The 56,011-nt window shown below is 65.7% G+C and carries 49 protein-coding genes, 3 tRNA genes and 1 pseudogene (2 of these 53 only partly in view); 17 read left to right on the top strand and 36 right to left on the bottom strand.

From position 1 onward, the window contains the following. Window positions 1-940 carry the 5' portion of a bifunctional phosphopantothenoylcysteine decarboxylase/phosphopantothenate--cysteine ligase CoaBC gene (coaBC, locus tag LNV28_RS20305; protein WP_263569037.1) on the bottom strand. It extends 281 nt beyond the left edge of the window, so 940 of the gene's 1,221 nt are visible here — the first part of the coding sequence; its start codon is at window positions 938-940; the stop codon falls past the left edge of the window. A gap of 61 nt (window positions 941-1,001) precedes the next feature. On the opposite strand from coaBC, the gene LNV28_RS20300 reads away from it, so the two are divergent. Beyond that, on the top strand, window positions 1,002-1,778 hold the full coding sequence (locus LNV28_RS20300; protein ID WP_263520407.1) for a YoaK family protein: 777 nt from the start codon (window positions 1,002-1,004) through the stop codon (window positions 1,776-1,778). On the opposite strand, the gene trmB is transcribed toward LNV28_RS20300, so the two are convergent. From trmB to LNV28_RS20255, 9 genes are read right to left on the bottom strand one after another with little or no spacing between them, the layout of a single operon-like run. Further along, window positions 1,723-2,463, bottom strand: coding sequence for a tRNA (guanosine(46)-N7)-methyltransferase TrmB (gene trmB, locus LNV28_RS20295; RefSeq protein WP_411970002.1), 741 nt, complete (start codon window positions 2,461-2,463; stop codon window positions 1,723-1,725). The two genes, LNV28_RS20300 and trmB, sit on opposite strands and share 56 nt — an antisense overlap. A 55-nt stretch (window positions 2,464-2,518) precedes the next feature. Continuing rightward, window positions 2,519-3,835, bottom strand: a complete 1,317-nt coding sequence (gene deoA / locus LNV28_RS20290) for a thymidine phosphorylase (protein WP_263520406.1) — start codon at window positions 3,833-3,835, stop codon at window positions 2,519-2,521. Window positions 3,836-3,846: 11 nt separating this feature from the next. Further along, entirely contained in the window at window positions 3,847-4,617 is a 771-nt protein-coding gene (deoC, locus tag LNV28_RS20285) for a deoxyribose-phosphate aldolase (protein ID WP_263520405.1), read from the bottom strand. Between the two features lie 10 nt (window positions 4,618-4,627). Then, the gene (locus LNV28_RS20280) at window positions 4,628-5,473 is read right to left on the bottom strand and encodes a purine-nucleoside phosphorylase (protein ID WP_263520404.1); all 846 of its coding nucleotides are present in this window, start codon (window positions 5,471-5,473) and stop codon (window positions 4,628-4,630) included. A gap of 33 nt (window positions 5,474-5,506) precedes the next feature. Next, the gene (gene cdd / locus LNV28_RS20275) at window positions 5,507-5,935 is read right to left on the bottom strand and encodes a cytidine deaminase (RefSeq protein ID WP_263520403.1); all 429 of its coding nucleotides are present in this window, start codon (window positions 5,933-5,935) and stop codon (window positions 5,507-5,509) included. Window positions 5,936-5,943: 8 nt separating this feature from the next. Beyond that, entirely contained in the window at window positions 5,944-6,924 is a 981-nt protein-coding gene (locus LNV28_RS20270; protein WP_263520402.1) for an ABC transporter permease, read from the bottom strand. Further along, window positions 6,917-8,065 (bottom strand): ABC transporter permease, encoded by a 1,149-nt coding sequence (locus LNV28_RS20265; protein WP_263520401.1) that lies wholly within the window; start codon window positions 8,063-8,065, stop codon window positions 6,917-6,919. The genes LNV28_RS20270 and LNV28_RS20265 overlap by 8 nt, the downstream gene beginning before the upstream one ends. After that, window positions 8,062-9,675 carry an ABC transporter ATP-binding protein gene (locus tag LNV28_RS20260; RefSeq protein WP_263520400.1) on the bottom strand — a complete coding sequence of 538 codons (1,614 nt, stop codon included), beginning with the start codon at window positions 9,673-9,675 and terminating at the stop codon, window positions 8,062-8,064. The genes LNV28_RS20265 and LNV28_RS20260 overlap by 4 nt, the downstream gene beginning before the upstream one ends. A 56-nt stretch (window positions 9,676-9,731) precedes the next feature. Next, window positions 9,732-10,724, bottom strand: coding sequence for a BMP family lipoprotein (locus LNV28_RS20255; RefSeq protein ID WP_263520399.1), 993 nt, complete (start codon window positions 10,722-10,724; stop codon window positions 9,732-9,734). 478 nt (window positions 10,725-11,202) lie between these two features. Here LNV28_RS20255 and LNV28_RS20250 point away from each other — a divergent pair, with 478 nt between their 5' ends. From LNV28_RS20250 to LNV28_RS20225, 6 genes are all read left to right on the top strand, one after another. Then, a complete protein-coding gene (locus LNV28_RS20250) occupies window positions 11,203-11,559 on the top strand; it encodes a FeoA family protein (protein ID WP_263520398.1) in 357 nt (118 codons plus the stop codon). Beyond that, entirely contained in the window at window positions 11,552-13,420 is a 1,869-nt protein-coding gene (gene feoB / locus LNV28_RS20245; protein ID WP_263520397.1) for a ferrous iron transporter B, read from the top strand. Before LNV28_RS20250 ends, feoB begins: the two co-directional genes overlap by 8 nt. Before the next feature lie 160 nt (window positions 13,421-13,580). Then, window positions 13,581-14,006, top strand: a complete 426-nt coding sequence (locus LNV28_RS20240; protein WP_263520396.1) for a hypothetical protein — start codon at window positions 13,581-13,583, stop codon at window positions 14,004-14,006. A 130-nt stretch (window positions 14,007-14,136) separates the two neighbouring features. After that, window positions 14,137-16,032 carry a cyclic nucleotide-binding and patatin-like phospholipase domain-containing protein gene (locus LNV28_RS20235; protein ID WP_263520395.1) on the top strand — a complete coding sequence of 632 codons (1,896 nt, stop codon included), beginning with the start codon at window positions 14,137-14,139 and terminating at the stop codon, window positions 16,030-16,032. 44 nt (window positions 16,033-16,076) lie between these two features. Continuing rightward, the gene (locus tag LNV28_RS20230; RefSeq protein WP_263520394.1) at window positions 16,077-20,090 is read left to right on the top strand and encodes a non-ribosomal peptide synthetase; all 4,014 of its coding nucleotides are present in this window, start codon (window positions 16,077-16,079) and stop codon (window positions 20,088-20,090) included. Then, window positions 20,087-20,794 carry a TVP38/TMEM64 family protein gene (locus LNV28_RS20225; RefSeq protein WP_263520393.1) on the top strand — a complete coding sequence of 236 codons (708 nt, stop codon included), beginning with the start codon at window positions 20,087-20,089 and terminating at the stop codon, window positions 20,792-20,794. Before LNV28_RS20230 ends, LNV28_RS20225 begins: the two co-directional genes overlap by 4 nt. A gap of 20 nt (window positions 20,795-20,814) precedes the next feature. On the opposite strand, the gene LNV28_RS20220 is transcribed toward LNV28_RS20225, so the two are convergent. The 8 genes and pseudogenes from LNV28_RS20220 to uvrC all read right to left on the bottom strand — a co-directional run bounded on the left by LNV28_RS20220 (window position 20,815) and on the right by uvrC (window position 27,599). Next, the gene (locus tag LNV28_RS20220) at window positions 20,815-21,225 is read right to left on the bottom strand and encodes a low affinity iron permease family protein (protein ID WP_263520392.1); all 411 of its coding nucleotides are present in this window, start codon (window positions 21,223-21,225) and stop codon (window positions 20,815-20,817) included. A gap of 175 nt (window positions 21,226-21,400) precedes the next feature. Further along, window positions 21,401-21,476 (bottom strand) — tRNA-His (locus tag LNV28_RS20215). Window positions 21,477-21,611: 135 nt separating this feature from the next. Further along, complete coding sequence (locus LNV28_RS20210; protein ID WP_263520391.1) at window positions 21,612-23,528, bottom strand: peptidylprolyl isomerase; 1,917 nt, start codon at window positions 23,526-23,528, stop codon at window positions 21,612-21,614. Between the two features lie 114 nt (window positions 23,529-23,642). After that, window positions 23,643-23,718: transfer RNA gene (locus LNV28_RS20205), tRNA-Val, on the bottom strand. A gap of 44 nt (window positions 23,719-23,762) precedes the next feature. Then, window positions 23,763-24,041 (bottom strand): annotated as a pseudogene (locus LNV28_RS20200) (HU family DNA-binding protein); the annotation flags it as partial. A 234-nt stretch (window positions 24,042-24,275) separates the two neighbouring features. After that, complete coding sequence (gene pgsA / locus LNV28_RS20195; RefSeq protein WP_263520390.1) at window positions 24,276-24,842, bottom strand: CDP-diacylglycerol--glycerol-3-phosphate 3-phosphatidyltransferase; 567 nt, start codon at window positions 24,840-24,842, stop codon at window positions 24,276-24,278. A 122-nt stretch (window positions 24,843-24,964) separates the two neighbouring features. Then, window positions 24,965-25,357 (bottom strand): hypothetical protein, encoded by a 393-nt coding sequence (locus tag LNV28_RS20190; protein ID WP_263520389.1) that lies wholly within the window; start codon window positions 25,355-25,357, stop codon window positions 24,965-24,967. A gap of 181 nt (window positions 25,358-25,538) precedes the next feature. Then, entirely contained in the window at window positions 25,539-27,599 is a 2,061-nt protein-coding gene (uvrC, locus tag LNV28_RS20185) for an excinuclease ABC subunit UvrC (RefSeq protein ID WP_263520388.1), read from the bottom strand. 33 nt (window positions 27,600-27,632) lie between these two features. Here uvrC and earP point away from each other — a divergent pair, with 33 nt between their 5' ends. Together earP and efp are read left to right on the top strand one after the other, a co-directional pair. Continuing rightward, window positions 27,633-28,700 (top strand): elongation factor P maturation arginine rhamnosyltransferase EarP, encoded by a 1,068-nt coding sequence (earP, locus tag LNV28_RS20180; RefSeq protein ID WP_263520387.1) that lies wholly within the window; start codon window positions 27,633-27,635, stop codon window positions 28,698-28,700. A gap of 223 nt (window positions 28,701-28,923) precedes the next feature. Then, window positions 28,924-29,478, top strand: coding sequence for an elongation factor P (efp, locus tag LNV28_RS20175; protein ID WP_263520386.1), 555 nt, complete (start codon window positions 28,924-28,926; stop codon window positions 29,476-29,478). 81 nt (window positions 29,479-29,559) lie between these two features. On the opposite strand, the gene LNV28_RS20170 is transcribed toward efp, so the two are convergent. Further along, on the bottom strand, window positions 29,560-31,251 hold the full coding sequence (locus tag LNV28_RS20170) for a GGDEF domain-containing protein (protein ID WP_263520385.1): 1,692 nt from the start codon (window positions 31,249-31,251) through the stop codon (window positions 29,560-29,562). A 167-nt stretch (window positions 31,252-31,418) separates the two neighbouring features. Beyond that, window positions 31,419-33,233: a biosynthetic-type acetolactate synthase large subunit gene (gene ilvB / locus LNV28_RS20165; RefSeq protein ID WP_263520384.1), complete on the bottom strand. Its 1,815-nt coding sequence runs from the start codon at window positions 33,231-33,233 to the stop codon at window positions 31,419-31,421. A gap of 100 nt (window positions 33,234-33,333) precedes the next feature. On the opposite strand from ilvB, the gene LNV28_RS20160 reads away from it, so the two are divergent. Further along, window positions 33,334-33,795, top strand: a complete 462-nt coding sequence (locus LNV28_RS20160) for an Lrp/AsnC family transcriptional regulator (RefSeq protein WP_263520383.1) — start codon at window positions 33,334-33,336, stop codon at window positions 33,793-33,795. Window positions 33,796-33,873: 78 nt separating this feature from the next. Here LNV28_RS20160 and LNV28_RS20155 read toward each other — a convergent pair whose 3' ends face one another. The 8 genes from LNV28_RS20155 to LNV28_RS20120 form a co-directional block, all read right to left on the bottom strand. Further along, window positions 33,874-34,251 carry a hypothetical protein gene (locus LNV28_RS20155; RefSeq protein ID WP_263520382.1) on the bottom strand — a complete coding sequence of 126 codons (378 nt, stop codon included), beginning with the start codon at window positions 34,249-34,251 and terminating at the stop codon, window positions 33,874-33,876. Window positions 34,252-34,289: 38 nt separating this feature from the next. Continuing rightward, window positions 34,290-35,168: a 2OG-Fe(II) oxygenase gene (locus LNV28_RS20150; protein ID WP_263520381.1), complete on the bottom strand. Its 879-nt coding sequence runs from the start codon at window positions 35,166-35,168 to the stop codon at window positions 34,290-34,292. Between the two features lie 37 nt (window positions 35,169-35,205). After that, window positions 35,206-35,991 carry a peroxide stress protein YaaA gene (gene yaaA, locus LNV28_RS20145; protein WP_263520380.1) on the bottom strand — a complete coding sequence of 262 codons (786 nt, stop codon included), beginning with the start codon at window positions 35,989-35,991 and terminating at the stop codon, window positions 35,206-35,208. 106 nt (window positions 35,992-36,097) lie between these two features. Continuing rightward, entirely contained in the window at window positions 36,098-37,456 is a 1,359-nt protein-coding gene (locus LNV28_RS20140) for a TolC family outer membrane protein (protein WP_263520379.1), read from the bottom strand. A 78-nt stretch (window positions 37,457-37,534) separates the two neighbouring features. After that, window positions 37,535-37,888 (bottom strand): rhodanese-like domain-containing protein, encoded by a 354-nt coding sequence (locus LNV28_RS20135; RefSeq protein WP_263520378.1) that lies wholly within the window; start codon window positions 37,886-37,888, stop codon window positions 37,535-37,537. A 1-nt stretch (window position 37,889) separates the two neighbouring features. After that, window positions 37,890-38,543, bottom strand: a complete 654-nt coding sequence (locus LNV28_RS20130) for a protein-L-isoaspartate O-methyltransferase family protein (RefSeq protein WP_263520377.1) — start codon at window positions 38,541-38,543, stop codon at window positions 37,890-37,892. Between the two features lie 27 nt (window positions 38,544-38,570). Then, entirely contained in the window at window positions 38,571-41,759 is a 3,189-nt protein-coding gene (locus LNV28_RS20125) for an efflux RND transporter permease subunit (RefSeq protein ID WP_263520376.1), read from the bottom strand. Between the two features lie 13 nt (window positions 41,760-41,772). Further along, window positions 41,773-42,933, bottom strand: a complete 1,161-nt coding sequence (locus LNV28_RS20120) for an efflux RND transporter periplasmic adaptor subunit (RefSeq protein ID WP_263520375.1) — start codon at window positions 42,931-42,933, stop codon at window positions 41,773-41,775. Between the two features lie 275 nt (window positions 42,934-43,208). Between LNV28_RS20120 and LNV28_RS20115 the strand changes: the two genes are divergently transcribed. Beyond that, window positions 43,209-44,033, top strand: coding sequence for an undecaprenyl-diphosphate phosphatase (locus tag LNV28_RS20115; protein ID WP_263520374.1), 825 nt, complete (start codon window positions 43,209-43,211; stop codon window positions 44,031-44,033). On the opposite strand, the gene LNV28_RS20110 is transcribed toward LNV28_RS20115, so the two are convergent. Continuing rightward, on the bottom strand, window positions 44,003-45,217 hold the full coding sequence (locus tag LNV28_RS20110) for an acetyltransferase domain-containing protein (RefSeq protein ID WP_263520373.1): 1,215 nt from the start codon (window positions 45,215-45,217) through the stop codon (window positions 44,003-44,005). The genes LNV28_RS20115 and LNV28_RS20110 overlap by 31 nt on opposite strands. An 82-nt stretch (window positions 45,218-45,299) precedes the next feature. On the opposite strand from LNV28_RS20110, the gene map reads away from it, so the two are divergent. The 5 genes from map to LNV28_RS20085 all read left to right on the top strand — a co-directional run bounded on the left by map (window position 45,300) and on the right by LNV28_RS20085 (window position 50,495). After that, window positions 45,300-46,112: a type I methionyl aminopeptidase gene (map, locus tag LNV28_RS20105; RefSeq protein ID WP_263520372.1), complete on the top strand. Its 813-nt coding sequence runs from the start codon at window positions 45,300-45,302 to the stop codon at window positions 46,110-46,112. Window positions 46,113-46,123: 11 nt separating this feature from the next. Next, a complete protein-coding gene (locus LNV28_RS20100; RefSeq protein ID WP_263520370.1) occupies window positions 46,124-48,718 on the top strand; it encodes a [protein-PII] uridylyltransferase in 2,595 nt (864 codons plus the stop codon). Between the two features lie 112 nt (window positions 48,719-48,830). Next, window positions 48,831-49,613 carry a DUF2189 domain-containing protein gene (locus LNV28_RS20095; RefSeq protein WP_263520369.1) on the top strand — a complete coding sequence of 261 codons (783 nt, stop codon included), beginning with the start codon at window positions 48,831-48,833 and terminating at the stop codon, window positions 49,611-49,613. Between the two features lie 43 nt (window positions 49,614-49,656). Continuing rightward, entirely contained in the window at window positions 49,657-49,872 is a 216-nt protein-coding gene (locus tag LNV28_RS20090) for a DUF2788 domain-containing protein (protein WP_263520368.1), read from the top strand. After that, entirely contained in the window at window positions 49,872-50,495 is a 624-nt protein-coding gene (locus LNV28_RS20085) for a YitT family protein (protein WP_263569036.1), read from the top strand. The genes LNV28_RS20090 and LNV28_RS20085 overlap by 1 nt, the downstream gene beginning before the upstream one ends. Here the strand turns inward: LNV28_RS20085 and LNV28_RS20080 are convergent. The 7 genes from LNV28_RS20080 to lgt form a co-directional block, all read right to left on the bottom strand. Then, window positions 50,477-51,079 (bottom strand): DUF3501 family protein, encoded by a 603-nt coding sequence (locus LNV28_RS20080; RefSeq protein WP_263520366.1) that lies wholly within the window; start codon window positions 51,077-51,079, stop codon window positions 50,477-50,479. The two genes, LNV28_RS20085 and LNV28_RS20080, sit on opposite strands and share 19 nt — an antisense overlap. Window positions 51,080-51,180: 101 nt before the next feature. Further along, window positions 51,181-52,050 (bottom strand): alpha/beta hydrolase, encoded by an 870-nt coding sequence (locus LNV28_RS20075; RefSeq protein WP_263520365.1) that lies wholly within the window; start codon window positions 52,048-52,050, stop codon window positions 51,181-51,183. A gap of 270 nt (window positions 52,051-52,320) precedes the next feature. Then, the gene (soxZ, locus tag LNV28_RS20070) at window positions 52,321-52,632 is read right to left on the bottom strand and encodes a thiosulfate oxidation carrier complex protein SoxZ (protein WP_263520364.1); all 312 of its coding nucleotides are present in this window, start codon (window positions 52,630-52,632) and stop codon (window positions 52,321-52,323) included. Window positions 52,633-52,651: 19 nt separating this feature from the next. Then, window positions 52,652-53,047 carry a thiosulfate oxidation carrier protein SoxY gene (locus LNV28_RS20065; RefSeq protein WP_263520362.1) on the bottom strand — a complete coding sequence of 132 codons (396 nt, stop codon included), beginning with the start codon at window positions 53,045-53,047 and terminating at the stop codon, window positions 52,652-52,654. Between the two features lie 303 nt (window positions 53,048-53,350). After that, window positions 53,351-53,425: transfer RNA gene (locus LNV28_RS20060), tRNA-Val, on the bottom strand. A gap of 140 nt (window positions 53,426-53,565) precedes the next feature. After that, window positions 53,566-54,273: a DNA polymerase III subunit epsilon gene (dnaQ, locus tag LNV28_RS20055; protein WP_263520843.1), complete on the bottom strand. Its 708-nt coding sequence runs from the start codon at window positions 54,271-54,273 to the stop codon at window positions 53,566-53,568. A gap of 48 nt (window positions 54,274-54,321) precedes the next feature. After that, window positions 54,322-55,122 carry a prolipoprotein diacylglyceryl transferase gene (gene lgt, locus LNV28_RS20050; RefSeq protein ID WP_263520841.1) on the bottom strand — a complete coding sequence of 267 codons (801 nt, stop codon included), beginning with the start codon at window positions 55,120-55,122 and terminating at the stop codon, window positions 54,322-54,324. Between the two features lie 158 nt (window positions 55,123-55,280). Here lgt and LNV28_RS20045 point away from each other — a divergent pair, with 158 nt between their 5' ends. Further along, window positions 55,281-56,011, top strand: partial view of a hypothetical protein gene (locus tag LNV28_RS20045; protein ID WP_263520839.1) — the start only. It continues 931 nt past the right edge of the window; only the first 731 of its 1,662 coding nucleotides appear in the window; it begins with the start codon at window positions 55,281-55,283; its stop codon lies off the right edge, out of view.

Genomic DNA, 56,011 nt, shown 5'->3' with positions numbered 1-56,011 from the left:
TTTCGGTCATCTCGAAAGCCGGCGGGCGATTTCCCTGGCTCGGGTCTTTCTTGATCTTGTGCGCGCTGGCCGCCAGCGGCCGCCAATCGGCCACGGCCGCGGTGGCGACGAAGAGCTCATGCTCCGCCGCCAAGGGCAGCACGGCGTCGAACATCTGCTGCGCGCTTTGCACATCGATGCGGCGCACATGGCGCGGCGTGGGCAGGTGCACCGGGCCGGCCACCAGGGTCACCTCGGCGCCAGCCTCGGCGGCAGCACGTGCGATCGCAAAACCCATCTTGCCGCTGGAGAGATTGGTGATGCCGCGCACCGGGTCCAGGGCTTCGAAGGTGGGGCCGGCGGTGATCAAGAGCTTGCGGCCCGCCAAAAGCTTGGGCTGGAAGAACGCGATCAGCTCGTCCAGCAACTCGGCCGCTTCCAGCATGCGGCCATCGCCGGTTTCGCCGCAGGCCTGCTCGCCATTGCCGGGGCCGAGCACGATGCCGCCGTCGGCGCGCAGCTGGGCGACATTGCGCTGCGTGGCCGGATGGGCCCACATCTCGCGGTTCATGGCCGGCGCCACCAGCAGCGGGCAGCGATCGCTGGGCCGCGCCAGGGCCGTGAGGCTCAGCAAATCATCGGCCCGGCCTTGCACCAGTTTGGCGATGCAGTCGGCGCTGGCCGGGGCGACGAGCATCAGATCGGCCTCACGGCTCAGATTGATGTGGGCCATATTGTTGGGCTCGCGCGCGTCCCATTGGCTGGTGGCCACCGTGCGGCCCGACAGGGCCTGCATGGTGACGGCGGTGATGAAGTGCTCGGCCGCCTCGCTCATCAGCACCTGCACCGTGGCACCGGCTTTGCTCAGGAGCCGGGTCAGCTCGGCGCTCTTGTAGCAGGCGATGCCGCCGGACAGGGCCAGCAAGATGTGGCGGCCGGCCAGAGATGTGGATTCAGACATGGGCGGCACTCTAGCAGCTGTGCCGCAGGCTGCGGCCTGCCAGCCCTTATGCTCAGGGCCTATGCCCGTGGACTATCTCGCTCAGCTGACCGCGCCGGAACGCAGCGCGCGCAGCAATCTGCACCTGGGCGCCGGCCTGGCCTTTGTGGCCGGTGCGCTCAATGCCGGCGGTTTTCTGGCCGTGGGCCAGTACACCTCGCACATGACCGGCCTGGTCTCGGCCAGCACCGACCACATCGCCCTGGGCCAGTTCGGCCTGGCCTTCAGCGCCCTGCTGGCGGTGGCGGCTTTTGTGATGGGCGCGGCCTGCACGGCGCTGCTGGTCAACTACGGCCTGCGCCACCGGCCGCGCTGGGCCTACGTGCCCACGCTCTTGCTGGAGGCGGCATTGCTGCTGATCTTCGGCCTGATCGGCAGCCAATTGCTGCCGCACCAGATCCTGCGCGTCTCACTGACCGCCGTGCTGCTGTGCTTTGTGATGGGCTTGCAGAACGCCCTGATCACCAAGATCTCGCATGCCGAGATCCGCACCACCCATGTCACCGGCCTGCTGACCGATCTAGGGCTCGAGCTGGGCCGATTGCTCTACTGGAACCGTTTGCCAGCGAGTGCGCAACAACCCCTCGTGATGGCCAACCGACAGCGCCTGCGCATCCACCTGAGCTTGGTGCTGGCCTTTTTTGTCGGTGGCTTGATCGGCGCCTTGGGCTTCAAGCACGCCGGCTTCATTGCCACCCTGCCCTTGGCCCTGGGCCTGGTGCTGCTGGCCGGGGCCAGCCTGCTCAGGCCAGCGGGCGGCGGCGGAACACCAGATCCCAAACTCCGTGGCCCAGCTTGAGGCCGCGGTTTTCGAACTTGGTCAGCGGGCGATAACTGGGGGTTTCAGCGTAGCCGGCGGCGGTGTTTTCCAGCAAGGGCTCAGCGCCCAGGACTTCCAGCATCTGCTGGGCATAGGGCTCCCAGTCGGTGGCGCAGTGCAGATAGCCGCCGGGGCGGATGTGCTTGACGAGCCTGGCCACGAACTCGGGCTGGATCAGTCGGCGCTTGTTGTGGCGTTTCTTGTGCCAGGGGTCGGGGAAGTAGATGTGCACGCCGGCCAGCGAGGCCGGGGCGATCATCTGCTCCAGCACCTCAACGGCGTCGTGCTGGAAGATGCGGATATTGCCGAGCTGCTTTTCCTCGATGTGCTTGAGCAGCGCGCCGACGCCGGGCTCATGGACTTCGCAGCCGATGAAGTCATGGTCGGCCAAGGTCTGGGCGATCTTGGCCGTGGCGTCGCCCATGCCGAAACCGATCTCGAACACCACCGGTGCTTCTCGGCCGAACACGGCCGCGGTGTCCAGGCGCTGGCCCGCCTGGAAGGGCAGCACGAACTTGGGGCCCAGCTCGGCCAGGGCCTTGACCTGGCCCGAGCCCATGCGGCCAGCGCGCACCACAAAGCTCTTGATGCCGCGGCGGGGCGAGCCGCCATCCGGGCTGTCGGGCGTGGCGGGAGCGGGCGTGGCGTCGTCGATATCAGGCATGGCAGGGGTACAGCAGTGGTCAGGTGGATGCAGGTGGATCCACGGGGCGTGAAGTCTAGCCGACACGGGCCTGGATCAGGTCTGCGGGGCCCCATGGCGCCTCAGGCGAGCTGAAGCGGCAGGCCGCCAGCACGGCGGCCGCGGCGTGCTCGGCTGAAGGAGCGTCGGCCGCATGGACCGTCGCGAAAGGTTGGCCGGCCTCGAGCACGGTGCCCAGTGGCAAGACCGCCGAGAGACCGACACGCACATCGATGCGGTCGCCCGCTTGGCGCCGACCGCCTCCCAGTTCGACCACGGCCAGACCGATCTCGCGCGTCTGCATTGCGCTCAAGCGGCCCGCGCTTGGCGCACAGACCGGGCGCTGCACCGGCGCGGCGGCCAGGTATTGCTCGGGCCGCTCCAGCAGATCGGCTGGACCACCCTGGGCCGCCACCATTTGTGCAAACTTTTCGGCCGCGGAGCCGCTGTCCAGGGCCGCTTGCAGCTTGGCTTCCGCATCCGCAGCGTTGGCCGCCAAGCCACCCAGCCGCAGCATCTCGCCGGCCAGGGCCAGGGTCAGGGCATGCAGGCGCGGTTCACGCAGCTCGCCACGCAGATAGCGCAGCGCTTCCAGCAACTCAAGGCTGTTGCCCACGGTCTGGCCCAGCACCTCGTTCATGTCGGTGATCAGGGCCCGGGTCGGCAGACCGGCACCGGCGGCCACGCCGACGATGCTGTGGGCCAACTCCTGGGCCATCCAGGGCGAGTCGGCAAAGGCGCCGTTGCCGCACTTCACATCCATGACCAGGCCTTGCAGGCCGGCGGCCAGCTTCTTGGACAGGATGCTGGCGGTGATCAGGGGCACGCTCTCCACCGTGGCGCTGATGTCGCGCACGGCATAGAAGCGACCATCGGCCGGGGCCAGGTCGGCCGTCTGGCCGATGATGGCGCAGCCGACCTCGCGCACGATGCGCTCAAAGCGCGCGGCCTCGGGCGTGGCGCAAAAGCCGGGGATGGCCTCCAGCTTGTCCAGCGTGCCCCCCGTGTGGCCGAGGCCGCGGCCCGAGATCATGGGCACGAAGCCGCCACAGGCCGCCACCAAAGGCGCCAGCATCAGGCTGATCTTGTCGCCCACGCCGCCACTGGAATGCTTGTCCAGCACCGGGCCGGGCAGATCCCGCCAGTGCATCTGGCGGCCCGAGTCCCGCATGGCCCGGGTCAGGGCCACGCACTCGGCCCGGCTCATGCCGCGCCAGAGGATGGCCATGGCCAGGGCCGCGATCTGGCCCTCGCTCCAGCCACCATCGACCAGGCCGCGCACCAGGCTCTGGATCTGCGCGTCGGACAGCGCCGCGCCATCGCGCTTGGCGCGAATGATCTCCTGAGCCCGCACGGCCGCCGCGCTCAGTAGCTGGCGGTGCTGGCGGGCGCGGCCGTGCTGGACAGCACGGCTTCGATATCGCCCAGCAGGCCGCTGGCGCCAAAGCGCAGGCGGCGCGGGTTCAACGCTGCGGCGCCGAGCTTGTCGGCCGCCAACTCCAGATAAACCTGGGCGTCAGGCACCGTGCGGATACCGCCCGAGGCCTTGAAGCCGGCCGAGACCAGGCCGCTGCCGGCGATCTCGCTGAGGATGTGGCGGGCGGCCAGCGGGGTTGCCGAGACCGCGGTCTTGCCGGTGCTGGTCTTGACGAAATCGGCGCCGGCCATCAAGGCCAGGCGGGCCGCATCCGCGATCAGCTCGGGGGTCTTCAGCTCACCGCTCTCGATGATGACCTTGAGCGTCAGCGGCCGGCTGGCATGGCGCACCTCGGCCAGGAACTCGGCGCACTCGCTGCGCTGACCGGCCATCAGGGCGCGATACGGCAGGACCACATCGACTTCATCACCGCCGGCCGTGGCAATCGCCTGCACATCGGCCAGGGCTCGGGCCAGATCGAGGGCGCCGTCCGGGAAGTTGGCCACGGCCGCGACCTTGATCTCGGCCGGCAAGGCCGCGCGCGCTTGCGCCACGAAACGCGGCCATACGCAGACGGCCGCTACCGGGCCGAAGGGCGTCTGGGCACGCCGGCACAGGGCGGCGATGTCCTCGGCCGTGTCGGCGTCGTTGAGGCTGGTCAGGTCCAGGCATTGCAGCGCCAGGCGCGCTGCGTTTTCTTTCAGTTCCAAAGAAGCCATGGAAGAACGCTCAGTCTTTCAGCGAGGCCAGATCGGCCATGCCGGCCACCACGGCACCCAGGTACTGGGCGGCACGCTCGCCGGACTGCTGGGCCTGCTGCAGGGTCAGTGCATGAGTCAGGGCTTCATCGGACAAGCCGGATGCCATATTGGTCATCAGGGCCAGGCCCATGACGCGCAGGCCGGCGTGGCGGGCCAGGATGGTTTCCGGCACGGTGCTCATGCCCACGGCGTCGGCGCCCCAAGCCGCAAACATGCGGATCTCTGCCGGGGTTTCGAACTGAGGGCCCAGGGCCCAGCAATAGACGCCCTCGCCCAGTGCCAGGTTCTGGGCCGCGGCCACGCCCTTGGCATGCTGACGCAGCTCCAGGTCGTAGGCGGTGCTCATGTCGACAAAGCGCTCGCTGCCGGGCTCGCCGACCAGGGGCGAGCGCTGCGGTGCGTTGATGTGATCGCTGATCAGCATCAGGCTGCCGGCCGGCATATGGCTGCGGATGGAACCCGAGGCATTGGTCTGCAGCAGCACCTTGACGCCCCAGGCCTTGAGGCTGCGCAGGGCGCCGGCCATGCCGGTGCAATCGCCACTCTCGTAGGTGTGGGCGCGGCCACGCAGCATCACCACGGCCTGCGCGCCGATGGTGCCGACCACGATCTCATTGACATGGCCTTCCACCTTGGGCTGCGGGAAAGCCGGCAGCTCGGTGTAGGCCAGGTGCTTGGCGTTCTGCACCAGGCTGACCGCGCCGGCCCAGCCCGAGCCCAGCACCACGGCCACGGCCGGCGCCGCGCCGAACAGGGTCTTGAGCTTCTCGGCGGTCTGGGCGATGGCGGGATTGAGGGTCTTGTGGTCGATCATGTTGAGGTTCCTCCTGGAAATTGTTGCGAAGGCTCAGAGCTTCAGATGCTCGGGGCCGAAACTGAAAGGCAGCAGCTGTTCCAGCGTCCACTGCTGGCGGATGCCGCCCGGGTCGGCGGCGATGATGATCAGCTCCGGGTCGGCGAACTCGCGCAGCTTCTGACGGCAGCCGCCGCAGGGCGTGATGATGTCCGGGCCGGGGCCGCTGACCAGCACCGCGCTGACGCGGCGACCGCCGGCCATGATCATGGCCGTCAGGGCCGAGGCCTCGGCGCACCAGCCCTGCGGGTAGGCGGCGTTTTCGATATTGCAGCCGGCATGGATGCGGCCCTGCTCGTCGAGCACGGCGGCGCCCACGGCATAGCCGGAGTACGGCGAATGCGAATGCTGGCGCGCGCCCAGCGAGGCGGCCAGCAGGCGCTGCACGAGATCCGGTGTGAGGGCGTTCTTCAGAGCGTTCACGCGTGTGCTCAACGTTCTTTGAGGTAAGGCCGGCCCAGCGCCTTGGGTGCCAGGGCCTGACCGATGAAGCCAGCCAGCAGGATGACGGTCAGCAAATAGGGCAAGGCCTGGATCAGCTGCACCGGCACTTCGCCGACACCGGGGATCACCGCGCCCTGCATGCGGATGGCCAGGGCGTCGAGGAAGCCGAAGAGCAGGCAGGCGGCGAGCGTGGGCAGGGGCTTCCACTTGCCGAAGATCATGGCGGCCAGAGCGATATAGCCACGGCCGGCCGTCATGTTCGGCGAGAAGGAGGCGTTCTGCGCCAGGGTCAGGTAGGCGCCGGCCAGGCCGCAGAGCAGGCCGTTGAGCATCAGCGCGGCATAACGCAGCCGCGGCACGGACACGCCGGCCGCGTCCACCATGGCCGGGTTCTCGCCGACCGCGCGCAGGCGCAGGCCCGGCTTGGTGCGCTCGAGGAAGAACCAGACTCCGGCCACCAGGAAGAAGGCCAGGTAGACCAGCAGGTTGTGGCTGAGCAGGCCGTGGCCGACGATGGCGCCCAGCCAGGGGCCCAAGGCTGCCACGGCCGCCTCGGGTTCGCTCCAGCCGGCGATCAGGCCGGTCAGGCGCACATCGGCCGTGATTGGCGGGGTCTGGCCGCCTTGGGCGAACCAGGCGATGCCCAGCACCACGGTCAGGCCGGCCGCCACCATATTGAGCGCCACACCCGACACCACCTGGTCACCGCGGTGGGTGACGCAGGCAAAGCCGTGGATCAGCGACATGGCGCAGGCCACGGCGATGGCCGCAGCCAGGCCCATGCCTGTCGAGTGGCTGGCACTGGCAGCCGCCGCAGCGGCAAACGCGGCAAACAACATCTTGCCTTCCAGGCCGATATCGATCACGCCCGAGCGCTCGCTGATCAAGCCCGCCAGGGCACAGAGCAGCAGCGGCGTGGTGACCCGCAGGGTCGAGGCCAGCATCGAGCCGATCAGGATCTCATCCATGAGCCAGCTCCTTCGCATGGGCCTTGTTTTTTCCAGACAGCCAGCCGTGCAGCTTGACGAACAGCGGCAGGCTCACGGTCGCCATGGCGCCGGCGAACAGCACGATCAGGCCCTGGGCCGTGACCACCATCTCGCGGCTGAAGCCGGGAAGCTCGAAAGACACTTCCACGCCGCCCTGATACAGCACACCAAACAGCAGCGAAGCCAGGACGATGCCGACCGGATGGTTGCGGCCCATCAGCGACACGGCGATGCCGGTGAAGCCGGCACCGGCGACGAAGTCCAGGGTCAGCTTGCCCTGCACGCCGGAGATCTCATTGACCGCCACCAGACCGGCCAGCGCGCCGGCCAGGCCCATGGCCACCAGCACCTGGTACTTGGGGCGGATGCCGGCGTAGTGCGCGGCGCGCGGCGCGCTGCCGACGGCGCGCAAGGCATAGCCGGCCGCGCTCTTCCACAGAAACCACCAGACGAAGACGCAGGCCAGCAAGGCCAGCAGCAGGCTCAGGTTCAGCGGAGAAGAAGGCATCTCGACACCGAACAGCGCAGCCAGCTGATGCAGGGCCGGCATGCGTGCCGACTCGGCAAAGTCTGCGCTCTCCACCGCCATGCTGCCGGCCGGACGCAGCCAGTTGACCAGCAAATACACGTTCAGGCTGGCGGCCAGGAAGTTGAACATGATGGTGGTGATGACGATGTGGCTGCCGCGCCAGGCCTGCAACCAGCCCGGGATCAAGGCCCAGACCATGCCGAACAGGGCCGCCGCGATCACCAGCAGCGGCAGCAGCACCGCGGCCGGCAGATGCGCGCCCAGGGCCAGGGCCAGCAGGCCCACACCCAGGCCGCCAAACGTGGCCTGCCCTTCCCCGCCGATATTGAACAGGCCGCCGTGGATGGCCACGGCCACAGCCAGGCCGGTGAAGATGAAGGTGGTCGTGTAGTACAGGGTGTAGCCCAGGCCGCGCAAGCTGCCGAGCGAGCCCTGCAGCAGCACGCTCAGCGCATGCATGGGGCTCTGGCCAATGGCCAGCACCACCAGGCCGGCCACGCCCAGGGCCACGGCCAGGTTCCACAAGGGCAAGAGGCCCAGGTCGATCCAGCGCGGCAAGGCGCTGCTCGATGAAGATGAAGATGCACTCATGCTTGTTGCAACGCCGCAGCGTTCATTTCTTCTTTCGCGGTGGCGGCCATCAGCAGGCCCAGGCGGGTTTCGGTGCACTCGGCGATGTCCAGCTCGCCGGTGATGCGGCCGCCGTTCATGACGATGACGCGGTCGGACAGGGCCAGGATCTCGTCCAGCTCGCTGCTGACGACCAGCACCGCACAGCCGGCATCGCGCAGCGCGCGCAGCTGCTGGTGGATGAATTCGATGGCGCCGATGTCGACGCCGCGCGTCGGCTGGCCGACCAACAGCACCGTGGGCGCCTGGCCGATTTCGCGCGCCAGCACCAGCTTTTGCTGGTTGCCGCCCGAAAACTTGCTGGAGCCGATGTTCATGTCACGCGGGCGCACATCAAAGCGCTCGGCCATGGCCGCGGCCTCGGACTTCATGCGCTCGTGGTTCATGGCGGCATTCAGCGGGCCGCTGCGGTAAAGGGGCAGGTCTTGATAGCCCAGCACCGCGGTTTCCCAGGCCGGGAAGCTCATCACCATGCCGCAGGCATGGCGGTCTTCCGGCACATGGGCCAGGCGGCACTCGCGCGCGCTGCGCGGCTCCAGCCACTGGCCAGCCGCGGCGTCGAAGCGGCGCCCACCGAGTTCCATCTGGCCGGTCTCCGGCGCACGCATGCCGCTGAGCACTTCCAGCAACTCGGTCTGGCCATTGCCCGACACGCCGGCCACGCCGACGATTTCGCCGGCGCGCAGCTGCAGGCCGATGTCTTGCAGCAAGGGTACCGCCTGGCCGGCGGTCAGGCTCAGGCCCTGCACCCGCAGGCGCAGCGGCGCAGCGGCATCGTGGGCGGCGGCCTGCTCGGGCCGACCCAGATGCACCTTGCGGCCCACCATGGCCTGAGCCAGGTCTTCCGGGCTGGTATCTGAAATGGCCTTGGTCTGCACGACCTGACCCGCACGCATCACGGTGACGGCATCGCACAGCGCCATCACTTCCTTGAGCTTGTGAGTGATCAGGAGGATGGTGGTGCCACGCTCGCGCAGGCGGCGCAGGGTCTCAAACAGCTGCAGAGTTTCCTGCGGGGTCAGCACCGCGGTGGGCTCATCCAGGATCAGGATCTTGGCGCCGCGATACAGGGCTTTGAGGATCTCCAGGCGCTGCAGTTCGCCCACCGGCAGTTCGCCGACCAGAGCGTCCAGATGCACATGCAGGCCGGTTTCGCTCATCAAGGCCTGAAGCTGGCTGCGCACTTTGCGCTTGGCGGCATTGAGGAAGAAAGCCGGCTCGGCGCCCAGCATCACATTGTCCAGGCAGCTCAGGGTGTCGACCAGCATGAAGTGCTGGTGGACCATGCCGATGCCCAGAGCTATGGCCTGCTGTGAATCCTTGATCTGCACCGGGCGGCCGGCGATGGCGATGCTGCCGCTGTCGGCCTGGTAATAGCCATAGAGAATGGCCATCAGCGTGCTCTTGCCGGCGCCGTTCTCGCCGACCAGGCCGTGCACGGTGCCGGCGCGCACGCTCAGGCTGACTTCACGGTTGGCCTGCACGGCGCCGAAGCGCTTGGAGATGTCACGCAGCTCGACGGCCGGCGGGGCACCGTCCGCGGGCACGGTGCCCTTGCTCTGGGTCGTCATGGATGGATGTCGCTGAATTTCGCGGAAAGTCGCGCAAGATCGCGCCGGGCAGGCGCTCAGTACTTGCAGGCGTTGTCGGCCATGTAATCGGCCACCTTGATCTTGCCGGACACGATGTCGACCTTGATAGCCTCCACCTTGGTCTTGAGCGCCGGACTGATCAGCTTGCTGTTGTGCTCATCGAGTGCGTACTCGACGCCGCCTTCTTTCAGGCCCAGCACCGAGACGCCGGCCTTCCAACCCTTGAGCACGTTGTACACGGCCACGTCCACGTTCTTGACCATGGAGGTCAGCATGGTGCCGGGCTGCAGATGGTTTTGGTTGCTGTCCACACCGATGGCCAGCTTGCCGGCGTCCTTGGCCGCCTGGTAGACGCCCGAGCCCGTGCCGCCCGCGGCAGCAAACACGATGTCCGAGCCCTTGGCGAACTGCGACTTGGCCAGCTCACCGCCGCGCGTCGGGTCGTTCCAGGCGCTGGAGGTGGTGCCGGTCATGTTGGAGAAGACCTCGGCCTTGGGGTTGGTCGCTTTCACGCCTTGCTCGAAGCCGCACTGGAACTTGCGGATCAAGGGAATGTCCATGCCGCCGACAAAGCTGACCTTGCCGGTCTTGCTGGTGAGCGCGGCCATGGCGCCGACCAGGTAGCTGCCCTCGTGTTCCTTGAACACCACCGACTGCACATTGGGCGCGTTGACCACCGAGTCGATGATGGCGAACTGGGTCTTGGGGAAGTCCTTGGCCACTTGCTGCAGGGCCGAGGCCTGGGCAAAGCCGATGCTGATGATGGGGCTGGCGCCACGTTCGGCCATGCGGCGGATGGCCTGCACGCGCTGGGTGTCGTTGCTGATCTCGAATTCGAGATAAGCCTTGCCGGTTTCCTTCTTCCAGCGCTCGACACCGCGGTAGGCCGATTCATTGAAGCTCTTGTCGAACTTGCCACCCATGTCAAAGATGACGGCGGCTTGCCCGGCCTGGGCCAGCGCCGACAGGGACAGGGCAGACAGCGCAAGAGTCACGGCGGCACGAACAAACGAAGGTGTGGCGATCATGGCAGCAGGGATGGGCAGGCAAATCGGTGAAAGAACGCCACCGGGGCCATCAAGGCCGGCCGGCAGCGCGGTTGGGCTTCGGGCAGATTGCCCCCGTCTTTTTACGAACGCCAGACGGTAGTCGACATCGGACGCTGATTGTAAGAAAACTCAGTGTATCGGCTGATAAAGGAAAACGCTAAACGTTTGCGCGCCCCATTTTATGCATTTGCGCAACTGCGGCGCTAGGCAGGGACACCCACTCAGGTGCACTGTTTTCCAGCATCGAAGGCAGCCCCTCAAGCGGCCCGCCGCCCAATCCGCCGCGGCGAAAACGCACAAAGCATGAGACGCATCAAAAAGCAGCGGCACCCAACCCGCGGCGCTAAGTCTAAAATGAGAATAATTCTCGATTGCACTCGCTGACTTTTTCCAAGCCCTGAAGCCCAAGCCGCACGCGGCCTTCCCATCCCCTCTTCACCGAAGCAAGACGCCTCGCATGACCGACTTCAGCGCCTCCAGCGCTCTGCCCGCCGCGGCTGGCGCTCCCCTGACCCCTTGCGCTCACGTCGCCGCAGCCAGCCCCTGGATCCCCAACACCTTGGCGGAACTCGGGCTGGGTCAAGCCATGCAGGTGCACTCGGTGCAAGCGCCGGTCCATGCGCCCGAGTGGGCCGACTGGCTGGCCGAAATCGGTTTCGTACCGGGCGAGGCGGTCAAGATCCTCAGCCGCGGCCTGCCCGGCAGCGACCCGCTGGTGGTGCGCATCGGCCAGTCCACCTTTGCCCTGCGCCGCGCCGAGGCGGCCTGCATCCGGGTGCAGGCCCTGCAAGGCCCGGAGGCGACGCATGGCTGAGGCAGTCATCCATGTGCACCGGGGCGGGCCGCTGCTGGCCCTGGTCGGCAACCCGAACTGCGGCAAGACCGCCCTGTTCAACCGCCTGACCGGCAGCCAGCAAAAAGTGGCCAACTACGCCGGCGTCACCGTTGAGCGCAAAGAGGGCCGCCTGCTCAGCGCCGCCGGCCGCGCCCTGCGCCTGCTGGACCTGCCCGGCACCTACAGCCTGAACCCGCGCTCGCCCGATGAGCGCGTCACCTGCGATGTGCTGGCCGGCCGTGCGCGCGGCGAGAAGCGCCCCGACCTGGTGGTCTGCGTGCTCGACGCCACCAATCTGCGCCGCACCCTGCGCCTGGTGCTGGCAGTGCAGCGCCTGGGCCTGCCCTGCGTGGTGGCGCTGAATATGGCCGACTTGGCCGCCCGGCGCGGCCTGACCATCGACGCCGAGGCGCTGTCGCGCGAACTGGGCGTGCCGGTGCTGCGGACCGTGGCCACGGCGGGCGAAGGCGTGACCGAGCTGAAAGCCCTGCTGGACGACAAAGCGGTCTGGGCGCCAGCTGCCCTGCCCGACACCGCGGCAGACTGCGACCACGAACGCATCAAGCAGATCCTGCAGCGACTGCAACTGGATCAAGAGCTGCCCGAGCTGCCCAGCGACCGCCTCGACCGCGTGCTGCTGCATCCGGTGGCCGGCCCACTGATCCTGGCGGCCGTGCTCTTCCTGCTCTTCCAGGCCGTGTTTGCCTGGGCCACCGGGCCCATGGATCTGATCAAGGACGGCATGGCCGCGCTGGGCGAGATGGTCGGCGGCGCCCTGCCCGAAAGCTGGTTGCGCAGCCTCTTGGTGGACGGGCTGATCGCCGGCGTGGGCGGCGTGCTGGTCTTCCTGCCGCAGATCCTGATCCTGTTCTTCTTCATCCTGATCCTGGAAGAAAGTGGCTACCTGCCGCGCGCGGCGTTTTTGCTGGATCGCTTGATGGGCAGCGTCGGCCTCTCGGGCCGCAGCTTCATCCCCTTGCTGTCCAGCTTTGCCTGCGCCATCCCTGGCATCATGGCCACGCGCAGCATCGCCAACCCGCGCGACCGCTGGGTCACCATCCTGATCGCGCCGCTGATGACCTGCTCGGCCCGGCTGCCGGTCTACGCCCTCTTGATTGGCGCCTTCATACCCGCGCGGCAACTGGCTTGGGGTTTGCAGCTGCAGGGCCTGGTGCTGTTCGGGCTCTACCTGGCCGGCATCTTCGGCGCACTGTGCGTGGCCTGGCTGCTCAAGCGCTTCACGCGCAGCGGCGAGCACGTGCGGCCGCTGATGATGGAGCTGCCGGCCTACCACTGGCCGCATCCGCGCAATATCGCCCTGGGACTGTGGCAGCGCGCGGTGATCTTTGTGCGCCGCGTCGGCGGCGTCATCATGGTGCTGACCGTGCTGCTCTGGCTGCTGGCCAGCTTCCCCGGAGCGCCCGAAAGCGCCAGCGAGCCCGCCATCGTCTACAGTGTCGCCGGCATGCTGGGCCGCGGTCTGGCGCCGCTGTTCGAGCCCCTGGGCTTCAACTGGCAGATCTGCCTGGCCCTGGTGCCGGGCCTGGCCGCCCGCGAGGTGGTGATCAGCGCCCTGGGCACGGTCTACGCCCTGTCCAGCGGCGGCGCCGATGCGGCCGAGGCCTTGAGTCCGCTGATCGCACAGAGCTGGAGCTTGCCCACGGCGCTGGCCCTGCTGGCCTGGTTTGTCTTTGCGCCGCAATGCATCGCCACCCTGGCTGCTGCCCGGCGTGAGACCGGCGGCTACAAGACGCCCGCGCTGATGCTGGTCTATCTCTTCGGTCTGGCCTATATGGCCGCCTGGCTGACCTTCAAGATCAGCAGCGCCCTGCTTGCCTGAGGCCGAAGGCGGTGTTCACCATTCTCTGGCAACGATCCCGTGTAAACCCTGAGGCCCAAAGCCAGACTCTGCCCCCACACTGCCGGGCCTGCGCACGCACTGCGTGAGGTCGCTGCTGCGCGCTGCCAAAGCAACAACAAGCATGTCTCGAAGGAAACCCATGAAACTGAACCAGCTGATCGCCGCCCTGATCCTGCCTTGCGCCGCTGCCGCCGCTTTTGCCGCTCCGGCCAAGTACGTGATCGATGACCAATCGACCGCCAATCTGATGGATCAAGCCGCAGCCGAAGCCATTTGGTTGAAGAGCATCACACCGGCCACGGTCAAGCTGTTCCCGGCCAAGGCCTGGGGCTTCCTGAGCCAGGTCGAAGGCGGCATCGATGTGGCACAAAAGACCTGCGTGATCACCGCCCGCGCCGTGGTCCTGCCGCGCAAGGGCAAGGACCTGGTGTTCAAGCCGGCCAAGAGCGCGACCACTTTTGGTGCCGCCCCCAACGCCTCGCCCGAGCAGTGCAAGGCACTGGGCAAGGCCAAGCTGGAAGAAGCGGTGCAAGCCCTGGCCGGTGCCATGGGCACGAGCAACTGATCGATCAGCGACTCGAGTTCCTCCAGCGCCACAGGCGCTGTTGCCAAAAGCCCGGCGTCACCCGACGCGCGGGCTTTTTCTTTGTTCTTTCTGCCCACACGAGCCCGTGAGCGGCAGCTAGACTGACTCGATGGAGTTCCAGCCCGAACACATCCACCGCGAGGCCAGCCTGGCCAAGGTGCTGGCCATGCTGCAGGCCAGCCCGGTGTTCGGGGGCTTGCCGGCCGGGATCTTGAAGGAGCTGGCCGAGGCCATGGAGGTGCAGCAGGTCCAGGGCGGTGCCACGCTGCTGCGCGAAGGCGAAGCCTCCGACACCATCATTTTTGTCATCAGCGGCGGCCTGCGCGTGACACGGCGCGACGCTACAGGCCAGCGCTTGCTCTACAACCAAGTTCAACCCGGCCAGAGCATCGGTGAGTTGGGCCTGATCCTGCAGCAAGCGCGAGCCCAGGACCTGAGCGCCGTACGCGACTCGCGCCTGGCAGTCTTGAGCCGCCAGGCCTATCAGCGCCTGCTGCAGCGCCACCCGACTGAGCTCTGCCAAGTCTTCGTCCAAGCGGTGTACGAACGCCTGCGGCCCCAGCACGAAGTACCGGTGCCGCAGCGCATGGCCCAGACCTTTGCTCTGTTGCCGCTGCAGCGGGAGCTGGATCAAGACGGCTGCGGCACCGCCTTGGCTGAAGACCTGTGCCGCTGCCTGAGCTTGCAGGGCCGCAGCGGCCACCTGCGCGAAGTGCGGGACCCTGCCAGCGGAGCGCCGCAGCTGCTGCTCAACGGTCAGGCCTTGCCGCACGAGGCCCTGGCACATCTGGAAGACCGCTTTGACTTCATCGTCTATCAGGCGCGCCATGCCGATGATTTGGGCGCTGAACCCGAGGCCTGGACGCGCTTCGCGCTGCGCCAAGCCGATCAACTGATCTTGCTCAGTGGCGCCCACGCCCCGCACACACCCAGCCGGGTTGAACAGGCCCTGTTGGCCGGCGATGGCAACGCGGCACTGAAGCGCCAGCATTTGGTCTTGCTGCACGACGCCCATGAAGCTCAGCCGGTGCTGCCAACGCCGTGGCTGATGGGGCGCACCCTGGAGCGCATTTACCCGCTGCGCCGCGCCCGTTTGGGCGACACCCAGCGCCTGGCCCGCTTCCTGACCGGCAGCGCTCTGGGCCTGGTGTTGGGCGGCGGGGGCGCGCGCGGCTTTGCTCATCTCGGCGTGTTGCGTGCACTGCAAGAAAGCCAGCTGCCCGTGGATCTGATCGGCGGCAACAGCATGGGGGCACTGATCGCCGCGCAATACGCCTGCGGCCACAGCCTGGAGCAGATCCTGAGCCAGACGCGCCGCTTTGCCGCCGGCGGCGAGCGCCTGACCTTGCCGCTGGTGTCCCTGGTGGCCGGCCGGCGGGTCGAGCGCGACCTGCGCCGCATGTTCGGCGAGCGCCTGATCGAACAGCTCTGGTTGCCCTTCTTCGCCGCCGCCTGCAATCTCAGCGAAGGCACCACCAGCACCCTGGACCAAGGCCCGCTTTGGCGCGCCGTGCTGGCCAGCAACTCGCCCGCCGGCCTGTTCCCGCCCGTGCTGCAGGGCGGCGCCCTCTTGGTGGACGGCGCCATCCTCGACAACGTGCCGGTGCAGGCCATGCGCGTGCGCCTGGGCACGCCTCTGGAGCGACGCCGCGGCAACGGCAGCATCATTGCCGTCGATGTCGACGTGCGCGCCAGCCTGCGTGCCGACAGCGGGCTGGCGCGCCTGGGCAATTGGCAGGTGCTCAAGCGCTGGCTGCGCCCGGGCGCTCCAGCCGCGCCGGGAATTGCCGACATCCTCTACAGCGCCGGCCACATCGGCAGCCTGGGGCAGCGGCAGCGTGCGCGCGCGCAGGCCGACCATTACCTCGAACCGCCCGTGGCAGGATTCGCCCTGATGGCCTACGCCCAAGGGGCCGAGATCGCCGAACTGGGCTATCGCCACGCGATGGAACACATCGAACAATGGGATCGCAAGCAGCTGTTGAATCTCAAGCCCAAGATCTGAGCGCCGATCCGGTCGCGTCGGGCCCTGCCGCCGCGAGCGCAGCAATGGACCTGCCGCTGTCGCTGAGTCAGCGCGAGGTCTGGCTCGATCAACGCGCCTGGCCCGGCAGTGCGCATCTCAATATCGGTGGTGGAGCCTTGCTGCGGGGTCGGCTGGATGTCGCCCGGCTGAAAGCGGCCTTGCGCCTGCTGGTGGCCGGCCACGATGCCCTGCGCCTGGCCCCTGATTTGCACGGTCACCAGCGCTTGCTGCCGGCCTGGGACGCGCAGTTGGAACGGGTCGACTTGCACTGCGCCTCTGACCTCGAAGCCGAGCAGGCCATGGAACGCTGCTGGAACGCTCGCATGGGCGAGCCCTTCGCCCTCGATGGCCGGCCGCCCTGGCGCTTCCTGCTGCTGCGCGCGCATGACGCCCTGCACGGCTTGAGCATCCAGTTTCACCACCTCGTGATGGACGGTTGGGGCACAACCCAGCTGATGCAGGCTTGGTGCACGATCTACCAAAGCCTGGAGCCCGGGGCCACGTCTTCGCCGAGAGAGGCCTGTGCTGGCGCACGCTACTGTGACTTCATCGAGGACTCGCAGCGCTACCGTCAATCGGCCTTGTTCGAACGTGACGCGGCTTTCTGGCGGCAACAACTGACCGGTCTGGCACAAGGCGATCGCCAGCCTTTGGTGGCGCGGCGCGCCCAGCCGCAGAGCGTCGATACACGCGAGTTGCCAAGAGCCCAGCTCTTCCATCTGCCCCTGGATGCCAGCGCCTATGCCCGCATGGAGCAAGCCGCCAAAGCCCAGGGGCTGAGCAGCTTCAATGTCCTGCTGGCCGCCATGGCCCTGTACTTCGGGCGCCTCAGCGGTCAGCGCAAAGTGCTGATCGGCGTGCCCAGCCTGAACCGCAGCGGCCAACGCTTTCGCCAGACACCGGGCATGTTCACCGGCCTGCAATGCCTGCTGCTCGACCTGGACCAGGCCGGCACGGCAGGGGCGCTGATGCAGCAAGCGGGCACGCAGATGCAAGCGGCCCTGCGGCATGCGCGCTACCCCTTGAGCGAGCTGGCCCATGAACTGCCGGGCCTGCACCTGAGCGGCCAGGGCGAGGTGCTGGAGCTGCTGCTGTCCTTTGAACGCCAGGACTACCGCCTGCAGTTTGGCGCGGCTCAACTGACGGAATCGCGCCAGCTGTTCAGCGGCCGCGCCCGCTTCCCCCTGGCGATGACGCTGTGCGAATTCGACGGCGGCGCTGCGCCGGCCCTGATACTGGAAGCCAGCAGCGCCTGCTTCGAAGCGGAAGAAACGGCCTTGCTGGCACGCCGGCTCTGGCAGCTCAGCCAGAGCCTGGCCGCGCAGCCCGAACAAGCGCTAGACCTGATCGAACTGCTGCCGGCCGAAGAACGCTGGGCCCTGCTGCACGGCCTGCACAAGGACCTGGCCCAGCTTGAGGCGCCGCAAACCTGGGTGAGCCAGTTCCGCCATCAGGCCGGCCTGCAGCCCGAAGCCTGCGCCTTGGTCTGGGATGAGCATGACACCGTCGCAAGCCTGAGTTATGCCGAGTTGCTTGCGCGCACCGAAGCGCTGGCCCGGCAGCTGCGCCGCCTCGGTGCCGGGCGCGACCGGGTCGTGGCCCTGGCCATGGAACGCTCGGCCGAAATGGTGGTGGCCCTGGTCGCCATTGGACTGGCGGGCGCGGCCTTCCTGCCTTTGGACCCGCAGGCGCCGCCGGCTCGCCTTGCCGGTGTGCTGCTGGACAGCGGCGCGGTGGCCCTTTTGCTCGATGTCGATGGCCCGTCGGTGTTGAGCGAACTGCCGGGCCTGCAGCAGCGCTGCCTGCGTTTGCCCCAGACCTGGCCCGAATTCCCGGACTCGAACGACCGAGCAGCCTCGGACGGGGCACGCGCCGAAGACCTGGCCTATGTGCTCTTCACCTCGGGCTCAAGCGGCCGTCCCAAGGGCGTGATGATGGAGCACGGCGCCCTGACACGGCGCCTGGCCTGGCTGGCCAAGAGCTGGGGCATCGGCCCGCAAGACCGGGCCATCCAGGGCACTCAACTTGGCTTTGACCCGGCCCTGGTGGAGCTGCTGCTGCCGCTGAGCCAAGGCGCCAGCATCGCCCTGCCGCCGCCGGGCCGCGTGCATCCGCGCCGCCTGGCCGAGCTGATCCAGAAGCACGGTGCCAGCTTCGGCGCCTTCGTGCCCAGCACCCTGGCCGGTCTGGTGGACGCCTGGGCGCTGGCGCGCCGCCAAGGCCAGCCGGCACCTAGTCTTCGGGTCGCCTGCTGCGGCGGGGAGCTGCTGCCTCCGGCCCTGGTGCGGCGCTTTCAAGCCTTGAGCAGCGCCCAGCTCTACAACTTCTACGGCCCGACCGAAGCCTGCATCTTTGCCAGCGCCTGGCCCTGCCCGCCGGCCCCTGCCGAAATCGGGGCAGACACGGGGCAGAACGAAATCACGAAGATCCCCTTGGGCCGCCCCATCGACGACGTCCGCATCTATGTGCTGGACGAGACCATGCAGCCCCTGCCCTTCGGCTACAGCGGCGAGATCTATATCGGCGGCGGCGGTCTGGCGCGCGGCTACCTCGGGCGGCCCGAGCTGGACGCTCGCGCCTTTGTGCCCGACCCCTGGGTGCCCAGCGCGCCGGGGCAGCCCCCAGCTCGGCTTTACCGCAGCGGCGATCGCGGCTGGCTGGACGCCGCCGGGCTGCTGCATTTCAACGGCCGCCTGGATCGTCAGGTCAAGCTGCGCGGCCAGCGCATCGAACTCGGCGATGTCGAAGCTGCCTGCCTGCGCCTGCCCCTGGTGCAACAAGCGGCCGTACAACTGCTCGCCGAGGCACAGCCGCCGCGCCTGCATGCCTGGCTCGCCGGCGCTGGGCTGAGCGAAGCGGACCTGCCACGATTGCAAGCGGGCTTGCGCCAGAGTCTGCCCGAGGTCATGCGCCCGAGCTCCTTCAGCCTGCTGGCCGAGTTGCCGCTCGGGCCCCATGGCAAGGTGCAGCTGGGCGGTTTACCGTCGCCCGCGCCGCTGGGGTCGTCTGCAGACTCTCTGGCCCCTGCGACCAGCGGCCCGCCACGAGCGCCCAGAAATGCCTTGGAGCACAGGCTGCTCGAACTCTGGAGTGAAGCCCTGCCGGCCGCCGCCCGAGCCGGCCAGATCGCACACGGCCAGACTGGCCAGACCGGCCAAATCGACCTGGACGCCGACTTCTTTGCGCTCGGTGGTGACTCTCTGGCCGCCCTCGGCGTACTGGCCACGCTGGAGGATGAACTCGGTCAACGCCTGCCCTTGCAACTGATGCAAGACCACCCGAGCATCGCGGCTCTGGCACGGGCCTTGACTCGGCCCTTTGTGCCGCCGGGCGTATTGCAAAAGCTGAGCCATGTGCAGTCGGGCGCGCAGCGACTCTTCGTCGCCGCATCCGGTCATGGCGATGTGCTGCGGCTGCAGCAGTTGGCGCAGGCCCTGGCCGGCGAAGTGGACGTCTTCATGTTGCAGCCGCCGCTTCAGGAAGAGCCGCTGAGCATTGGCGCCTTGGCAGCGATGTATGCCGATGCCATGGCCGCCGAGGGCGACTCGTCGGCCTGGCTGGCCGGCTTCTCGGTCGGAGGTGTCACGGCCTTGGCAGCAGCAGTGGAGCTGCAGCAACGCGGCCAGGCGCCGGCCGGCTTGCTGCTGCTGGACACCATCCACCCCGAAGCCGTGTTCGGCGGCACCACCCCCTGGCGAACGCTGGGCTGGCTGGTGCGCAAGCTCCACGTCCAGGACCTGAGCCTCAATGGCCGACGCCTCGGCGCCATGTTCAGCGACCCGGGCCTGGTGCTTCAGGTCCAGGCCCTGCGCGGCCATCGCTGTCAGGCATTTTCGGGCCCGGTCTTGCTGCTGCAATCGGCCGGTCTGGCCAAATGGCACAAGCTGCTGTTCCAGGCTTGGGGGCGGCTGCTGCCCGAGCTGCACAGCCGCCAGGTGGCCGGTACGCATGGTTCCATCTTCGATTCGAGCCACGTCGACACCCTGGCTGACGAGCTGCTCAGCTTCATGCGAGCGAAGACAGGGACTCAGGCATGAAGCAAAAGGAAGAACCGACGCAAGCCGCTGCCAAGCGGCGCCTGCGCCTGCGTGCGGCCGGCCTGGCCCTGCTTCTGTTGCTGCTGCTGGGTCTGAGTCTGGGCTGGGCCTATTCGCCCTGGCGCAGCGAAATCGATCCGGCGCAGCTGCTGCCAAAGCTGCAGCGCCTGGGCCAGTGGCTGGGGCCCTGGGCAATGGCTGCTTTGATGACCCTCGCCCTGGTGCTGGCCGTGCCGCTGATGCTGCTCACCGTACTCGCCCTGGCCGCCCTGGGCCCGACCCAGGGGCTCATGTGCACCTTGGCGGCCGGTGTTGCGGCCGCCGGCTTGAGCCATGGCATCGGCCACTGCCTGGGTCATGCGGCTCTGAAAACACTGGCCGGCCCGCGCCTTCAACAACTGAGCCAGGCCTTGGCCCGGCGCGGCCTGATCGCCGTGATCTTGATCCGCTGGTTGCCGATTGCGCCCTTCGCCATCGTCAATATGGTGGCAGGAGCCAGCCACATACGCCTGAGAGACATGATGCTCGGCACCTTGCTGGGCATGTTGCCGGCGACCTTGGCTCTGGCCTTCTTTATGGACCAGTTGATGCATGCCCTTGAGAGCGCCCAGGCCAGCGATGCCTGGCGCTTGCTGGCCGGCCTGATCCTGCTGGGCGTCGCCGCCTGGCTGCTGCGCCGCTGGGCCGCGCGCCGGCAAGCCTGACCCGCGCAGCCGGGCCCCGCTCAGGGCTCAGGCGTGCCGGTGTCCTGCTCGCCGCGGGTCAGTTCGTTACGTGCACCGGCGGCCAGCGCCTGGTAGCGCCCCCGGAAGGCGTCGAGCTGGTCCTGCTCCAACTCCTCCAGATCCAGCAGCGCATTGTGGGCGCCACGGGTGGCCCGGATCAGCTCGTCGAGCTTGACCTGGATCGCCTCGGTGTCCCGGTTCTGCGTGTTCTGGATCAGAAACACCATCAGGAAGGTGATGATGGTGGTGCCGGTGTTGATGACCAATTGCCAGGTGTCGCTGAAGCCAAACAGCGGCCCAGTGAGCAACCAGACCAGAATGACCGCCACGGCCAAGGTGAACACCCGCGGGCGACCACAGAAATGGGCGGTGGCCTTGGCAAAGCGCGAATACCAATTGCTGGTCGGCATGTAGAGGACTCCTGACGCGCCCGCAATGCGGGCCGGAGTCGCAGTGTGAGTCATGGCGAACCTGGGTCGGCAAAAAAATGAGCAGCTCGCCTTCCGACATTTCGCGTTCAGCAGCGTTTTCGTTCCCAGAACGGAAAAAGCCCTCAAGCATTCACTTGAGGGCTTTTCACGATTTTGGGGTGGCTGATGGGGCTCGAACCCACGACAACAGGAATCACAATCCTGGACTCTACCAACTGAGCTACAACCACCGTCGAGACATAGATTATAGAACGATTTTTTAAGGCGGCGCAAGCACTTTTTACAAGATGGCGGCGCCTCACCCAAAAGCTTCGTTCATCACCACCACTCGGCCGCACTCTCGAGCGACCGAATGGAATGAGTTCTTACGGAGCGCTGGCCGAGGCGGCAGCCATCGGCGCCTTGATCACGGCCTTGTAGCGCGTCTTCAAAGCATTGAGATAGGCCTGAGCCTCGACACCCGACCAGGCTTGCGCGTATTGGGCAGCCGCACGCTTGGCATCCACCACGGCCGGGTCACGCGGCAGCAGCTTGTTGATGCGTGCCAGCACATAGCTGCCGTCACCAGCATCGATGCCAACCACGGTCGGCAGCTTGCTGGCATCGGCCGAGAGAATGCCTTCCAGCACCTTGCGCGGCAGGTCGCGCGGCAAGGCACGCGAGACCACCACGGCGGCTTCCAGGCCGCCAGCTTCAGAGGCTCCAGCCTTCTGGAGTTCAGCCACGCGAGCCGCACCGGCCTTAGCGGCCTGAGCACCGGCCAATTGGCGAACCAGCTGGCTGCGCACCGTGTCCTTGACCTGGGCCAAAGGCAGCAAATGAGCCGGGTTGTGCTGAACCACGCGAGCCGCAACCATCTGGTTCGGCGCTGACTCGACGGCTTCGGTGTTGCGCTTGTTGCGCAGGGAATCATCCGAGAACACAGCCTCCAGCAATTTGGCCGAGGCCAGGGGGCCGCTCACGCCAGGTGCCGGCTTACGCTGCACGGTGGCATTCAAAACGGAGAGCTTCAGCTTGTCGGCTACCGGCTGCAGGCTGTCGGATTGCTCGTAGACGCCGTTGCTGAACTGCTCGGCCACCTCGACATAGCGCTTTTGAGCCAGTTGCTTGCGCACCTCGGCCTCGATCTCGGCGCGCACAGACTCAAAGCTCTTCTTGTCGCCGCCGCGCACACCGGTCAGCTGAATGATGTGGTAACCAAACTCGGACTCGACCACATTGCTGATCTCACCCTGCTTGAGCGCATAGGCAGCGTCGTCGAAAGGCTTGACCATGGCACCACGGGCGAAGAAATCCAGATCACCGCCGTTGGTGGCTGAACCTTCATCCTGGGAATTCTTGCGTGCCAGCTCGGCGAACTGGGCCGGGTTCTTGCGCAGCTGAGCCAGCAACTCTTCCGCCTTGGCTTTGGCTTTGGCGCGTTCATCAGCCTTGGCGTCTTGTGCCGCCTTGATCAGGATGTGGCTGGCACGGCGCTCTTCCGAGACCGTGTAGCGGGACTGGTTCTCACTGTAGTACTTGCGCAGGTCTTCGTCGCTGAAGCTGACACCCGCCTTCAAGGCCTCCAGGTCGAGCACCAGGTACTGGATCTGAGCGTTTTCAGCCACCTGGAACTGGGCTGCGTTCTTGCTGTCCTTGTAGAAGGCTTCGAGCTCGGCATCGCTGGGTGTGATGGCAGCGGCGAAATCCTTGGCCTGGAAGCGCTGCAACTGCACCTCGCGCTGCTGGAGCAAGGCATCAAAGGCCACGGCCGCATTGGCCTCCGAGGCCAGACCCGAGCTCGTCAGGCCGGCCGCCACCTGGCGCAGGGTCAAGTCCTGGCGCAAGCGTTCGACAAACATCTGCGAGCTCATGCCCTGAGCGGCCAGCAAGCTTTTGTTCAAGCTGCCGTCGGGGTTGCGCAGGAAGGCAAACTGAGGATCGTTCATGAACAGCGACTGCAAGCGCTCATCGCTGACGAACAGATGCTCATCCTTGGCTGCCGCTTGCAAGACACGCTCACGCACCAGGCCATCCAGGGCCTCGCGCTTCACTTCAGGTGAGTCGAGCAACTTGGCGTCCAGATTGGGCATCTGGCGACGCATGCGTTCGGCCTGATCGCGCTGCGCGGCGTCCCACTCGGCCTGCGTGATCTTTTGACCCGCGACCGTGGCCACGCCTGCGTTGGCGCCGTCCATGAAGCTGGTATAGCCCTGCATGCCGACCAAGGCAAACGAAGGCAGGATAAGAATCAGCAAGAGCAGCTGAAACAGGCGATTGTGTTTACGGACGAAATCAAACATCGAAACCTCAGACATGCAGACACGACAAAGGCGAACCGGAGTTCGCCTTTGCGTGGGACGGCCTTCTAGGAGCCAAAGCCCACGTCCAGACAGGCTGTCGGACTCGGGCAATACTGGTGGGTGCTGACGGGCTCGAACCGCCGACCTGCGCCGTGTAAAGGCGACGCTCTACCAACTGAGCTAAGCACCCGGGTAAACCGGTAAAAAAACAAAAAACGAGGCTGACGCCGAACTTCAGTTGACCGCGTCCTTGAGGGCCTTGCCGGGCCGGAACTTCGGCACTTTGGCAGACTTGATCTTGATCGCATCGCCGGTGCGGGGGTTGCGCCCCGCACGCGCAGCGCGCTTGGTCACACTGAAGGTGCCGAAGCCTACCAGAGAAACGGAACCGTTCTTCTTCAGCGTGGTCTTGACGCCGCCAATCACAGCCTCCAGAGCACGGCCCGCAGCGGCCTTGGAAATGTCCGCCTGCTGGGCGATGTGTTCGATCAGTTCCGACTTGTTCAATTGTTTCCCCTCAAAAGGAAGTGCGTCCGCGCGGCACTTGCAGGCCTCGACTTTGCTGAGCTAAAGCAAGCCGGAGCTGGCCTGAAACTCGCGGGGAAACGGATTCTATGCGCATTCAGCCCACCCGCCTGACCGGGAAAAGCCCCGATACAAAAGACACCGTTCACCAACAGTGGCTACGCTGCTGAAGGGTTCGATCGCCCCGGACCAGCATGCGCGGCCTGCGCACGCAAGGCCTGCTCAACGCGCCTTGGCGCGGATCTCGGGCAGAGCTTTCTGTAAGTAATAAACCATGGACCAGATGGTCAAGACCACGGCCGCAAGCAGCAACCAAGTGCCCCACAAGCGGGTCGGCAGGATGCCGAACAGCAGGCCATCGAAGAGCAGAAAGGGTATCGCCACCATCTGCGCCATGGTCTTGAGCTTGCCCACCATGTGCACGGCGACGCTGCCCGAAGCCCCGATCTGGGCCATCCATTCACGCAGGGCCGAGATGGCAATCTCGCGGCCGATGATGACCAGAGCCACCATGGCATTGACTCGCCCGAGTTCCAGCAGGATCAGCAGCGCGGCACAGACCAACATCTTGTCAGCCACCGGGTCCAGGAAGGCACCAAAGGCCGAGGTCTGATTAAGCTTTCGGGCCAGGTAGCCATCCAGCCAGTCGGTCAGCGCGACCAGAATGAACAGCGCGGTGGCAAACAGGTTTTGGCTGTCTTTGCTCAGGTCCAGATAGAACACACCGACGACCAGCGGAATGGCGACGATGCGGGCCCAAGTGAACAGGGTTGGCAGGGTGAAGAACATGCGCCCATTGTGCCCAAACAAAACCGACGCCCCCCCACCTTTTCAGGCCTTTTGAGCCGAGACGCCGAGTGACCGGCTTGGCACGGGCCAGACTGTCTCTTTATTGCCGAGGCAGCGGGGCCTCAGTCCAGCGTTCGCGGCTTGAAATGGCGGTCGTCGTTGAACAAGAAGGTCTCGCTGAACTTCCAGGGTTCGGGCATGCGCGAGACATTGCCAAAGGGCGCAGCGCGATGCAAGGCATCAATGGCCAACTGCAAAGTGTCCGGCGCCTGTCCCGGACGGCGCAAGATGTTGATGCGCTTGATATGACCGTCATGGCGCAGTTCCACTTCCAACACCGGAATCGCCAGAAGCACGGCCGGCACCTGCCCCATATAGGTCATGTGAGGGTTGGCCGCGACCAGCCTCAATGCGGCCTGTTTGCGCAACTCGTCATGGTTGCGCACGGGGCCGGGTGGTGGCAAGCCAGTCTTGGCCGTATCTACGGGCTTGGGCGCCTCGCTCTTGTCCGGCAAAGGAGCCGGCGCCGGCGCTGCACTGGGGGCAGCAGCCGGTACTGGCGCCGGGGCGGGCGAACGCGGCCCACTGGAGCAGCCGACCAGCGCCAGCGCCAGCCCGATCGCCGCCCAGGCACAAAGGCGAGCCGACCCCACTCTAGCGAGCGTCCGGTCGCCCGCACCGCCACACATCACATCATCAGTGCAAGACACGATAGATCTCCTCTGCCAGTTCCTTGGAAACGCCCTTGACGCTGGCAATCTCTTCCACACTCGCGGCGGCCACGCCGCGCACTCCACCGAAGCGCTGCAAAAGTTGAGCGCGCTTCTTCGGGCCAATACCGGCCACATCCTCAAGCTTAGAGCCTCCGGTGCGCACCGCGGCCCGCTTGGCACGCATGCCGGTGATGGCAAAGCGGTGGGCCTCGTCTCGGATCTGCGCCACCAACATCAGCGCGGCCGAGTCACGCCCCAAATAGACCTTGGGCCGGCCGTCGGCGAACACCAACTCCTCGAGGCCGACCTTGCGCCCCTCGCCCTTCTCTACGCCGACGATCAAGGACAGATCCAGCCCCAGCTCCTCGAAGACCTCGCGCGCCATAGCCACCTGGCCGCGGCCGCCATCCACCAGCACCAGATCGGGCAGGCGCCCGGTGCCCAGCTGCGCGGCCTCGGCCAGCTTGCTGTAGCGCCGGGTCAGCACCTGACGCATGGCGGCGTAGTCGTCGCCGCCAGTGATGCCCTCGATGCTGTAGCGCCGGTACTGGCTGCTCTGCATCTGGTGCGCATCAAACACCACGCAGGAGGCCATGGTCGCCTCGCCCGCGGTATGGCTGATGTCGAAGCACTCGATGCGGAAAGCATCCAACTCCTGCACTGACAACTCCAGCGCATCGACCAGGGCGCGGGTACGCGCCTGCTGCGAGCCCTCTTCGGCTAGCAGGCGCGCCAAGGCCAGTTCGGCGCCCTTGACGCACATCTCCTGCCAGATGCGGCGCTGGCCGCGCGGCTGGGATTGCGTGGTGACCTTGTAGCCGGCCTGCTCGCTCAAGGCCTCAGAAAGCGTCTCGTCCACCAACTCGCTGAGCACGATCAGCGAGGGCACATGGGCATCGAGGTAATGCTGAGCCATGAAGGCCTCCAGCACCAGGCGCTCGGGGGAAAAGGCACTGAGCTGCTCGTCATCACCCAGGGAAACGGCAGTCGCCTCCTCGACATGTTTGGGAAAGAAGGCGCGGTCTCCCAAATGACGGCCACCGCGCACCATGGCGAGGTTGACGCAGGCGCGGCCGCCTTGCACCTTGGCTGCCAGGATGTCGACATCGCGGTCACGGCCGGTGGCGCTGTTCTCGTCCACCGACTGCTGCTGCAACACGCGCGCCAGAGCCTGGATCTGGTTGCGCACCTCGGCCGCCAGTTCAAACTGCAAGGCATCCGAATAGGCCATCATCTGTGCCTGCAGACCGTCCATCACCTCTTGCGTCTCGCCCAGCAAAAAGCGTTCGGCGTTGCTGACGTTGCGACCGTAATCGGCACCCTGCCCTTCCGGCACGCAAGGGCCGGAGCAGCGGCGGATCTGGTACAGCAGGCAGGGTCGTGAACGGTTGTTGAAGACCGTGTCCTCACAGGTGCGCAGCTTGAAGACCTTCTGGATCAGCTGGATCGACTCCTTGACCGCCCAGCCGCTCGGGAAGGGGCCGAAATAGCGATGGCGCCGGTCCACCGCGCCGCGGTAGTAGCTGATGCGCGGGAATTCATGGCCGCTGAGCTTGAGGTAGGGGTAGCTCTTGTCGTCGCGGAACAAGATGTTGAACTTGGGGTTCAGCGCCTTGATCAGATTGTTTTCCAGCAGCAGCGCCTCGGACTCGGTGCGCACCACCGTCGTCTCCAGGCGGGCGATGCGCGCCACCATCATGCCGATGCGCGTGCCGCCATGGTCCTTCTGGAAATAGCTGGAGACACGCTTTTTCAGATGCTTGGCCTTGCCGACATAAAGCACCTGATCCTGGGCATCGAAGTAGCGATAGACGCCTGGCAGCCCGGGCAAGGCGGCCACCTCTTGCAGGATGCGCTCGCGCTGCTCACGCGCCACCTGTTCGACCTGCTGCACCCGCTGGGCCTCGGCCTCCTCGACGATGCGACGCTCGGCCGCCCACTGGGTCTGGGCCTGCTCACCAAGGGCGCGGGCGTCCGGCGTCGCTGAGGCGGCATCCGTCTCTTGCTGGATATCGGGCAGGTTCTTGGAGTCAGGCACTGGCATGGCCCGCATTGTGCCCGCCTCGATAATCCCGGCATGAGTCTGAGTCCGAGCTTGGTGTGGGATCTGTTCTGCCGTGTGATCGACAACTTCGGCGATGTCGGTGTCAGCTGGCGCCTGGCCCGCGACCTGGCGGCGCGCGGGCAGCGCGTGCGCCTGTGGATCGACGACGCAACGCCGCTGCGCTGGATGGCGCCCAGGGGCTGGCCGCCCGGCATCACGGTCCACGACTGGCCATCCAGTGAAACAGAAGCCGAGGCTGGCGATGTGGTGATCGAAACTTTCGGTTGCGAGCTGCCTCCAGCTTTCGTCGCACGCATGGCCGCGCGCGCCAAGGCGCCCCTGTGGCTGAATCTGGAGTACTTGAGCGCCGAAGCCTATGTCGAGCGCAGCCACGGCCTGAGTTCACCGCAGTTCAGCGGCCCCGGACGCGGCCTGGGCAAGCGCTTCTTCTACCCAGGCTTCAGCCCGCGCACCGGCGGCTTGCTGCGCGAGCCCGGCTTGCTGAAAGCACAAAGCCAATTCGACGCCAGCGCCTGGTTGGCTGCCCTGGGCCTGCAGCGCCGGACGGGCGAGCGCATCGTCAGCCTGTTCGCCTACCCCAACCCGCGCCTCCCCGATTTACTCGCCACCCTGGCCGAACAGCCGACCCTCTTGCTGGTTTGTCCCGGCGCTGTTCAAGCGGAATTGCTGCAGCGCGAGCTGCCTGCCCCGCTGCGCCTGCATGCCCTGCCCTTCGTCAGCCAAGACGAGTTCGACGCCCTGCTCTGGGCAGCCGACCTCAACTTCGTGCGCGGGGAAGACTCGTTTGTGCGCGCCCAATGGGCGGGCAAGCCTTTTGTCTGGCAGATCTACCGCCAGGACGACGGCGCCCACGGCCCCAAGTTGAACGCCTTCCTGGACCTGTATCTGCAAGACGCAAGGGCCGAGCTGGCCGCGGCGACGCGCAGTTGCTGGCGCCGCTGGAACGAGCTGGAGGCCGGCCACTTGCGGCTGCCGGCCGCAGAAACCGCCATTGCACAGGCCCTGCACTGGCGTGCTCAATTGGCGCCCCAGCAGGACTTGTGCAGCCAACTGCTCGGCCTGGCTCACAAATCAAGCTAAAATATAGGGCTTTGTTGCGCCGCAAGACCGGGCACGACACCTCGATGAAGCCGTCAAAGGCTGGCATCTCAAGACAGCAGACCCTGCTTGTTTGACCGAAGTTCAGCGGACCCACGGGTCGTCTGACCCACATCAATCAAGCAATGGCCTGGGCCCCGAAGCAATAGCGCGTGATCAAGACGCCGGGCCATCCCGAAGAACTTCTCTCCAAATCGGAACACTCATGAAGATTGCTCAAGAAATCCGCGCCGGCAACGTGATCATGCACGGTAAAGACCCGATGGTCGTGCTGAAGACCGAATACAGCCGCGGCGGCCGCAATGCAGCCACCGTGCGCATGAAGCTGAAGAGCCTGCTGAACAACTCGGGCACCGAAGTCGTGTTCAAGGCCGACGACAAGATGGACCAGGTCATCCTGGAAAAGCGCGACTGCACCTACACCTACTTCGCTGACCCGATGTATGTGTTCATGGACACCGAGTACAACCAGTTCGAAGTCGAAGCCGAGAACATGGGCGACGCCCTGTCCTACCTGGAAGACTCCATGCCCGTGGAAGTGGTGTTCTACGACGGCAAGGCCATCTCGGTTGAACTGCCCACCTCTCTGGTGCGTGAAGTGACCTGGACCGAGCCAGCAGTCAAGGGTGACACCTCGGGCAAGGTCCTGAAGCCCGCCAAGATCTCCACCGGCTTCGAAATCCCCGTGCCCATCTTCGTGGCCCAGGGCGACAAGATCGAAATCGACACCCGCACGCACGAGTACCGCAAGCGCGTCTGAGGACGCAGAGCCTGGGCCCTCGCGGCCCGGTCGCTCGGAACAAAGCCAGGCCTGCTCACGCGGCCTGGCTTTTTTTGTGCTTCACGCCGGCGCGCCGTAAAAGCAAACCCGGTTGTGGCCTGAGTGCTTGGCCTGGTACATGGCCTGGTCGGCCTGTTTCAAGATCTCGGCCGGATCGACCTCGCCGGCACGGAACACCACCACACCAATACTGGCCGTGCAGGGGTAGCTGAAGGACTCGGCAAGCCCCTCCACCCCAGGTTCGAGTTCGAGGTTGGCAGCATAGCCATCCGACTGGTGGCGCAAGACATAGGGTTCGGCCAGCGCCTGTCTGACCTTTTCTGCGATGACCGCGGCTTGAGCGCGAGCAACCTCTGCCTCGCCGCTCAGCTCGACCGTCAGCACGACGAACTCATCGCCACCGAAGCGCGCCACGGTGTCCTGCTCGCGCACATTGCGCCGCAAGCGGCCGGCCGCCTCCACCAGCAGCTGGTCGCCGGCCACATGACCATGCCGGTCATTGAGCGGCTTGAACTGGTCCAAGTCGACGAACATCAGGGCGCTGTGACAGGTGCTGCGCTTGCTCATCGAGATGGCTTGGCCCAAACGGTCGATCAGCAGGCGGCGATTGGGCAATTGAGTCAGCGGGTCCAGCACCGCCAGCAGGCGAATCTGGTCTTCCATGTCCTTGCGTTCCCTGATCTCGGCCTCCAGTTGGCGCGTGGACAGCTCCATGCGCGCCGTCATGGCATTGAAGGCCTCCGCCACCTCCCGCAATTCACGCGGCCCCTCAGGCACCAGGCGTGCGCCGAACTCGCCGCTGTGGATCTGCCGGGTGATGCCCTCCAAACGCGCGATCGGCCGAGTGATGCGCCGGGCGATCAAAACGGCCATCAGAGTCAGCGTCAACAAGGCAGCCAAAGCCACGACCAAGGCCAGCACGGCACGGCGTCGGGATTCCGCATAGACCACCGTGGCCGGCACCCCGACAAAGGCGACCCAACCGGTCTCCGGCATGACTTGCACGGAAAAATAGCGCCGGACGCCATCAACGGCCAGGCTCTCGAACTCACCGCTGCCGATCTCGGCGATGCGGCGTGCGGCTTCTGAATTGGGCTTGCTACCGATCACACCCTCGGGATCGAGATTGCGCCAGATCAGCGTGCCATCACGCGCGATGAAACCGTAACGGCTCTCGGCCGGCAGCCACTGATCGGGGACATTGGGGTTGAAGCTGCTCAAGTCCAGCGGCAGGTAGACCGCACCGACCAGCTCCTGACGCGCATTGCGCACCGGGCTTGCCACGACCGAAACCCACTTTCCGGTGATCAAACCCTTGTGGGGCAGGCCGACCATGGGGCGAGGCTCGCGCAGAAACTCCTGGAACCAAGGGGTGTCCTGCACGCTGACCGCCTTGCCCCCGGGCAGGGGATGAGCCGAGCACAGCACCCGACCCTCGAGATTGGCATAGACCACATTGGCATAGGCCGGGTTCATAGACAGCAAGCCAGCTAGCGCCGGGTCGCATTGCTGCTCATCCATCAGCTGCACCTGTGGCCGCGCAGCCAAGCGTTCTAGGCTTTGCTGCGCCTTGCTCAAGCTGCCGCCGGTGTTGCGAATCATGGTCGCTGCCAAGGTCCGCAAGGAAGTCTTGGTCTGCTCCACCGTGTGCTGCATGTCCAGATATATACCCAGACCCAGCAAACCGAACACCGGCACAGCGGTGGCCAGGAAGAGCAGCAGCAAGTAGGTCCGTATTGACAGGGTCTGCATGAGCAACTGGCTGAAAAGCGCCGCCTTGGATCCGTGTGATCAAACAGGCGCCTTCAGGGCCGCACTGCTGTCACTGGCGCTTCAATTTAGCAGTTGCGGCAGGCCATGGCACGGGAACAAGTCGCTTCATCACGATCACAACAGCCGACGGCCAGCCGGATAGCGTGTCAAGACACGGGCTGATCTAAGCCGGGTTCCACATAGGCCTTGTTTTTGCCCAACCAGACTTCCTGATGGCCGGCGCCCGCCGGAATCATGGGGAAGCAGTTTTCTTCGGCCAGGACCTGAACATCGAGAAAAAACGGCCCCGCGCTGGCCAGGCATTGCTGCAACGCGGCGTCCAGGTCCTCGCGCCGTTCGACCCGCAGAGCCTGCCAGCCGAAGGCACGCGCCAGGGCCACGAAATCCGGCAAGGCCTCGGTGTAGCTGTGGCTGTAGCGGCCGCCGTGGATCAACTCCTGCCATTGCCGCACCATGCCCATGCGGCCGTTGTTGGACAGCACCAGCTTGACCGGCAGGCGGTGCTGCACGGCCGTCGACATTTCCTGGATGTTCATCAGCACCGAGGCGTCGCCACTGACGCAGACCACCAGCTCATCCGGGTATGCGATCTGCGCCCCCAAAGCGGCGGGCAAACCGTAGCCCATGGTGCCTGCGCCCCCCGAGGTCAGCCAGCGCCCGGGGGCCTCGAAGCGCAAATGCTGGGCCGCCCACATCTGATGCTGGCCCACATCGGTGGAGACGATGGCGCCCTGCCCCGGCCGCTGCTGCTCGGTGGCCTGCTGCAGCTGGCGCATCAAGGCCTGCGGCAGGATGGCGCCGACGCCAGGGTCATCAAAACCGAAACTATCGGCGGCACGCCAGGTGGCGATGCGCGCCCACCAAGCGCGCAGATCCAGGATTTGCGCCCGCCTGACCCAGCCTTGTTCCAGGGCAGCCAGCGTGGCCGCACAATCACCGGGCAAAGCCACATCAGCGGGCACCACCTTGCCAATGGACCCCGGGTCGATGTCCAGATGAATGACCTTGGCACCCGGGCAGAAGCTGTCCAGGCGACCGGTGACGCGGTCGTCAAAGCGCGCGCCAACACAAACGATCAGGTCGGCGTGATGCATGGCCAGATTGGCCTCCAGACTGCCATGCATGCCCAGCATGCCCAGCCACTGCGGGCTGGAGGCCGGGAACGCGCCCAAGCCGAGCAAGGTCAGGGTGCAAGGCGCAGCGGTGGCCCGAACCAGGCGCTGGAAACTGGCGCAGGCCGTGGCGCCCGAGTTGATCAGGCCACCACCACCGTAAAACACCGGACGCTGCGCTGCGGCCAACAAGTCGAGCGCTGCCGCAACGGCCTCAGCGTCGACACGCGGCGGCGGCAACTCGGCCTGGATCGGCGGCCGCCATTGCGGGGTCGGCAACGCCTGCAGCTGGATGTCCTTGGGAAAGTCGATCAGCACCGGGCCGGGTCGCTCGCCGCATGCGCGCCAGCAAGCCTCTTGCACCGTGGCCGCCACCTGCTCGACCGCGCGGATCTGCACATTCCATTTCGTCACCGGCTTGGAAATGCCCAGGGCGTCGCATTCCTGGAAGGCATCGGTGCCGATGGCCGTGGTCGCCACCTGGCCGCTGACGCAGAGGACCGGAATGCTGTCGCAAAGCGCATCCAGCAGGCCGGTGGTGGTGTTGCTCATGCCGGGCCCTGAAGTCACAAACACCACACCGAGCCGGCCGGTGCTGCGCGCATAGCCCTCGGCCGCATGCACGGCCGCCTGCTCGTGGCGCACCAGCACATGGTGCAGACGCGGCTCGGCATGCAGCGCGTCGTAAAGCGGCAGCACGGCGCCGCCGGGGTAGCCGAACACGGTATCCACACCGAGAGCCAACAGGCTGGCAATCAAGGCCTGCGCACCGTTGCTCGGGACGGCGGGCTGAAGAACCGGGGCGAGATCGAGATCCGCGGCGAACAAGGTTTCGGGCAATGCACTCATGCCAGCACTGTGCCCAAGAAGCGTCAGCAAAGGCTGCCGAATTTTTCCTTGAATCAGCAAGCCATAAGCAAAATTTGCTGCAGAGCTAAACTTCCGCAGCATGAAGCTCGATAAATTCGATTTCGCCATCCTGGCCTGCCTGCAGCAGGACGCCCGCATCAGCCTGCAGGAGCTGAGCGGCCGGGTTGGCCTGACCAGTTCACCCTGCTGGGCGCGCATCAAACGCATGGAGGAAGCCGGCGTGATCGAGGGCTATGCCGTGCGGCTCAATGCCGCCAAGATCGGCTTGGCCGACACCGTGATCGTGCAGGTGACTCTGGACAACCATTCCGACGAGGCCTTGTTCGAATTCGGCCGCGCGCTAGAGCAGATCCCAGAAGTGCTGGAGGCTTTCCTGGTCTCGGGCGACTACGACTACTACGTGCGCATCGCCGTCTCGGACACGCGCGACTACGAGCGCCTGCTGCGCGAGCGCCTGTACAAGATCCCGGGCATCCGCCACAGCAAGTCGAGCTTTGTGCTGCGGCAACTGAAGCAAAGCCAGCTGCCTTTGCGGAGCTGAGCGCCGAGACTCACCGCTCCTGCACTCAGGCCCGAAGTCTCCCGACTTCAGGCGCCTGACAAATGCAGCTGCCTGTCTTCAATGCGCCTTGCGCTTGGCCGCGGCCTGATGGGCCTTCTTCTTGCTGGTCTTGCCGCCCTTGGCCGCAGGCTTCTTACCCTTGGCACCGGACGCCTTGGCAGACGCTTTACTGGCCCCTTGGCCTGCAGCCTTGCCAGCCTTCTTGGCCGCCTTATTGGCCGCCTTCTTGCTCGCCTTGGCCGCCACATCTGGCGACGCTTGCTTGGCCGCAGCCGCCGCATCTTCCATCTGATGCAGGCCCACCACTGCCGGCGCCACCGGCTGGGGAGTCTGGATGACCGTGCCTTGACTGCTGATCTGGCTGTGCGCTGCACCGGCGCTGAGCGCGCCCAGCAGACCAGCGCACAGGGCGATGACGATGTTCTTATGGCTCATGACTTGCAACTCCTGAATCACTCTCAAATTCCCCTCATTCAAACAAACACGCCCTGACGGAGCCACTTGGTCGCCACCCATTTCTCGCCCTCGCGCACCGGCGCACCGCCGTGCAGGGTCAGGGTCTGGGGCTGCGGCCTGTCATAGCTGAAGAACACGGCATTGCCTTTGACCGGCAAGACATCGAGGCCAATGTCCGGAAAAATGGTGGCGCCGCCCGCAGTCGGCGTGTTGAGGTACATCACCAAGGTGCCGACCCGCTGACCACCGCGCTTGAGGATGGCCGGCGTGCTGCTCATGCCAGGGTCGAAGTAATCGTAATGCGGCAAGTACTCGGCACCAGGGCGGTAACGCAGCACCTGCAGGCCTTCGCCGTGATCGACCGGCCAGTTGATCAGCGCCGCCAGGCGCGCCTCGATGCGGCGGATCAGATCGTTCTCGCCACGCTCGAAAAACATGCCCTCGCTGGTACGCGCCGCATTGACCTCGCTGCCGCTGTCCTTGGCTGCCACCGTCTCCGAGCGGGCCAGGCGCGCCTCGGATTGGGCCACCATGGCGTCGCACTCTTCATCGGACAGCAAACCGCCGAACACCACCACGCGGGGGTGGCGCAGGCTCAGCAGCACGCGCACGGCACGGTCGCCAACCTGCAACACTGGCGCGCCGCGGCTCAAATCCGGCTCGGGCACCGGGCTGCCAGCGGCCGCGTCGCGCACCGCCTGACTGATGGTGGGATTTGCAGCCATGGGCTGAACCAGCGACGGATCCAAGGTCTGTGCCAAGGCTGTAGCGGCCACCGAGGCGTCCCAGCCGCTGCTTTGCATGGCGACCAGCAGTTGTTCCTGGCTGCAACCCTGGGCCAGCTGCGAGGCGATCCACTGTCGCAGATCGGCGGTGATCAGTTGTTGTGCACTCATGGTGAACTGAGGGACAAAGAAAAGGGATGGAAAACCTTCAATCGGCCTGACGACGACGGAACACCAGGCGCTCGGGTGTCGACACTTCGGCATGGTAGCGGTAGCCGTCGAGATTGAAGTCCAGCAGGCCAGCCGGCGTGTCTACACCCTCGGTGATGGCGAAGCGGGCCATCAGGCCACGCGCACGCTTGGCAAAGAAACTGATGATCTTGTACTGGCCGTTCTTCCAATCCTCGAACACGCACTCCAACACCCTCGGCTGCAAGGCCTTGCGATCGGCAGCCTTGAAATACTCCTGCGAGGCCAGGTTGACGATCACCGGCACCTGGCTGGACGCCGCGCGGGCGTTGAGGTGCTCGGCCAGTCGGTCGCCCCAGAACTGGTAGAGATTGCTGCCGCGCGGATTGGCCAAGCGGGTGCCCATTTCCAGGCGGTAGGGCTGCATCAAATCCATGGGGCGCAGCACGCCATACAGGCCCGAGAGGATGGCCACATGGGCTTGCGCCCACTGCAATTGCTCGGCATTCAAGGTCTTGGCCTGCAGGCCATCGTAGACATCGCCGTCAAAGGCCAGCACGGCCGGCTTGCTGTTCTTCTCGGTGAAGCGTGGGCGCCAGGCCTGGTAACGGGCCACATTGAGTTCAGACAAGGCATCGGACAGGTCCATCAGGCGGGTGATGTCCGCCGGCGTCTGGGTCTTGAGCACCTGAATCAATTCACTCGACTGAGCGGTGAACTGGGGCTGGCTGATCAGCGGCTTGAGGGCTTCGGGAACCGGGGTTTCATAGTCCAGTGACTTGGCGGGAGAGAGCAAGTAAAGCATGGCCGCTATTCTCGCCCAGCCACCATGACAGACCCGGGCGCGGCCAAGAAAAAGCCCGCCGGAGCAGCTAGCTCGGGCGGGCTGAGCAGGCCGGAGCCCGCAGCGTTTACTTGGCCAGCAGCTGATTCACGGCCGACACATCGTCAGGCTTGAGCTGGCCCGAGGCCTGGCGCAGCTTGAGGCTGGTCATGACCACGTCGTAGCGCGCCTTGGCCAGGTTTTGCTGGGTGTTGAAGAGCTGAGTCTGGGCATTGAGCACGTCCAGATTGACCCGCACGCCGACCTTGTAGCCCAGTTGCGTGGCTTCCAGCGCCAGCTTGGACGAGGACTCGGCCGCTTCCAGCGCCTTGACCTGTGCGGTCAGCGACTGCACGCCGAAGAAGGCACGCTTGGTGCCCTCGGACACGGCGCGACGGGCGTAGTCGAGGTCGTTGCGCGACTTCTCTTCCAAGGCCAGGGTTTCCTTGATGCGGTTCTGCGTGGCGCCGCCGGTGTAGAGCGGCAGGCTCAGGGTCACGCCGAGGCTGGCCGTGCCAGTCGTGCCCTTGAGCTGGGCACCGGAACCACGAGCATCCTGGGCGCCCAGAGTACCGTTCAAATCGACCGTCACGCCGTCAGCCGCGCGGGCCTTGCCGATCTCGAGCTTGGCCACATCGAGGCCAATGCGGGCCTTGCGAATCAGCGGGTGCATCTCTTCCGCTTGAGCGACCCAAGGATCCACGGTCAGCGGCGTCACGGCCGGCAGGGCCACGGGCACGGCCAGGGGCTTGGGCGTCACACCGTTACGACCGACCAGTTGGTCCAGGGTCACGCTCTTGATGCGCAGATCGTTCTCAGCCGCGATCTCGGTGGCCAGGGCCAGGTCGTAGCGGGCTTGCGCTTCGCGGGTGTCCGTGATGGTTTGGGTACCGACTTCGAAATTGCGCTTGGCCGAGGCCAGCTGCTCAGAAATCATGGCCTTGCTGGCGCGCGCCGTGCCGAGCACGTCTTGTGCACCCAACACATCGAAATAGGCTTGCGCGACACGCACGATCAGGTCCTGCTCGGCGCTCTCCAGGTCGGCCTGGGCAACGGTCAGACCCAGTTGAGCCTGGGCGATGGTCAGCTTGTTGCCCGGGTTGTACAAGGCGTACTTGCCTTGCAAACCGGCCGACAGCGTGCTGGCACCGACACGGCCGATTTTCGGCGGGTCGGTCTCGTCGCGCTTGGCCGTCACCCCAAGGCCAAGGCTGGGCCGCGCCAAGGCATCGGCCTGAGCCGCCTTGTACTGGGCCGAATCCGCCAGCGCACGGGCCGACAGAAACTGCGCATCGAAAGCGCGGGCCGCGTCGTACAGCTCCTGCAGACTTTGCGCCTGAGCGCTGCCAGCGCCGGCCATCAACAGCGCCAGCGCCATGCCGATACGGCTCAGGGCACGGCCCGGGTTGGAGGAATGGCGCGAATTAATAGCACGTGGGTCACGCATGAGCTTCCTTGTCAGCGATTAGCTTTTTGAGTCCTGAGCCGTGATCCTAGCGGGATGCACGCTTGTTGGGTTTGGTCATCAATAGCGCGGCACGCCAGGGTCCACCTGCAGCGACCACGCGTCAATGCCACCGGCGAGGTTATAGACGGAATCGAAGCCCTGGCGCTGCAGAAATGCGACGACTTGCTGACTTCGCATGCCGTGATGGCAATAACAGACGATGGATTGCAGGCGGTCGAGCTCGTCCAGACGCTCGGGCAGCTGCCCCATGGGAATCAACAGCGCCGGTACGCCCTCGATGCGAATGCTGGCCAGCGCCGCTTCCCAGGGCTCACGCACATCCAGAAGCAGCGGCAAGCGCGCCGCGTCCGCCCCAGGTGCGCTGCGCGCACACAGCGCGTGAAAATCAGTCACGCTCAGCGAGGGCTGCATCTCAGAACTGGAAGCTGCTGCGCTCGGCGAAGCCTTGCAGGCGAGCTGCCACGGTGTCGAAGAGCTCGGTCGTGCGGTAGTTCTTCTCGTCCACGCGGGTGATCAGCTGGGCGCGCATCACCGGCTCTTCGCCCACGATGGCGGCCAAGCGGCCTCCGACCTTGAGCTGAGCCAGCAGCGCCGCCGGCACCTCGGCCACCGAGCCCGACAGCAAGATCACGTCAAACGGAGCTTCCTTGGCCAAGCCTTGGGAGCCATCTTGCTCCAGCACGGTCACGTTGAGCACACCGGCGCGCTTGAGGTTGAGCGTGGCCTGGGCAGCCAGCTCGGGGTTGATTTCCAGGCTCAGCACGCGCTGAGCGCGGTGGCCCAGCAGCGCGGCCATGAAGCCACTACCGGTGCCGACTTCCAGCACCTTCTCATGGCGCGCCACCTTCAGCTCTTGCAGCAGGCGGGCCTCGACGCGCGGGGCCAGCATCCGCTGGCCGCCGGCCAGGGCCACTTCGGTGTCCATGAAGGCCAGGCCCTTGCTGGCCGGCGGCACGAAATCTTCGCGCTTGACCACGGCCAGCAGCTGCAGCACGCCAGCGTCCAGCACGTCCCAGGGGCGGATCTGCTGTTCGATCATGTTGAAGCGGGCTTGTTCGATGTTCATCTCAGTCAGTCTTTCCGTGTTGTGCTGTCAATCCGCGGCGGCGGCGTCGGCCATGCCCGGTACAGCGGGAATTCTATTTCCTGTCCAGCGCCGTTTCGCCCAGGCGGCCAGATCGTCCAGATAGCAATAGATCACCGGCACCACCACCAAGGTCAACAGCGAGGAGGTGATCACCCCGCCAATCACCGCCTGCCCCATGGGCGCGCGCTGCTCGGAGCCCTCGCTCAGAGCAAAAGCCAGGGGCACCATGCCGAAGACCATGGCCAGGGTGGTCATCAGAATCGGCCGCAGCCGCACATGGGCCGCATGCAACAAGGCCGCCTCGCGCTCCATGGGTTCCTGATCCACCCCGTTGCCATGCTGGCCGGCCCGCGAGCGGATGGCGAAGTCGATCAAAAGAATGGCGTTCTTGGTCACCAGACCCATCAACATGACGATGCCGATGACGCTGAACATATTGAGCGTGGAGCGGAACAAGAGCAGCGCCAGGAACACACCCACCAGGGTCAGCGGCAGCGAGCTCATCAGCGCCAGCGGCTGCAAGAAGCTCTTGAACTGGCTGGCCAAGATCATGTAGATGAAGACCACGGCCAGGCCCAGTGCGCCCACGGCGTACTGGAAGGACTCGTTCATATTCTTGGTCGAGCCGCCGAAGCTGTAGCGGTAACCAGGCGGGAAGGCGGTCTCGTCCAACACCTTCTTGATGTCGGCCGACACCTCACCCGAGCTTCGACCCAGGGCGTTGGCGTCGATGGTGATCTCGCGCGCCATATCGCGGCGGTTGATCTGGTTGGGCCCGGTCGAGGCCTTCACATCGGCCAGCTGAGACAGGGCCATCACCCGCGGCATGCCGTCGGCGGCAGCCGGCAGATTGATGGGCATGCGCTGCAAGTCAGTCAGAGAGTCGCGACTTTGTGGACCTAAGCGCACCAGCACATCGTAGTTCTCACCGTCCGAGGCGCGCCAGTTGCCCACGGTGGTGCCGGCCAGCAAGGTGCGCAGCGTGCCCGCCAGAGCATTGACGTTGAGGCCGGCATCAGCCGCCACATCGCGCTTCACCTCGACCGACACCGTCGGCTTGTTGGGCTTGAGCGTGGTGTCCAGGTCCACCAGGCCGGGGATCTTCTGCAGCCGCGCAACCACCTGCTTGGAGATGCGCTCCAGCTCGCCCAAGTCGCTGCCCTGGATGGAGAACTGCAAGCTCTTGCCGCCGCCCAGATCGGTCTGGCCGATGTTGGTGACGGTGATGCCGGGCACGGTGGCCAGGCGCTGGCGCATCGGTTCAGCCAGATCGGCCACGCTGCGCTGGCGATCCTTGCGGTCCACCAGGCGCACGTAGATGGCACCGTAAATCTTGCCGGCAGCAAAGCCGCTGTTGATGGTGGCCACGGTGTAGCGCACCTCGGGCAGCTCGCGCAGCAAGGCGTCGATCTGCTTGGCGCGCGCCTCGGTCACCTCCAGGGCCGAGCCCACGGGCGTGTAGAAATTGATCTGCGTCTCCGACAGGTCGGCCTTGGGCACGAACTCCTTGCCCACCCCGGCCAGCAGCACAAAGCTGGACAAGAAGGTCGCCAGCGCGATCAGCAGGGTTGCGCCCTTGTGGCGCAGCGACCAGGCCAGAATGCGCTGATAGCCCGCCGACAACCAGTTGGTGAAGCGGTCCACCGCGCCGGTCACACGACCCAAGGTCTTGTCGTAGAGCGTCACCGGCGGCCCGCGGTGCACGCCATGCGCCTGCGGGTCATGCCAGACGCTGGACAGCATCGGGTCCAGGGTGAAGCTCACAAACATGGAGATCAGCACCGCCGCGACGATGGTGATGCCGAACTCATGAAAGAACTTGCCGACGATGCCGCCCATGAAGCCGATGGGCAGGAACACCGCGACGATGGACAAGGTGGTGGCCAGCACCGCCAGGCCGATCTCGGCCGTGCCATCGAGCGCCGCCTGGCGCGGCGTGGCGCCCATCTGCACATGGCGTACGATGTTCTCGCGCACGACGATGGCGTCGTCAATCAACAAGCCCACGCACAGGCTCAGCGCCATCATGGTGATGTTGTTGATGGTGAAACCGAAGGCATACATGAACAAGAACGTGCCGATCAGGGCGATCGGCAGGGTCAGGCCGGTGATGACGGTCGAACGCCAGCTGTTCAGGAACAGGAACACGATCAGGATGGTCAGCGCCGCGCCTTCGAACAGGGTGCGTTTGACATTGGCCACCGAGACGCGAATCGCTCGCGAGTTGTCGCGGTTGACCTCGACCTTGACGCCCGGCGGGGTCAGGTCTTGCGCGTCTTTCAGCGCGCGCTGCAGGCCATCGACCACCTCGATGGTGTTCTCGCCCTGGCTCTTCTGCACGCTCAGCAGCACCGTGCGCTGGCCGTTGTAGAGCGCCAGACTTTCCACCTCCTGCGGGCCGTCCACCACATCGGCCACCTGCCAGAGCTTAACCGAAGCGCCGCCCTTGCGTGCCACCACGATGTCGCGGAAGTCCTCGGGCCGCTTGAGCCGGGCATTGATCTGCACCACCCGCTCTTGCTCGAGCGAGCGCAGATTGCCCATGGGCAGTTCCTGGTTCTCGCTTCGCACGGCGGCCAGCACCTGATCCACCGTGATGCCCAGCGCTTCCATGGCCTGCGGGCGCAGCTGCAGCTGGATCTGACGCTGCAGGCCGCCCACCACGCTGACCGAGCCCACGCCGCGCACATTCTCCAGGCGCTTTTGCAGCACCTGGGTGGCCCAGGTGGTCAGCTCTTGCGTGCTCTTCTTGCCGTCTTCCGAGAGGATGGCGACGTTGAAGATGGGCGTGCTCTGCGGGTCGAAGCGCGAGATGCGCGGGTCCTTGACCTCATCGCGCAGATTCGGCCGCATCAGCGCCACTTTCTCTCGCACATCCTCGGCGGCCTTGCGGCCGTCGACATCGAGGTTGAACTCGATGATGACCACCGAGCTGCCCTCGTAGGAACGCGAAGTCAGGGCATTGATGCCGGCCACCGTGTTGACGGCCTCCTCCACCTTCTTGGTGACTTCGCTCTCGACAATCTCGGGCGAAGCGCCCGGATAGTCCATCTGCACCACCACGGTGGGGAAGTCGATATTGGGAAACTGATCGACCGACAGGCGCTGGTAGCTGAACAAGCCCAGCACGACAAAGGCCAGCATGACCATGACGGCCATGACGGGGTTCTGGATGGAAACGCGGGTGAACCACATGGCGGCGACCCGATCAGCGTGAGGCGGCGGCAGGGGCGGAGGCTGAGACCGCCGCGTTGGCTGGCGCCCGACTCACCACGGTGCCCTCCGGCACCTGGCCGGCCGAGAGTGCAAGCAGCAGCGCCCCAGCAGCCACGCCGCTGCGCAGCTCTTGCACCGCCACGCTGCGGCCACCGAACAAGCCTTCGCCGGCCTGCCCCAGCTCCACGGTCTGGGCCTTGACCCGGCCGTCGACCACTTGCAAGACATAGGGCTTGGCCTTGTCCAGGCGCAGGCTGGAGGCGGGCGCGACCAGGGCCTCGCGTTCCTCGAGCAGGATGCGGCCGCGAGCGAACATGCCCTGACGCAGGCCCGGTCGGCCGTCCAGGCGCAGATAGACCATGACCGCACGCGAGCCACTCTGCGTGGCCGGATTGATGCGCGCCACCGTGGCCGGCACCGGCTCCGCCAGACCTTCGATCTGCAACTGCGCCAGGGCACCGGGCTTGAGCCCGACGCTGAGCTCCGGCGCCACGGCCGCTTCCAGATCCAGCTGGCTCAGATTGACGATTTCCAGCACCCGGCCGTCCAGGGCCAGGCGCTCGCCGGGCTGGGCCAGGCGCTGCGCCACCTGGCCGGCAATCGGCGAGATCAGCTGGGCATCAGCCTTGGCCTTGCGCGCCAGGCCGACCGCAGCCTCGGCCGCCTGCAGAGTCGCACGGGCACCGGCAGCGCTGGCGCTGGCGGTCTCCATGGCAGTGGCGGAGATGAAGCCCTGAGCCACCAGGGCGCGGTTGTTGTCCAGATTGCGCTGGGCGATGTCCAGCTGCGACTTGGCCGCGGCGGCATTCTCCTGGGCCTGGCGCAGGCGCAGATCCACCTCGACCGGGTCGATCTGGCCCAGGGCCTGGCCGGCTCGAACCGTGTCGCCTTCGCGCACATCAAGCCGCAGCAACTCACCCGCCACCTTGGCCTTGATCAGCACGGACTCGCGAGCCTTCAGACTGCCGCTGATTTCCAGGGTTTGGGAAAAACGCTGCTTTTGCACCTGAAGCAGGTCCATCTCGGTCAGCATGAGCGCCGGCGGCGTCTTGGCTGCGCTTGCACCCGCTGCGCCGGGCTGACGGCTCTGCATCCATTTGCCGCCCAGGGCGAGCAGAACAATCAAGCCCAGCACGGGCACAGCAATCTTCATCCAAGGCTTCATGCGCGGAACACTCTCAGGCAAGACGCGGCAGTGGCCGCGCGAACAGCATTGCAACTTCTGCCAGTCAGACAGCTGGCGATGGCCGGGCCGCAGCATACCCAGCAGGAGCCGGGTGCGCTGGCAGCGACGGCCCCGATTGTGAGGCAGGCTCGCACGGTCAGCAGGTAAAGAATCTTATGCGGGCTCAGTCAGCCCGCCCGAAGCGCTGAAACCCGGGCGGGCTATCATCGCGGCCATTTCAAAACCGAGAGGGAGTGCCCTGCGTGGACATCGTTTTGCTGATCAAGGCCGCCATCATGGGCATCGTCGAGGGGCTGACCGAGTTCCTGCCCATCTCGTCCACCGGACACCTGATCCTGACCGGCGCCCTGCTCGGCTTCGACGATGCCAAGAGCAAGGTCTTCGACATCGCCATCCAGACCGGCGCCATCTTCGCCGTCATCCTGGTCTACTGGCAGCGCCTGCGTGAAGTGGCCACAGGTCTAGGCTCGGATGCCCGCGCCCGCCGCTTCACCCTCAATGTCGCCATAGGCTTTCTGCCGGCCGTGATCCTGGGCCTGCTGTTTGGCAAGGCCATCAAGGCCCATCTGTTCACACCCACCGTGGTGGCCAGCACCTTCATCATCGGCGGCTTCATCATCCTCTGGGCCGAACGCCGCCAGCAGGCCGCCGTGCGCATCGCCCATGTGGACGATATGACGCCGCTGGACGCGCTCAAGGTCGGCCTGATCCAGTGTCTGGCCATGGTGCCGGGCACCAGCCGTTCGGGCTCCACCATCATCGGCGGCATGCTGATGGGCCTGTCGCGCAAGGCCGCGACTGACTTCTCCTTCTTCCTGGCCATCCCGACCCTGATAGGCGCCGGCGCCTACAGCCTGATCAAAGAGCGCGCCCTGCTCAGCATGGCCGATGTGCCCATGTTCGCGGTCGGCCTGCTGTTCTCCTTCATCAGCGCCTGGGTCTGCGTGCGCTGGCTGCTGCGCTACATCTCCAGCCACAGCTTTGTGCCCTTCGCCTACTACCGCATCGTCTTCGGCGTGATCGTGCTGGTGACGTCCTACTTCGGCATCATCGTCTGGAAGGACTGAGTCCGGCTCCGCTGCCAGCGGCTCCAGGCCCGACACAACACCCACATCAGGCCCAGCACGCCCAGCCAGGCGCCGTAACAGACCCACAGCGAGGGCGCATAGCCGGCCGGCATGTGTGCCCCGTCGCTGGGCAAGGCGCCGTAGCGCAGCCAGTACCAGGCGCCCGCCAGCCCATGGATCATGGCGATGTGCAGCAGGTAGAAAAACTGCGCGTGGCGGCCGAACAGCATCAGCGGCGCGGGCGCTTGCAAACTCCCGCCCTCCATCGCTCGCTCCAGCAGGGCCAGCGCGGCCAGGGTGAAGGCCCCGGTGATGGCCAAGTAGAGCAGCGAGGGCGGGTATTTGTGCACGTCGATGAAGGCCAGGGCCTCATGCCAGAGCGGCCGGCCCTGGGCCACCCAGGGATGCGGGTCGCCGTAAAGACCCGTGGCACGCAGCAGCACAAAACCCAGCAACAAGCCCAGGGCCGCCAGCAGCAGGAAGCGTTGACGCTGCGCCGCCGGCCAGCGAAGCAGCGGCCCGAGCGCATAGCCGGCCGCCATCCAGCCGATCCAGGGCATCAGCGGATACACCACCATCACCCCCGGCCCGGCGGCGGCCGGCTTGAAGTAGCCGCCCTGGTGCCAGAGCATGAAGGCCCGGCTGGCACCCTCGCCATGCCAGGCATCGAGCAGGTTGTGCGGCAGGATCAGGCCGGCGGCCACGGCGATCACGGCCCAGCGCGGCAGCCAGATCAGCAGGCCCAGCGCCATCATGGCCACGCCGATCGCCCAGATCACTTGCAAGATCAGGGTCTCAAAACCAAACTGCCAGCTGAAGCTGACCCAGCTCAGCTCCAGCAGCACCAGCAAAGCACCCCGGCCCAGCAGATAGCGACTCATGTCCGCACGGCTGTGCCGCTGGCCGCGCAGCCAGGCCGACATGCCTGCCAAGAGCACAAAGGTCGGCGCGCACAAATGCGTGATCCAACGCGTCAGAAACCAGGCCAGGCTGCTCTGACTCAGGTCCAGCGGGTTGAAATTCAAGGGGGCGAAGAAGTCGCGCGTGTGGTCCAGCGCCATCAGCGCCACCACCAAGCCGCGCAGCAGATCGATGGCGCTGAGCCGATGGGCCGAGGGTCTGGCGCCGGTCTCCGAGGGCTTTAAACCCGCGCCTCCCGAGGCGGCCTCGCTTGCCTGTCTCATCGCTGCCCCCTCCCGTCGCCGCGGGCAAAGCCGCGATGGTAGGCAGGGCAAGGCGCCGGCGCAGCACGTAAAATCCCTGCCCATGACGATCACGATCAAATCCGGCGCCGACATTCCGGCCTTGCGCATTGCCGGGCGCCTGGCCTCCGAGGTGCTGGACATGCTGACCCCGCATGTCAAACCGGGCATCACCACCGAACAACTCGACAAGCTGGCGCATGACTACATCGTCAATGTCCAGCAAGCGATTCCCGCGCCGCTGAACTACACGCCGGCCGGCTACATCCCCTACCCCAAGTCCATCTGCACCTCGATCAACCACCAGGTCTGCCACGGCATTCCCAATGACCGGGCGCTGAAGAACGGCGACATCGTCAACATCGATGTCACCGTGATCAAGGATGGCTGGCATGGCGACACCAGCCGCATGTTTGTGGTCGGCGAGGGCTCGATCGCCGCCAAGCGCCTGTGCGCCTTTACCTACGAGGCCATGTGGAAGGGCATCGCCAAAGTCAAGCCCGGCGCTCGCCTGGGCGACATCGGACATGCCATCCAGAGCTATGCCGAGAGCAACGGCTTTTCCATCGTGCGCGAGTTCTGCGGCCACGGCATCGGCCAGGTCTTCCATGAAGAGCCGCAGGTGCTGCACTACGGCCGCCCCGGCACGCTGGAGGAGCTGGTGCCTGGCATGGTCTTCACGATTGAGCCCATGATCAATGCCGGCCGCCGCGAGATCAAGGAAACCGGCGATGGCTGGACCATCGTCACCAAGGACCGCTCGCTGTCGGCCCAGTGGGAACACACGCTGATGGTCACCGAGACCGGCTACGAGGTCTTCACTCTGTCCGAGGGCAGCCCCGCCCTGCCCGCCTTCATCACCAGCACCTGCACCTGAGAGGCGCCGCCATGGCCAGCAGCATCACGGAGCTGCGCCAGCAGCTCAAGGGCGGCAAGCAGGCGCTGATCGAAGCGTTCCGCGCCGCGCCGCCGACCCAGCGCGCCGCCGAGCGTCTGCTGCGCCAGCTGGCCCGCCATGTCGACGGTGTGCTGCAGCAGCTCTGGGCCCAGGCCGAGATGCCGCCCGGTTTCTGTCTGGTGGCCGTGGGCGGTTATGGCCGCGGCGAGCTCTTCCCCTACTCCGATGTCGATGTGCTGCTCTTGCTGCCGGACGGGGTCGAATCGCACCAGCCCGGCGCCGTCAAGCAAAGCATCGAAGCCTTCATCACCGCCTGCTGGGACATCGGCCTGGAGCTGGGCTCCTCGGTGCGCACACTTGGTGAATGCCTGCAGGAAGCATCCGCCGATGTGACGGTGCAGACCGCCCTGCTAGAAGCCCGGCCGCTGGCCGGCGCACGCGCGCTGTTCAAGCAGATGGTGCAGGGCCAGCATGCGCATCTCGACGTCAGCGCTTTCTTGCGCGCCAAGACGCTGGAGGCCCGACAGCGGCACACGAAATTCGAGGACACGCCCTACTCGCTGGAACCGAATTGCAAGGAAAGCCCGGGCGGCCTGCGCGATCTGCAGGTGCTGATCTGGATCGCCCGCGCCGCCGGCCTGGGCCATACTTGGAAAGCCCTGGCCGCACGTGGCCTCATCACGGCCTTCGAGAGCCGCCAACTGCAGCGCAACGAAGGCCTGCTCAAGCTGATCCGGGCCCGCCTGCATGCGGTGGCCGGCCGACGCGAAGACCGCCTGGTCTTCGACCTGCAGACCGCCGTGGCCGAGAGCTTCGGTTACCAGTCCAGCAAGGCCCAGCGCGCCTCGGAAGTGCTGATGCGGCGTTTCTACTGGGCAGCCAAGGCCGTGACCCAGCTGAACCAGATCCTCTTGCTGAATCTGGAGGAACAGATCAACGGCTCCCAGCAGGGTCTGATGCGCCCCATTCCGGGCCATGAGCAGCAGTTCCTGGACCGCGCCGGCATGCTGGAAGTGGCCAGCGACGAGCTCTACGAGCGCGAGCCCCATGCCATCCTGCGCACCTTTCTGGTCTACCAGCAGACGCCCGGCATCAAGGGCTTGTCGGCCCGCACCTTGCGCGCGCTCTACAACGCCCGCGCGCAAATGGACGCGGCCTTCCGCCGCGACCCGGTGAACCGCGCCACCTTCATGCAGATCCTGCGCCAACCCGAGGGCCAGACCCACGCCTTCCGGCTGATGAACCAGACCTCGGTGCTGGGGCGCTACCTTTGGGTGTTCCGTGGCATCGTCGGCCAGATGCAGCACGATCTGTTCCACGTCTACACGGTGGACCAGCACATCCTGATGGTGCTGCGCAATGTGCGGCGCTTCTTCATCCCAGAGCATGCGCACGAGTACGCCTTCTGCTCGCAGCTGGCGGCGCAGTGGGACAAGCCCGAGCTGCTCTATATCGCCGCCCTCTTCCACGATGTGGCCAAGGGCCGCGGCGGTGACCATTCCGAGCTCGGCGGTGACGACGCGCGGCGCTTCTGCCGCGACCACGGCCTGAGCAAAGAGGACAGTGAGCTGGTCGTCTTCCTGGTTCAGCACCATCTGACCCACTCGCGTGTGGCGCAAAAGGAAGACCTGTCCGAACCCGAAGTGATCCAGCGTTATGTCGCCACCGTCGGTGATGCCCGCCACCTGACGGCGCTCTACCTGCTGACCGTGGCCGACATCCGCGGCACCAGCCCCAAGGTCTGGAATGCCTGGAAGGGCAAGCTGCTGGAAGACCTCTACCGCTTGGCCCTGCGCGCCCTGGGCGGCGCCCAACCCAATCTGGCCGCCGACATTGAGGCGCGCAAGAACGAAGCGCGCCACAGCCTGGCCCTGCACTCCATGCTGCCCGGCACCGAGACCGCGCTCTGGGACACCCTGGCTATCAGTTACTTCGCCCGTCATGAAGCGGGCGAGCTGGCCTGGCATGCACGCTCGCTCTGGCGCCATGTGCAGACCGCCACGCCGGTGGTCCAGGCCCGGCCCTCGCCGATTGGCGAAGGCCTGCAGGTGCTGGTCTATTCGCCAGACCGCCAGGACCTGTTCGCCCGCATCTGCGGATACTTCGACGGCGCCGGCTTCAACATCCTCGATGCCAAGGTCCACACCACCCGACGCGGCTTCGCCCTGGATACCTTCCAGGTCATCAGCCCCGATCTGGAACTGCACCACCGAGACCTGGTCTCCCTGGTTGAAACCAAGCTGAGCCAGGCCTTGCTGGCCCAAGGCCCGTTGCCCGAGCCGCGCCGTGGCCGGCTCTCGCGCCGGGTCAAGAGCTTCCCCTACACGCCGCGCATTGCCCTGCGACCCGATGAACGCGGCCAGGCCTGGCTGCTGTCCATCAGCACCAGCGACCGCGCTGGCCTGCTTTACGCGATTGCCCGGGTGCTGGCCCGCCACGGCATCAATCTTCAGCTGGCCAAGATTTCCACCTTGGGCGAGCGGGTGGAAGACACCTTTCTCGTCGATGGGCCTGCGCTGCAGCAGAACCGCGCCCAGCTTCAAATCGAGAGTGAATTGCTCGACGCAGTGAGCCTGCCCGCCTGAGCAGAGTGCAGCGCGGGCGCCATCCAGTGGCCCACCCGTGTTTGTCTTGATGGGCATCAAGGACATGACCGTGCGAGCATGGCACCATTGCTGCTGAGACCTGATCCCGCCCATGCCCTTCCTGGACACCGAAAAAGCCCTGGCCCAATCACGCAAATTCGGCGTGAAGCCCATTCCTGCCCTGCGCCCTCTGGGTTGGCTGGCACGCGGCTGGCACGATATGTGGCGCTGCCCTGGGGCCTCCCTGGCCCACGGCTTGGCCATGGCCCTGGCCGGCAGTCTGATCGTGCTGCTGGCGCGCCACCATTTCTGGCTGCTTGCCGGGGCCTTCAGCGGCTTCCTGTTGGTCGCACCCATCCTCGCCACCGGCCTTTATGTCATCAGCCGTGACCTGGAGCTGGGTCGGACCCCGAGCCTGCACACCGTGCTGCACACCTGGTGGCCGCGCGACGGGCGCCTGGTGGTGTTCGGCGTGCTGCTGGCCTTTGCCGGCACGGGCTGGGTGATGACGTCCGCCTCGCTGATCACCGGCTTCAGTGGCCACGCCATCCGCGAACCGATCGATTTCGTGCGCCATGTTGTGCTCAACGAAGACTCTCACCTGTTCGAGGCCTGGTTGGCCCTGGGCGCCTTGCTGGCCGCGCCGGTGTTTGCCTCCACCCTGGTCGCCGTGCCCCTGCTGCTGGACCGCGACATCGGCGTGCTTGGCGCCGTCTTCACCAGTTGGCGCGTGGTCATGGAGTACCCCGCACCGGTGGCCTTGTGGGCCGCAATCATCATGCTGCTGACCCTGCTGGGCATGGCCACTTTCATGGTCGGCCTGGTGCTGATCGTGCCCTTGCTGGGCCATGCCAGCTGGCATGCCTACCGCGATCTGGTCAGCGTTCACGACTGAACGCCGAGCTACAGACGCCGAGATCGGACCGAAAGACACCAGGATGTTTGGATACAGCGAACAGGAACTCGCCCAGTTTTGCCTCACCTGGGGCGTGGGCGGCTTCATGGCCTATATGGTGTTCATCATCCTGCAGTTGGCCCGTGAATCCAAGGCTGGCCGCTTCGGCACCTTCATCCTGCTGCTGGGCCTGGGCTTCGGCCTGGTGGGCTTCCTGGCCAAGGGCGTGATCAAGTACTTCATGGCCGGCATCGTCTGATGAGTTTGCGGGAGACCTTGAGCCGAACCTTCAAGCATTCGCTGCTGGAGGACGTGCAGGCCATCGTCACCGGCACCTTGTTCGTGGCCCTGGGTGTGGCCTTGTTCAAGCAGGCCGGCATGCTGACGGGCGGCACCGTGGGCATCGCCTTTTTGCTGCACTACAGCCTGGGCCTGCCTTTCGGCGCCTTGTTCTTCTGCATCAACCTGCCGTTTTACTGGCTGGCCTACCGGCGCATGGGGCTGCCCTTCACGCTCAAGACCATCGCGGCCGTCAGCCTGATGGCTGTGCTGGCCGAGGTGCTGCCACGCTGGTTGCAGTTCGCCGAGCTCAATATTTGGTTCGCCGCCATCACCGGCGGCCTGTTGATTGGCGCCGGCATGCTGATCCTGTTCCGCCACCGCGCTTCGCTGGGCGGGCTCAATGTGCTGGTGCTGTATCTGCAAGAAAAACGCGGCTGGCGCGCCGGCTATGTGCAAGCGGGGCTGGACGGTTTGATCCTGCTCTGCGCCCTGGGCTTTGTCGCGCCTGAGCGTGTCGGCATGTCCTTGCTGGGCATGGTGGCCATCAATGCCGCCCTGGCCATCAACCACCGACCCGGCCGCTATATGGCGGTGTCCTGAAAGTCACCGACCAGACTGCTCAACGTGGATGGGGGAATCGGTTCGTCAACCGGATAGGCGGGATGCTCGCAGCCGATATTGGCCGGTGTGCCAATGCGCAGGGCATCGCGCTGCTCGGGGCTGAACTCGAAGCGCAGGAAATGCACGGCTGAGGGCTTGTCCGGGGCAGCTCCGGGCGCCACGGGCGGTAAGTCCTCATTGGCCAAGGCATAGACGCGCTCCATGCCTTGCACCTCGACAAAAAAGCGCTGCTCAGCGCCCTGCAGCGCCGGCAATTCGACCTCGCGCTGCTGGGGGTCGGCGAACTCGATCAGCAAGCTGGCCCGCCAATTGCTGCCACTGGGCAGCAAGCGCGCATAGAGACTCAGTTCTCGCTCGATGTCCTCGGGCTCAACCAGGCGCTCGGCCAGCAAGACCTCCTGCAGCTGGTAACGCAAGGTCTGTTCGCTCTCGAACTGCAAGCTCATGTGTTCGCCCAGCAGCACCGAGCGACGGCGCCGGTACTCCTGGATCTCGGCTTGATGGGCCCGCCGGTATTCGCCGTAGTCCTCCAGACTGAGGAGACTTTCCGCGCTGATGCTCATGGCCTGGTCCTCATCCCTGATCCGTCCCCGTCGATGCTGCTCGTTCAGCCCCAGTTACGGCCAAGCTGCAGCACGCCCATGGTAGCGCGGCCTCGGCCGCGTCAAAGCAAAGCGCTGTACCAGCGCAGATCAAGCAGCTTGCGCGCCAGTTGGTGGCTGCGGCCCTGAGGATCCGCCAAATCATGAAGGATGTCGAAGTGATTGCAGCCGGCAATCTCTTCACAGATCGGCACCGCTCGCCGCCCCCAGGCCTGACGGATCAAGCGATTCTGACGACGAAACTCCTCACTCTCTTCGCTGCCGCAGATGGCATAGAGAGGCGTGTCAGGCGCTGGAAAATGAACCGGGCTCAAACGCCGCACCGACTCAGCATCGAGCTTGAGGTCAGACTGCAGGAAGGGAGTCTGGCGCAAGGGCGCCAGGTCATGCACGCCCGAGATCGACAGTACGCCCTTGACCAGATGGCGAGGCAAATCAGGCGCCACCACTTTCCAGTCGCAGCAGCTCAGCATGCTGGCCAGGTGCCCGCCCGCCGAATGGCCGACAAGGACGATGCGGTTAGGGTCGCCGCCGTGATCGGCTGCATGGCGCCACACCCAGGCCAGGGCCTGCACCAGTTGCAAAGGAATGCGCTCCATGCCGACCGAGGGACACAAAGCGTAGTTGGGAACCACCACCATGGCCCCTTCATCCGTGAAGGCACTGGCCACGAAAGAATGGTCCGCCTTGTCGAGTGCGCGCCAGTAGCCGCCATGCAGAAACACCAGCACCGGCGCCTGCGCGGTGGCGGTCGGAAACACATCCAGGCGCTCCGAGGGCGCATCGCCATAGGCAATGTCGAGTTCGCAGAGCGCCTGCTCCCGGACCAGCTGCGAAGCCCGACTCCATCGGTCCAGCAACACCGCACTGTCGGCGACCCGGGCGCGATTGTTGTACTGCGCGTCAAACCACTCGGCACTGCGACGAAGCATGGAAGGTCCTCAGAGTCAGAATTGCATCGGTTGCCGCGCAATCAGGGGCCACTCAATCACGGGCCGAGCCAGCATGCCAAGGCTGCCTGCGCCTGTCCAGACCGACAACACAGAGATGTCGTTTCAAACGCGATGAGCGCAGGCCTTTAGCAGCCTGGGGAACATCGTGTCCCAGCGAATCCGCCGGCAGCAAGATCTGACCCCCTGGGCGAGCTATGCGTTTGTGGCCATTGGGCTAAGGAAGTGATGGCAGCGAAAGCAAAGCAGCAGTTACGCCACTGCAGCCGTGTCGCTGCGCGTGCCACCCTGGTTGTCCGTCCAGGACACTTTGACGGTGTCGCCTTGCTTGGCGCCTTTCAGGGAGAAATCCAGATTGGGGTTTCTCGCCACATTTGGACCCAAGTCCACGCTCAGAACTTCTTTGCCATTCAGCTCGGTCTTCACGGTCTGGATGTAGCGGGCAGCGATGGTCTTGCCGGCAGCATCAAGCCGCAGGCCACTTTCCATTTCATGCGTGATCGCCACTCGCACAGCGAGCTTGTCGCCACTCAATCGCAGGCGGATTCGAATCGGACTTGCCATGGGAATGTCTCTCCTGATCTCAGCACCGGACCGGCGCACCGCTGACACCGTCCGCCCGCAAGCCTCGGGCCGGTTTCGCATCGGCACCGCAAGCACCCATGGCGACCTTGACTTCCTTCTGCGCAAACAAGACCTTCTTGTCCTGTGTGATGGCCACGGCAAACACCACCGAACTGCGCGCCAGCCGCAAACGCGTGGACGCCTCGGCCTCAAGTTCCGCACCCAAATTGAACACGGCGGCCAAGGCCGTCGGTGCACCGTCGAGCAAGAACATGACTTGCTTGACACCGGCAAGGCTGCAAGCGGCTGACACGGCCACGGAGGCGCCATCTTCGGCAATATCAGGGGCCTGGATGCTCACATCACGGCTTTCGACTGGCGCCGCATAGCCCAAGGCCTTCAAGGCCTCGTTCATGGTCTTGGCATCGAATGCGGCTCGACCTGCACCGGGAGTTGGCGCTTGCGCGCAGGCCAATTCAGCCAGGGCACCTCCACCCAAGAGCAAAGCCGCCACTCGAGCACCGGCCGTCAAACAAACTCTGCGCTTGATCATCATGTTCTTCTGAGGCTTCACTCGTCTCCCCTCGTCCAGGGCCGCTGCGTTGAAAACCTCCACTCTATCCGCTCTACGCCGAGCGGCCGAGAGCAGCTCAAGCCATCGCAACGCTGGGGCAAAGAAAAAGCCCCGCAAGCGCATGACTTGAGGGGCTTTCAGGCTTGGTGGGCGGTGCAGGGTTCGAACCTGCGACCCCTGCCGTGTGAAGGCAGTGCTCTACCACTGAGCTAACCGCCCGGTTGTCTTGGTCGCGTCATTTGACTCGCTCGGCTCACTCGTCTTTCGACTTGCAAACTTCGCTAACCGGGAAGCCCACGATTATGCCATGAGATTTTGAGTGCCGCAAGAATTTACTCGAAAACTTCGCAGCAACTCGGTCAAGCCCCGTCCTGCCAGACCCGCTTGCCGCCGCTGCTCTTGTCCAACTCGCCCAGCACTTTGGTGTGGGCAGCGAGCTCGGCCTCGTCGGCGCGCAGCACCGGCAGCTGGAAGCTGCGCAGGTCCACCGCCGCGAGCTTGAACTCAGCCGAATTGCTGTCGCTGCCAGCATCGTCAATCAGCAGCGCATCCTGGCCGCGGGTCATGTTGATGTAGACGTCGGCCAGCAGCTCCGCGTCCAGCAAAGCGCCGTGCAGCGTCCGGCCGGAGTTGTCCACTTCCAGACGACGGCACAGCGCGTCCAGGGAATTGGCCTTGCCCGGGAACATCTCGCGCGCCATCAGGAGCGTGTCGCGTACGCCGCCGACGATGTCGGTGATGGGCGGCTTGCGCAGGCGCTTGAGCTCGGCGTTGACGAAACCGATGTCGAACGGCGCGTTATGAATGACCAGCTCGGCGCCGGCCAGGAACTCAAGCAGTTCCTCAGCGACCTCGGCGAACTTGGGCTTGTCGGCCAGGAAGGCCTCGGTCAGGCCGTGGACGCGGAGCGCGTCCTCATGGCTGGCCCGCTCGGGGTTGATGTAGAGGTGGAGGTTGTTGCCGGTCAGCTGGCGGTTGATCATCTCAACGCAGCCGACTTCAATCACACGGTCACCGCCCTCGGCCTGCAGGCCGGTGGTTTCGGTGTCGAAGAAAATTTGACGCATTCGTAGTCAGTCAGCTCGGGGAGGACAGGGAAACAGAGCGCGCATCGCTCAGGCCGCATGGCGGCGGCTGGCCCAAAGCCAGATCGCCAGCCCGGCCGCGATCATGGGCAGGCTCAGCCATTGTCCCTGACTCAGCTGCAGGGCCCGCAGGCCCAGGAAATCATCGGGCTGGCGGAAAAACTCGGTGACAAAGCGCTGCGCGCCGTAGCCGATCAAGAACAGGCCCGAGACCTGGCCCGTCAAGCGCGGCCGCCGGGTGTAGAACCACAGCAAGGCAAAGAGGAACACGCCCTCCCCGAGCAATTGGTAGAGCTGGGACGGGTGGCGCGGCTCGGGCGAGCCCGATTGCGGAAACACCATGGCCCAGGGCAAGCTGGGGTCTGCAAAACGGCCCCAGAGCTCGCCATTGATGAAGTTGCCAAGTCGGCCAGCGGCCAGGCCGGTGGGCACGCAGGGCGCGATCAGGTCGGTCACCTCGAAGAAGCTGCGGCCGCGCAATTTGGCAAACAGCGCCATGGCGACGATCACACCGAGCAAGCCGCCGTGAAAAGCCATACCGCCCTTCCAGACCGCGAACACTTCAAGCAAATGGTCGATGTAGTAGTCGGGCTTGTAGAACAGCACATAGCCCAGGCGCCCGCCCAGCACCACGCCCAGCACGCCGAAGAACAGCAAGTCATCGACATCGCGCCGACTCCAGCCCGCCTGTGCATAGGGCGCCTGCTGCACCCGTCGCCCAGCCAGGAACAGGAACATGCCGAAGGCGGCCAGGTACATCAGCCCGTACCAGTGGATGGCCACGGGGCCGAGACGGAGGGCAATCGGGTCGAACTGGGGATGAACCCACATGGCGGCAATCCTGAACGGTGAGGCAAAAAGCAAGCGCGAGCCGCCACGAAGAGCAGCTGCACATCAGGCCGGCATCATAGCCAGCGGCGTCTGTGGGACGCTCGGCCCAGTGCTTGTACCCCTCCGCCATACCGTCGAGTTCACGCGATACTGCCGGCATGTCCGCCCTGCCCGCTCCTTGCTTGGCCACCGCGACCAGCCCCAGGGGACGGTGGCGGCGGTCGCTGCTGCAATACAGCCTGCAGCTCGGCCTGGTTCTGGGCCTGAGCCTACAACTGGCAGCCAGCACCGCACCGCCCTCGGAATCACTGGCGACCGCCAGCGCGCCGCGCCTGCTCGGCTTCGGGGACGCCACACAGCGCCGCATCGTCAGCACATCGCCTCTGGCACAGGCCTGGTTCAACCAAGGCTTGCAGCAGGCCTTCGCCTTCGATGAGATCGAGGCTCGCCGGGCCTTCACGGCGGCCTTGGCCGCTGACCCGCGCTGCAGCATGTGCGCCTGGGGTCTGGCCTGGCAGCATGGCCCGAGCTACAACAACCGCGTCCGCGGCGATCTCGGCGAAGCGCGGCGCTATGCACGCCTGGCCCAGCAGCTCTCGCTGGCCCATCGCGAAGCGCCGCTGGAGCGAGCCCTGGCCGAGGCCATGCTGGAGCGCCTGCAGGAAGGCGATGTCGCCAAGATGCCGGCCGCCACCCTGGCCGTGCTCGAGGCCTGCGGACCGGACACGACAGAGTCGCGCCAGGTCCACCCGCTGGACCGGGTGTTTGAGCGACGCATGCGCATCCTCAGCGAGATGTTCCCCAAAGACCCGGAGCTGCTCGCCTGGTGGGCCGAGGCCTTGTTCGTCATCCACCCCGAACCGTCCGGCCTGGACGCACTTTGGGCGGG

This window comes from Paucibacter sp. DJ2R-2, from assembly GCF_025717675.1.
Lineage (GTDB): Bacteria > Pseudomonadota > Gammaproteobacteria > Burkholderiales > Burkholderiaceae_C > Paucibacter_A.
This window is presented reverse-complemented; position numbering and strand designations above follow the sequence as displayed.

What these genes read in the sequence shown, in the direction of transcription:
- LNV28_RS20090 (WP_263520368.1), top strand. Translation starts at nt 49,657, where the DNA reads ATGTTTGGATACAGCGAACAGGAACTCGCCCAGTTTTGCCTCACCTGG.
- LNV28_RS20135 (WP_263520378.1), bottom strand. Translation starts at nt 37,888, where the DNA reads ATGCAGCCCTCGCTGAGCGTGACTGATTTTCACGCGCTGTGTGCGCGC.
- dnaQ (WP_263520843.1), bottom strand. Translation starts at nt 54,273, where the DNA reads ATGCGTCAAATTTTCTTCGACACCGAAACCACCGGCCTGCAGGCCGAG.
- LNV28_RS20230 (WP_263520394.1), top strand. Translation starts at nt 16,077, where the DNA reads ATGGACCTGCCGCTGTCGCTGAGTCAGCGCGAGGTCTGGCTCGATCAA.
- LNV28_RS20280 (WP_263520404.1), bottom strand. Translation starts at nt 5,473, where the DNA reads ATGATCGACCACAAGACCCTCAATCCCGCCATCGCCCAGACCGCCGAG.
- LNV28_RS20260 (WP_263520400.1), bottom strand. Translation starts at nt 9,675, where the DNA reads ATGACGACCCAGAGCAAGGGCACCGTGCCCGCGGACGGTGCCCCGCCG.
- pgsA (WP_263520390.1), bottom strand. Translation starts at nt 24,842, where the DNA reads ATGTTCTTCACCCTGCCAACCCTGTTCACTTGGGCCCGCATCGTCGCC.
- LNV28_RS20120 (WP_263520375.1), bottom strand. Translation starts at nt 42,933, where the DNA reads ATGAAGATTGCTGTGCCCGTGCTGGGCTTGATTGTTCTGCTCGCCCTG.
- lgt (WP_263520841.1), bottom strand. Translation starts at nt 55,122, where the DNA reads ATGTGGGTTCATCCCCAGTTCGACCCGATTGCCCTCCGTCTCGGCCCC.
- LNV28_RS20100 (WP_263520370.1), top strand. Translation starts at nt 46,124, where the DNA reads ATGGCCAGCAGCATCACGGAGCTGCGCCAGCAGCTCAAGGGCGGCAAG.
- LNV28_RS20220 (WP_263520392.1), bottom strand. Translation starts at nt 21,225, where the DNA reads ATGCCGACCAGCAATTGGTATTCGCGCTTTGCCAAGGCCACCGCCCAT.
- LNV28_RS20265 (WP_263520401.1), bottom strand. Translation starts at nt 8,065, where the DNA reads ATGAGTGCATCTTCATCTTCATCGAGCAGCGCCTTGCCGCGCTGGATC.
- LNV28_RS20080 (WP_263520366.1), bottom strand. Translation starts at nt 51,079, where the DNA reads ATGAGCATCAGCGCGGAAAGTCTCCTCAGTCTGGAGGACTACGGCGAA.
- LNV28_RS20125 (WP_263520376.1), bottom strand. Translation starts at nt 41,759, where the DNA reads ATGTGGTTCACCCGCGTTTCCATCCAGAACCCCGTCATGGCCGTCATG.
- LNV28_RS20150 (WP_263520381.1), bottom strand. Translation starts at nt 35,168, where the DNA reads ATGAGTGCACAACAACTGATCACCGCCGATCTGCGACAGTGGATCGCC.
- deoC (WP_263520405.1), bottom strand. Translation starts at nt 4,617, where the DNA reads ATGGCTTCTTTGGAACTGAAAGAAAACGCAGCGCGCCTGGCGCTGCAA.
- LNV28_RS20085 (WP_263569036.1), top strand. Translation starts at nt 49,872, where the DNA reads ATGAGTTTGCGGGAGACCTTGAGCCGAACCTTCAAGCATTCGCTGCTG.
- LNV28_RS20250 (WP_263520398.1), top strand. Translation starts at nt 11,203, where the DNA reads ATGACCGACTTCAGCGCCTCCAGCGCTCTGCCCGCCGCGGCTGGCGCT.
- trmB (WP_411970002.1), bottom strand. Translation starts at nt 2,463, where the DNA reads ATGCCTGATATCGACGACGCCACGCCCGCTCCCGCCACGCCCGACAGC.
- yaaA (WP_263520380.1), bottom strand. Translation starts at nt 35,991, where the DNA reads ATGCTTTACTTGCTCTCTCCCGCCAAGTCACTGGACTATGAAACCCCG.
- LNV28_RS20240 (WP_263520396.1), top strand. Translation starts at nt 13,581, where the DNA reads ATGAAACTGAACCAGCTGATCGCCGCCCTGATCCTGCCTTGCGCCGCT.
- feoB (WP_263520397.1), top strand. Translation starts at nt 11,552, where the DNA reads ATGGCTGAGGCAGTCATCCATGTGCACCGGGGCGGGCCGCTGCTGGCC.
- LNV28_RS20235 (WP_263520395.1), top strand. Translation starts at nt 14,137, where the DNA reads ATGGAGTTCCAGCCCGAACACATCCACCGCGAGGCCAGCCTGGCCAAG.
- efp (WP_263520386.1), top strand. Translation starts at nt 28,924, where the DNA reads ATGAAGATTGCTCAAGAAATCCGCGCCGGCAACGTGATCATGCACGGT.
- uvrC (WP_263520388.1), bottom strand. Translation starts at nt 27,599, where the DNA reads ATGCCAGTGCCTGACTCCAAGAACCTGCCCGATATCCAGCAAGAGACG.
- LNV28_RS20065 (WP_263520362.1), bottom strand. Translation starts at nt 53,047, where the DNA reads ATGAACGAGGCCTTGAAGGCCTTGGGCTATGCGGCGCCAGTCGAAAGC.
- LNV28_RS20210 (WP_263520391.1), bottom strand. Translation starts at nt 23,528, where the DNA reads ATGTTTGATTTCGTCCGTAAACACAATCGCCTGTTTCAGCTGCTCTTG.
- LNV28_RS20270 (WP_263520402.1), bottom strand. Translation starts at nt 6,924, where the DNA reads ATGGATGAGATCCTGATCGGCTCGATGCTGGCCTCGACCCTGCGGGTC.
- LNV28_RS20255 (WP_263520399.1), bottom strand. Translation starts at nt 10,724, where the DNA reads ATGATCGCCACACCTTCGTTTGTTCGTGCCGCCGTGACTCTTGCGCTG.
- LNV28_RS20160 (WP_263520383.1), top strand. Translation starts at nt 33,334, where the DNA reads ATGAAGCTCGATAAATTCGATTTCGCCATCCTGGCCTGCCTGCAGCAG.
- LNV28_RS20075 (WP_263520365.1), bottom strand. Translation starts at nt 52,050, where the DNA reads ATGCTTCGTCGCAGTGCCGAGTGGTTTGACGCGCAGTACAACAATCGC.
- LNV28_RS20300 (WP_263520407.1), top strand. Translation starts at nt 1,002, where the DNA reads ATGCCCGTGGACTATCTCGCTCAGCTGACCGCGCCGGAACGCAGCGCG.
- LNV28_RS20225 (WP_263520393.1), top strand. Translation starts at nt 20,087, where the DNA reads ATGAAGCAAAAGGAAGAACCGACGCAAGCCGCTGCCAAGCGGCGCCTG.
- LNV28_RS20110 (WP_263520373.1), bottom strand. Translation starts at nt 45,217, where the DNA reads ATGAGACAGGCAAGCGAGGCCGCCTCGGGAGGCGCGGGTTTAAAGCCC.
- LNV28_RS20140 (WP_263520379.1), bottom strand. Translation starts at nt 37,456, where the DNA reads ATGCGTGACCCACGTGCTATTAATTCGCGCCATTCCTCCAACCCGGGC.
- map (WP_263520372.1), top strand. Translation starts at nt 45,300, where the DNA reads ATGACGATCACGATCAAATCCGGCGCCGACATTCCGGCCTTGCGCATT.
- LNV28_RS20095 (WP_263520369.1), top strand. Translation starts at nt 48,831, where the DNA reads ATGCCCTTCCTGGACACCGAAAAAGCCCTGGCCCAATCACGCAAATTC.
- LNV28_RS20155 (WP_263520382.1), bottom strand. Translation starts at nt 34,251, where the DNA reads ATGAGCCATAAGAACATCGTCATCGCCCTGTGCGCTGGTCTGCTGGGC.
- ilvB (WP_263520384.1), bottom strand. Translation starts at nt 33,233, where the DNA reads ATGAGTGCATTGCCCGAAACCTTGTTCGCCGCGGATCTCGATCTCGCC.
- LNV28_RS20170 (WP_263520385.1), bottom strand. Translation starts at nt 31,251, where the DNA reads ATGCAGACCCTGTCAATACGGACCTACTTGCTGCTGCTCTTCCTGGCC.
- soxZ (WP_263520364.1), bottom strand. Translation starts at nt 52,632, where the DNA reads ATGGCAAGTCCGATTCGAATCCGCCTGCGATTGAGTGGCGACAAGCTC.
- earP (WP_263520387.1), top strand. Translation starts at nt 27,633, where the DNA reads ATGAGTCTGAGTCCGAGCTTGGTGTGGGATCTGTTCTGCCGTGTGATC.
- LNV28_RS20130 (WP_263520377.1), bottom strand. Translation starts at nt 38,543, where the DNA reads ATGAACATCGAACAAGCCCGCTTCAACATGATCGAACAGCAGATCCGC.